General features: G+C 62.5%; 42 protein-coding genes and 2 tRNA genes (1 of these 44 only partly in view). 14 read left to right on the forward strand and 30 right to left on the reverse strand.

Annotated elements, in window-relative coordinates; translation table 11 throughout:
- Window positions 1-103, forward strand: partial view of an exopolyphosphatase gene (locus JYJ39_RS10590; RefSeq protein WP_205204209.1) — the 3' end only. Its footprint begins 830 nt before the window's first position; 103 of the gene's 933 nt are visible here — the last part of the coding sequence; its start codon lies off the left edge, out of view; the stop codon is at window positions 101-103.
- Between the two features lie 103 nt (window positions 104-206).
- On the opposite strand, the gene JYJ39_RS10595 is transcribed toward JYJ39_RS10590, so the two are convergent.
- The 4 genes from JYJ39_RS10595 to rpsU all read right to left on the reverse strand — a co-directional run bounded on the left by JYJ39_RS10595 (window position 207) and on the right by rpsU (window position 4,455).
- Window positions 207-285: transfer RNA gene (locus JYJ39_RS10595), tRNA-Ile, on the reverse strand.
- Window positions 286-293: 8 nt separating this feature from the next.
- Window positions 294-2,303: an RNA polymerase sigma factor RpoD gene (gene rpoD, locus JYJ39_RS10600; RefSeq protein WP_430622475.1), complete on the reverse strand. Its 2,010-nt coding sequence runs from the start codon at window positions 2,301-2,303 to the stop codon at window positions 294-296.
- Window positions 2,304-2,431: 128 nt separating this feature from the next.
- Window positions 2,432-4,165 (reverse strand): DNA primase, encoded by a 1,734-nt coding sequence (gene dnaG, locus JYJ39_RS10605; RefSeq protein WP_205204212.1) that lies wholly within the window; start codon window positions 4,163-4,165, stop codon window positions 2,432-2,434.
- Window positions 4,166-4,242: 77 nt separating this feature from the next.
- On the reverse strand, window positions 4,243-4,455 hold the full coding sequence (gene rpsU / locus JYJ39_RS10610) for a 30S ribosomal protein S21 (protein WP_205204215.1): 213 nt from the start codon (window positions 4,453-4,455) through the stop codon (window positions 4,243-4,245).
- Window positions 4,456-4,594: 139 nt separating this feature from the next.
- On the opposite strand from rpsU, the gene tsaD reads away from it, so the two are divergent.
- Window positions 4,595-5,641, forward strand: coding sequence for a tRNA (adenosine(37)-N6)-threonylcarbamoyltransferase complex transferase subunit TsaD (gene tsaD, locus JYJ39_RS10615; protein ID WP_205204277.1), 1,047 nt, complete (start codon window positions 4,595-4,597; stop codon window positions 5,639-5,641).
- The gene (gene corA, locus JYJ39_RS10620) at window positions 5,635-6,600 is read left to right on the forward strand and encodes a magnesium/cobalt transporter CorA (protein ID WP_205204217.1); all 966 of its coding nucleotides are present in this window, start codon (window positions 5,635-5,637) and stop codon (window positions 6,598-6,600) included. The genes tsaD and corA overlap by 7 nt, the downstream gene beginning before the upstream one ends.
- Before the next feature lie 10 nt (window positions 6,601-6,610).
- Here corA and plsY read toward each other — a convergent pair whose 3' ends face one another.
- From plsY to JYJ39_RS10640, 4 genes are all read right to left on the reverse strand, one after another.
- A complete protein-coding gene (plsY, locus tag JYJ39_RS10625; protein ID WP_205204220.1) occupies window positions 6,611-7,243 on the reverse strand; it encodes a glycerol-3-phosphate 1-O-acyltransferase PlsY in 633 nt (210 codons plus the stop codon).
- Window positions 7,244-7,337: 94 nt separating this feature from the next.
- The gene (ybaK, locus tag JYJ39_RS10630; protein WP_205204222.1) at window positions 7,338-7,829 is read right to left on the reverse strand and encodes a Cys-tRNA(Pro) deacylase; all 492 of its coding nucleotides are present in this window, start codon (window positions 7,827-7,829) and stop codon (window positions 7,338-7,340) included.
- Window positions 7,826-9,787, reverse strand: coding sequence for an ATP-binding protein (locus JYJ39_RS10635; protein ID WP_205204224.1), 1,962 nt, complete (start codon window positions 9,785-9,787; stop codon window positions 7,826-7,828). The genes ybaK and JYJ39_RS10635 overlap by 4 nt, the downstream gene beginning before the upstream one ends.
- Complete coding sequence (locus JYJ39_RS10640; RefSeq protein WP_205204226.1) at window positions 9,784-10,719, reverse strand: PhnD/SsuA/transferrin family substrate-binding protein; 936 nt, start codon at window positions 10,717-10,719, stop codon at window positions 9,784-9,786. The genes JYJ39_RS10635 and JYJ39_RS10640 overlap by 4 nt, the downstream gene beginning before the upstream one ends.
- A gap of 415 nt (window positions 10,720-11,134) precedes the next feature.
- On the opposite strand from JYJ39_RS10640, the gene JYJ39_RS10645 reads away from it, so the two are divergent.
- Entirely contained in the window at window positions 11,135-13,015 is a 1,881-nt protein-coding gene (locus tag JYJ39_RS10645) for a TolC family outer membrane protein (protein WP_205204227.1), read from the forward strand.
- Window positions 13,016-13,111: 96 nt separating this feature from the next.
- On the opposite strand, the gene JYJ39_RS10650 is transcribed toward JYJ39_RS10645, so the two are convergent.
- On the reverse strand, window positions 13,112-13,825 hold the full coding sequence (locus tag JYJ39_RS10650; RefSeq protein WP_205204228.1) for a response regulator: 714 nt from the start codon (window positions 13,823-13,825) through the stop codon (window positions 13,112-13,114).
- Window positions 13,826-14,010: 185 nt separating this feature from the next.
- Between JYJ39_RS10650 and JYJ39_RS10655 the strand changes: the two genes are divergently transcribed.
- From JYJ39_RS10655 to JYJ39_RS10680, 6 genes are all read left to right on the forward strand, one after another.
- The gene (locus tag JYJ39_RS10655; RefSeq protein WP_205204229.1) at window positions 14,011-14,397 is read left to right on the forward strand and encodes an Hpt domain-containing protein; all 387 of its coding nucleotides are present in this window, start codon (window positions 14,011-14,013) and stop codon (window positions 14,395-14,397) included.
- 5 nt (window positions 14,398-14,402) lie between these two features.
- Entirely contained in the window at window positions 14,403-16,805 is a 2,403-nt protein-coding gene (locus JYJ39_RS10660) for an ATP-binding protein (protein WP_205204230.1), read from the forward strand.
- Window positions 16,805-17,170: a response regulator gene (locus JYJ39_RS10665; RefSeq protein WP_205204231.1), complete on the forward strand. Its 366-nt coding sequence runs from the start codon at window positions 16,805-16,807 to the stop codon at window positions 17,168-17,170. Before JYJ39_RS10660 ends, JYJ39_RS10665 begins: the two co-directional genes overlap by 1 nt.
- Before the next feature lie 83 nt (window positions 17,171-17,253).
- Window positions 17,254-17,556: a c-type cytochrome gene (locus tag JYJ39_RS10670; RefSeq protein ID WP_205204233.1), complete on the forward strand. Its 303-nt coding sequence runs from the start codon at window positions 17,254-17,256 to the stop codon at window positions 17,554-17,556.
- 200 nt (window positions 17,557-17,756) lie between these two features.
- Window positions 17,757-19,037 carry an MFS transporter gene (locus tag JYJ39_RS10675; RefSeq protein ID WP_240189633.1) on the forward strand — a complete coding sequence of 427 codons (1,281 nt, stop codon included), beginning with the start codon at window positions 17,757-17,759 and terminating at the stop codon, window positions 19,035-19,037.
- Between the two features lie 203 nt (window positions 19,038-19,240).
- Entirely contained in the window at window positions 19,241-20,566 is a 1,326-nt protein-coding gene (locus JYJ39_RS10680) for a hemolysin family protein (RefSeq protein WP_205204235.1), read from the forward strand.
- Between the two features lie 53 nt (window positions 20,567-20,619).
- Here JYJ39_RS10680 and pelG read toward each other — a convergent pair whose 3' ends face one another.
- From pelG to trmA, 17 genes are all read right to left on the reverse strand, one after another.
- Window positions 20,620-21,993 carry an exopolysaccharide Pel transporter PelG gene (pelG, locus tag JYJ39_RS10685; RefSeq protein WP_205204237.1) on the reverse strand — a complete coding sequence of 458 codons (1,374 nt, stop codon included), beginning with the start codon at window positions 21,991-21,993 and terminating at the stop codon, window positions 20,620-20,622.
- Entirely contained in the window at window positions 21,993-23,549 is a 1,557-nt protein-coding gene (gene pelF, locus JYJ39_RS10690; protein ID WP_205204239.1) for a GT4 family glycosyltransferase PelF, read from the reverse strand. Before pelF ends, pelG begins: the two co-directional genes overlap by 1 nt.
- A complete protein-coding gene (locus JYJ39_RS10695) occupies window positions 23,546-24,547 on the reverse strand; it encodes a tetratricopeptide repeat protein (protein WP_205204241.1) in 1,002 nt (333 codons plus the stop codon). Before JYJ39_RS10695 ends, pelF begins: the two co-directional genes overlap by 4 nt.
- Window positions 24,540-25,904, reverse strand: coding sequence for a PelD GGDEF domain-containing protein (locus JYJ39_RS10700; RefSeq protein ID WP_205204243.1), 1,365 nt, complete (start codon window positions 25,902-25,904; stop codon window positions 24,540-24,542). Before JYJ39_RS10700 ends, JYJ39_RS10695 begins: the two co-directional genes overlap by 8 nt.
- Before the next feature lie 17 nt (window positions 25,905-25,921).
- Window positions 25,922-26,476 (reverse strand): hypothetical protein, encoded by a 555-nt coding sequence (locus JYJ39_RS10705; RefSeq protein WP_205204244.1) that lies wholly within the window; start codon window positions 26,474-26,476, stop codon window positions 25,922-25,924.
- Window positions 26,477-26,514: 38 nt separating this feature from the next.
- Window positions 26,515-30,339 carry a tetratricopeptide repeat protein gene (locus JYJ39_RS10710; RefSeq protein WP_205204245.1) on the reverse strand — a complete coding sequence of 1,275 codons (3,825 nt, stop codon included), beginning with the start codon at window positions 30,337-30,339 and terminating at the stop codon, window positions 26,515-26,517.
- Window positions 30,302-33,103, reverse strand: a complete 2,802-nt coding sequence (locus tag JYJ39_RS10715; protein WP_205204246.1) for a bifunctional glycoside hydrolase 114/ polysaccharide deacetylase family protein — start codon at window positions 33,101-33,103, stop codon at window positions 30,302-30,304. The genes JYJ39_RS10710 and JYJ39_RS10715 overlap by 38 nt, the downstream gene beginning before the upstream one ends.
- 91 nt (window positions 33,104-33,194) lie before the next feature.
- Window positions 33,195-34,469 carry a sulfate adenylyltransferase subunit CysN gene (gene cysN / locus JYJ39_RS10720; protein WP_205204247.1) on the reverse strand — a complete coding sequence of 425 codons (1,275 nt, stop codon included), beginning with the start codon at window positions 34,467-34,469 and terminating at the stop codon, window positions 33,195-33,197.
- Window positions 34,469-35,422, reverse strand: coding sequence for a sulfate adenylyltransferase subunit CysD (gene cysD, locus JYJ39_RS10725; RefSeq protein ID WP_205204248.1), 954 nt, complete (start codon window positions 35,420-35,422; stop codon window positions 34,469-34,471). The genes cysN and cysD overlap by 1 nt, the downstream gene beginning before the upstream one ends.
- Window positions 35,423-35,523: 101 nt before the next feature.
- Window positions 35,524-36,417 (reverse strand): universal stress protein, encoded by an 894-nt coding sequence (locus JYJ39_RS10730; RefSeq protein WP_205204250.1) that lies wholly within the window; start codon window positions 36,415-36,417, stop codon window positions 35,524-35,526.
- Window positions 36,414-36,785: a monovalent cation/H(+) antiporter subunit G gene (gene mnhG / locus JYJ39_RS10735; protein WP_205204252.1), complete on the reverse strand. Its 372-nt coding sequence runs from the start codon at window positions 36,783-36,785 to the stop codon at window positions 36,414-36,416. The genes JYJ39_RS10730 and mnhG overlap by 4 nt, the downstream gene beginning before the upstream one ends.
- Before the next feature lie 10 nt (window positions 36,786-36,795).
- Window positions 36,796-37,071, reverse strand: coding sequence for a K+/H+ antiporter subunit F (locus tag JYJ39_RS10740; RefSeq protein ID WP_240189634.1), 276 nt, complete (start codon window positions 37,069-37,071; stop codon window positions 36,796-36,798).
- Window positions 37,072-37,073: 2 nt separating this feature from the next.
- Entirely contained in the window at window positions 37,074-37,547 is a 474-nt protein-coding gene (locus JYJ39_RS10745) for a Na+/H+ antiporter subunit E (RefSeq protein ID WP_205204257.1), read from the reverse strand.
- Complete coding sequence (locus tag JYJ39_RS10750) at window positions 37,544-39,160, reverse strand: monovalent cation/H+ antiporter subunit D (RefSeq protein WP_205204259.1); 1,617 nt, start codon at window positions 39,158-39,160, stop codon at window positions 37,544-37,546. Before JYJ39_RS10750 ends, JYJ39_RS10745 begins: the two co-directional genes overlap by 4 nt.
- 4 nt (window positions 39,161-39,164) lie before the next feature.
- Window positions 39,165-39,503: a Na+/H+ antiporter subunit C gene (locus JYJ39_RS10755; protein WP_205204261.1), complete on the reverse strand. Its 339-nt coding sequence runs from the start codon at window positions 39,501-39,503 to the stop codon at window positions 39,165-39,167.
- Window positions 39,494-42,385: a monovalent cation/H+ antiporter subunit A gene (locus JYJ39_RS10760; protein ID WP_205204263.1), complete on the reverse strand. Its 2,892-nt coding sequence runs from the start codon at window positions 42,383-42,385 to the stop codon at window positions 39,494-39,496. Before JYJ39_RS10760 ends, JYJ39_RS10755 begins: the two co-directional genes overlap by 10 nt.
- Window positions 42,386-42,434: 49 nt before the next feature.
- Window positions 42,435-43,529, reverse strand: a complete 1,095-nt coding sequence (trmA, locus tag JYJ39_RS10765) for a tRNA (uridine(54)-C5)-methyltransferase TrmA (protein ID WP_205204265.1) — start codon at window positions 43,527-43,529, stop codon at window positions 42,435-42,437.
- Between the two features lie 120 nt (window positions 43,530-43,649).
- On the opposite strand from trmA, the gene JYJ39_RS10770 reads away from it, so the two are divergent.
- Both JYJ39_RS10770 and JYJ39_RS10775 read left to right on the forward strand, forming a co-directional pair.
- Entirely contained in the window at window positions 43,650-46,976 is a 3,327-nt protein-coding gene (locus tag JYJ39_RS10770; protein WP_205204267.1) for a PAS domain S-box protein, read from the forward strand.
- On the forward strand, window positions 46,973-48,283 hold the full coding sequence (locus tag JYJ39_RS10775; protein ID WP_205204269.1) for a replication-associated recombination protein A: 1,311 nt from the start codon (window positions 46,973-46,975) through the stop codon (window positions 48,281-48,283). Before JYJ39_RS10770 ends, JYJ39_RS10775 begins: the two co-directional genes overlap by 4 nt.
- A 12-nt stretch (window positions 48,284-48,295) precedes the next feature.
- Here JYJ39_RS10775 and JYJ39_RS10780 read toward each other — a convergent pair whose 3' ends face one another.
- Both JYJ39_RS10780 and JYJ39_RS10785 read right to left on the reverse strand, forming a co-directional pair.
- Window positions 48,296-48,745 carry a MaoC family dehydratase gene (locus tag JYJ39_RS10780; protein WP_205204271.1) on the reverse strand — a complete coding sequence of 150 codons (450 nt, stop codon included), beginning with the start codon at window positions 48,743-48,745 and terminating at the stop codon, window positions 48,296-48,298.
- Between the two features lie 68 nt (window positions 48,746-48,813).
- Window positions 48,814-49,686: a M14 family zinc carboxypeptidase gene (locus tag JYJ39_RS10785; RefSeq protein ID WP_205204272.1), complete on the reverse strand. Its 873-nt coding sequence runs from the start codon at window positions 49,684-49,686 to the stop codon at window positions 48,814-48,816.
- Window positions 49,687-49,871: 185 nt separating this feature from the next.
- Between JYJ39_RS10785 and serS the strand changes: the two genes are divergently transcribed.
- Window positions 49,872-51,152 (forward strand): serine--tRNA ligase, encoded by a 1,281-nt coding sequence (gene serS / locus JYJ39_RS10790; RefSeq protein WP_205204273.1) that lies wholly within the window; start codon window positions 49,872-49,874, stop codon window positions 51,150-51,152.
- Between the two features lie 67 nt (window positions 51,153-51,219).
- Here serS and mltF read toward each other — a convergent pair whose 3' ends face one another.
- Window positions 51,220-52,665, reverse strand: a complete 1,446-nt coding sequence (mltF, locus tag JYJ39_RS10795) for a membrane-bound lytic murein transglycosylase MltF (RefSeq protein WP_205204274.1) — start codon at window positions 52,663-52,665, stop codon at window positions 51,220-51,222.
- A 27-nt stretch (window positions 52,666-52,692) separates the two neighbouring features.
- Between mltF and JYJ39_RS10800 the strand changes: the two genes are divergently transcribed.
- Window positions 52,693-52,780 (forward strand) — tRNA-Ser (locus tag JYJ39_RS10800).
- Between the two features lie 221 nt (window positions 52,781-53,001).
- On the opposite strand, the gene JYJ39_RS10805 is transcribed toward JYJ39_RS10800, so the two are convergent.
- Window positions 53,002-54,876: a nitric oxide reductase activation protein NorD gene (locus JYJ39_RS10805; RefSeq protein ID WP_205204275.1), complete on the reverse strand. Its 1,875-nt coding sequence runs from the start codon at window positions 54,874-54,876 to the stop codon at window positions 53,002-53,004.
- Window positions 54,877-55,100 lie beyond the last annotated feature (224 nt).

Raw genomic sequence — 55,100 nt, forward strand, 5'->3', positions numbered from 1 at the left:
TGGCGGCGGTGGCCATGAAAATGCCGGCACGTGCCAGGTGGCCAACGACGAAGCAGCGCAGGTGTTGCAGGCGCTGATCGAGCGTATCAATGCGGATGGCTGAGTCGCTCCGCTGCTGGGTCGGTGGCTCAGCTGCGTAACTGCCGGTATGGCGCACGCGTCGCCATGAAAAAAATCCCCGTATCAATAGATACGGGGATTTTTGTTGGTGGGCCCCCCGAGAGTCGAACTCGGCACCAACGGATTATGAGTCCGCTGCTCTAACCAGGCATGAGCTAGAGGCCCGGCATGGGTTAGTTACCGGTCGGGTCGAGGAAGCTGCGCAGCTTGTCAGAGCGGCTCGGGTGGCGCAGCTTACGCAGGGCTTTGGCTTCGATCTGGCGGATGCGCTCGCGGGTGACGTCGAACTGCTTGCCGACTTCTTCCAGCGTGTGGTCGGTATTCATCTCGATGCCGAAGCGCATGCGCAGCACCTTGGCTTCGCGCGTCGTCAGGCTGTCCAGGATGTCCTTGGTGACGCCGCGCAGGCTGGAGAACATCGCTGCGTCGGCTGGAGCCAACGTGGTCTGGTCTTCGATGAAATCGCCCAAGTGGGAATCGTCGTCGTCGCCGATGGGGGTTTCCATGGAGATGGGCTCCTTGGAAATCTTCATGATCTTGCGGATCTTGTCTTCCGGCATGTCCATCTTCTTGGCCAGCGTTGCCGGGTCCGGCTCCAGGCCCGTTTCCTGCAGGATCTGGCGGCTGATCCGGTTCATCTTGTTGATCGTTTCGATCATGTGCACCGGGATGCGGATGGTCCGCGCCTGGTCGGCGATGGAGCGGGTAATCGCCTGGCGGATCCACCAGGTGGCGTAGGTCGAGAATTTGTAGCCGCGGCGGTATTCGAACTTGTCCACCGCCTTCATCAGGCCGATGTTGCCTTCCTGGATCAGGTCGAGGAACTGCAGGCCGCGGTTGGTGTACTTCTTGGCGATCGAGATGACCAGGCGCAGGTTGGCTTCGGTCATTTCGCGCTTGGCGCGGCGGGCCTTGGCTTCGCCGGTGGACATCTGCTTGTTGATGTCTTTCAGTTCCTTGAGCGATATGCCGATGCGTTCTTGCAGGGCAAGAATCTTGCGCTGCTCTTCCTGGATGTCGGGCGCGCTGCGGGTGAGCACGGCAACATAGCTCTTTGGGGCGGCGGCAATTTCAGCATCCGCCCAGTCGAGATTGGTTTCATTGCCGGGGAAGGACTGAATGAAGTGTGGCCGCGGCATACGTACGCGGTCGACGCAGATGTTCTGAATCTTGCGCTCACAGGCGCGTACTTCATCCACCATGGCGCGTACGTTGTCGCACAGGCGTTCGATGGTGCGCGAGGTGAACCGGATCAGCACCAGCTCGTCGAGTAGCTGGTTTTGCAGCTTGAGATAGGTTTTGTCCTGGCTACCCTTGCTGGTCAGGGTTTTCTGCATCTTGGTGTGCAGGGTGCGGATGGTGGCGAAGCGGGCCAGGCCCTCCGTCTTCAGTTGTAGCAGGGAGGCGGCAGCAGCAGCGCCGGCGTTGTTTTCTTCTTCTTCCTCTTCTTCCTCTTCCGCTTCTTCGTTTTCGCTGTCGTCATCGCTGGCGGCACTGACCGGGGCTTCCGGGGCCGGTTCTGCTTCGACGGCATTGGGGTCGATCAGGCCATCGATCAGCTCATCGATACGGATTTCCTCGTTCTCGACCTTGCTGGCCATGTCGAGGATTTCGGTGATCGTGGTGGGGCAGGCGGCAATGGCCTGGATCATGTGCTTCAGACCTTCCTCGATGCGCTTGGCGATTTCGATTTCGCCTTCGCGGGTGAGGAGCTCGACAGTGCCCATTTCGCGCATGTACATGCGGACCGGGTCGGTGGTGCGGCCAAATTCGGAGTCGACCGTGGACAGCGCCTGTTCGGCCTGTGCTTCGACTTCTTCCTCGTCGGCACTGCTGGCATTGGTGTCGGACATCAGGATGTCTTCGGCCGCAGGCGCCTCATCGAAGACCTGGATGCTCATTTCACTGAAGGTGGAAATGATGGCTTCGATGGCTTCTGCGTCGACCAGGTCGTCCGGCAGGTGGTCGTTGATTTCGGCGTAGGTGAGGTAGCCGCGTTCCTTGCCCAGCTTGATCAGCGCCTTGAGGCGCATTTTGCGCGCTTCGGCGTCAAGCGGCTGCGGGGTTTCCGCAATGGCTTCCTTGATGGCTTCCTTGATGGCTGCCTTGTCGACGGCTTTGTCCTTGGCTTTACTGCTGCGTGCCTTGGGGGTTTCCTTCGCGGTGTCTTTTGCCTTGGCCATGAACACGATCCGGGTATCTGGAAAACCGCTGATTATACCATAACTTAGCCACGCTTTTAAGGGTTGGCCGTGCTCTGTGTGCTGCAACGGCTGGCGGTGCTGCTGCGGTGGTGCGGGCTGTTTGGTGATCAGGGTGTTGCGGGGGGTTTGCGGGTGAGAAACTGGATGTACGCCTGTTTTTCTTCTGCTGACAGACCGGCAACGCCGAATTGCTGGGCTTTCATTTGCAATTCGGCGAAGCGGCGCATGTCCGCGCTACCTTTGAGCTTTTCGAGGGTGGCGTGAAATTCAGCGTCAGCTTCGTCTTCGTCAAATGGCAGGTCGAGAAGTTCCGCTGCGGCGGTTTCGATCAGGCTTTCTTCCGGCTGGCCGCGTAGTTGCTCGCGCAGCAGGGCATAGTTGCTGGCGCCGCCGCTGTTTTCCAGACAGGCCTTGAGGCGCAGCAGGGCGGGGCGTTCCGGTGTGTCCGGCAGGAGTGCGGCTGGCAATCCGGCGGCCAAGGATGGTTTGTGTAGGATCAGGCGTAGCAGGTTGCGCGCCAGGGAGGGGGGGCTGCGTTTGGCGCGGGCAGGTGCGGGCGTGGCGTAGGATTTCAGTTCGCACAGGCGTTCGACTTCACCCTGGCTGAAGCCACTGGCTTCGGCCAGGCGTTTGACCAGTTGCAGGCGCAGTAGAGGCGTCGGCAGTTTGAGCAGTAGTGGTTTGGCTTCGTAGATCAGCTGGGCGCGCCCTTCGGCGCTGGTCAGATCGCAGCGCAGGGCAAGTTCGCGCAGGAGAAAATCGGACAGGGGCGTGGCCTGGGTAACCAGGCGCTCGAATTCGGCCTTGCCATGGTCGCGGATGTAACTGTCCGGGTCGTGTTCTGGCGGCAACAGCACGAAACCGATGGACTTGTTGTCGGCCAGCATTTCCAAGGCGTTTTCCAGCGCCCGCCAGGCAGCCTTGCGTCCGGCCGTGTCGCCGTCGAAGCAGAAGACGATGCGGTCGACCTGGCGCAGCAGTTTCTGGACGTGCGTCGGGGTCGTGGCGGTGCCCAGGGTGGCGACGGCGTTGCCGACGCCGTTCTGGGCCAAGGCGATGACGTCCATGTAGCCTTCGGTGACGATGGCAATGTTCTTCTCGCGCAGCGCCTGGCGAGCTTGTGGTAGCCCGAACAGTTCGCGGCCTTTTTCGAACAGCGGTGTTTCGGGGGAGTTGAGGTATTTCGGTTCGCCCTGGTCGATGATGCGGCCGCCGAAGGCGATGATGTCACCCTTGGGGTTGATGATGGGAATCATCAGCCGGTCGCGAAAGCGGTCGTAACGTCGGCCGGCGTCGTTGTCGATGATGAGGCCGGCGTGTTTGAGCAGGGGGGTGTCGTAGTCGGGGAAAATGGCCTGCAGGTTCTGCCAGCCATCCGGGGCGTAGCCGATGCCGAAACGGGCAGCGATTTCTCCAGAAAGGCCACGTTTTTTGCAGTACTCGATGGCGCGCGGAGAGTGGCGTAACTGCTCCTTGTACCAGGCGGCTGCGCGGGCCATGACTTCAGTCAGCTGACGCGTTTCGCTGTGGGGTGCGGCCTGGGGGCTGCTGTCTTCCGGTACGCTCATGCCCAGCCGGCCGGCGAGTTCGCGGACCGCGTCGACAAAGCCAATGCCCTGGTACTCCATGACGAAACCGATGGCCGAGCCGTGTGCGCCACAGCCAAAGCAGTGATAGAACTGTTTTGCCGGGCTGACGGTGAAGGAGGGGGTTTTTTCGTTATGGAAGGGGCAGCAGGCCGCGTAGTTCCCGCCCGCTTTTTTCAGCGGCACGTAAGCATCGACCAGTTCGACGATGTCGATCCGGGCAAGTAGATCCTGAATGAAGGAATCGGGAATCATGGGGTGGGAAATCCGTGGGGCAAAAAAACAGCCGCCGGCTTGTGGCGGGCGGCTGTGTGCTGCGTCGGAGAGCCCGATCAGTACATCTTGGGCGGCAGGGTCAGGCTGCGCAGACGCTTGTTTTGGCGTTTTACAGCAGCTGCCGCCTTGCGCTTGCGTTCGGCCGTGGGTTTTTCATAGAACTCACGGGCACGCAGCTCGGTCAGGAGACCAGTCTTTTCGACCGTGCGCTTGAAGCGACGAATGGCAGCTTCGAACGGCTCGTTTTCCTTGACTCGAATATTCGGCATAGTTTCACCCCCTCCCGTAAGGCGCCTGCCAGGTCAAGTAAAAGGGCAGTGCGCGCAAAAATTTTTGTTCCGGCAAATTGCGGAAAGCGCGAGATTGTATGTCAGGGGGCTCATTGAATCAAGTGTTAAAATGCGTGCCATGTTGATCCTTGGCGTTGAATCTTCCTGCGATGAAACCGGTGTGGCGCTGTATGACAGCGATGCCGGTTTGCTGGCGCACACCCTGCACTCGCAGGTGGCGATGCATGCCGAATATGGTGGTGTGGTGCCGGAGCTGGCGTCGCGCGATCATGTGCGGCGCGTGGTGCCGCTGCTACGCGGTGCGCTGTCTGCCGCCGGCAAGTCGCTGGCGGATATTGACGCCGTAGCCTATACCCGTGGTCCCGGGTTGTCCGGTGCGCTGCTGGTTGGTTGCGCTTTTGCGGAATCCCTGGCGTTTGCATTGGGCAAGCCGACGCTGCCGGTGCACCACCTTGAGGGACATTTGCTGTCGCCTTTGTTGTCCGCCGATCCCCCCGCTTTTCCTTTCGTCGCGCTGCTGGTTTCCGGTGGGCATACCCAATTGATGCGGGTGTCTGCGGTAGGTGCCTACGAGATTCTCGGTGAAACCCTCGACGATGCTGCCGGAGAGGCCTTCGACAAGAGCGCCAAGTTGCTCGGGCTGCCCTACCCCGGGGGGGCTTTGCTGTCGCGTCTGGCAGAGTCAGGCGATCCTGCGCGTTTCAGTCTGCCGCGGCCCATGCTGCACTCTGCGGACCTGAATTTCAGTTTTTCCGGCTTGAAAACCGCGGTGCTGACCCTGGTGCGCGAGCAGGAGGGTCCGCTGGATGAGCAGCTGCGCGCAGATATTGCGCGCGCTTTCCAGGAATCCATTGTCGAAGTGCTGGTGAAGAAGTCACTCAAGGCGCTCCAGGCGACCGGCTTGCAAACGCTGGTAGTGGCGGGTGGGGTCGGGGCTAATCGCCAGTTACGTGAACAGTTGAATGCGCAGGCGCGGCGCAAGCGGTTCCGGGTGTATTACCCGGAGCTGGAGTTCTGTACCGATAACGGGGCGATGATTGCGTTGGCGGGGTGTCTGCGCCTGCAAGCAGGTACGCCGGCGAAAGTGGCCGGCAGTTTTTCCGTGCAGCCACGCTGGCCTTTGCTGCAGCAGCCCGTGGCAGAAACGGAGGATGGAGCATGCTGATCAATTGCGTGGCCTATGAGCATGGCAGCCGTCTGCGTGATCTGGCGGTCGAGGAGATCAGCGATTTCTTGCAGCGACCGGATACGTTCGTCTGGGTTGCCTTGTGCGATGCCAGCCCGGAAGAAATGGCGCAGATGCAGATCGAGTTTGGTTTGCATGATCTGGCAGTGGAAGATGCGCGTAATGGTAATCAGCGCCCCAAACTCGAAGAATACGATGATGCCCTGTTCGCCGTGCTGCACTTGATCGAGCCGGACGGGGAGGGGTTTTCAGTGGGCGATCTCAGCGTTTTTGTCGGCAGCAATTACATCCTGTCGGTGCGTAATCGCAGTCAGCAGGGTTTTTTGGGTGTGCGCGCGCGTTGCGAACGGGAGCCGCATCTGCTGCGTCAGGGGGCCGGATTCGTTCTGTATGCACTGATGGATGCGGTGGTGGATCGTTATTTCCCCATCGTCGATCGGCTCGAATCAGAGCTGGAAGGCATTGAGGCCAACATCTTTACCGAGGGTGCGGCGCGCAGCAACATTGAGCGTCTGTATGACCTGAAATACAAGGTGATGTGCGTACGGCATGCAGTCGTGCCCTTGCTGGAAGTGGCGGCGAAACTGTCGAGCGGCCGTGGGCCAGCCTGTTGCGCCGCCAGCCGGGAATATTTCCGTGATGTCTATGATCACCTGTTGCGCATCAATGCCTCGATCGACAGCATCCGTGAAACCATCGGTACGGCGATTCAGGTCAACCTGTCGATGGTGGCCATTGGCGATAGCGAAGTAAGCAAGCGTCTGGCCGCCTGGGCGGGTATTTTTGCGGTGGCGACAGCTTTTGCCGGGGTCTGGGGGATGAATTTCGAAGTCATGCCCGAGTTGCAATGGAAATACGGCTATCCGGTGGCGCTGGTGGCCATCGGCATCACCTGTTTCGTGCTGTACCGGCGTTTCAGGCGTGCCGGCTGGCTCTGACCGAGACGTCTCAGCGTTTTTTCTTTTTCCGTGGCGTTTCCTGTGCGGCAGGGGGCTTGTTGCCGCCGATCCTGCCTTCCTGGCCGGCCATCAGGCGTTGCAGATTGCCCCAGTGTTTGGCAATGAGCGCCAGCGCAATCAGCACGACCACGCCAAACAGGCTGTCGGCACCATGCAGGGTGGCGGCGTAGAGCGGTGCCAGTAGTGCAGCAAGGAGGGCGGCTAGCGAGGAATAGCGCGATACATAGGCGACCAGCAGCCAGGTGGCGAGGGTCAATAAACCCAGCCAGGGATCGAGCGCCAGTAAGACGCCGGCAGCGGTGGCGACTCCCTTGCCACCCTTGAACTTGAGAAAGAGCGGAAACAGATGGCCGAGAAAAACAGCCAGCGCGACCAGGGCAATGGTCGCGTCGCTCAGGCCGAAATGTTGTGCCAGAAATACTGCCAGCCAGCCTTTGAGCGCATCGCCGAGCAGTGTCACCAGGGCGGCTTTCTTGTTGCCGCTGCGCAACACATTGGTGGCGCCCGGGTTGCCCGAACCGTAGGTGCGCGGGTCGGCCAGCCCGAACAGGCGCGAGGACAGCACGGCAAACGGGATGGAGCCCAGCAGGTAGGCGGCGGCGACGGCAAGAATTTCGATCATGGCTGCAGGAGCGGTGAAAATGGATGTTGCGGATTGTACATGCTGGCCCTTGGGCAGGCTGCGCGCGACTCAGGAGAAGCGTGCTGCCGGGGCATCAGCCGGGCAAGGCAACGTTAACGCTACGTGCGCCGACGATACGTGGTACGACACTGGGGTCGATACCCACCAGGAAACCGCGCCGGCCACCGTTGATGTAGATCCTGGGGAGTTCGAGGATACTGGCTTCGACAAAAACCGGCAGGGTCTTTTTGGTGCCGAACGGGCTGGTGCCTCCCACCAGAAAACCGGTATGACGCTGCGCAACTTCTGGCTTGCAGGGCTCGATCTTCTTGCAGCCGATCTGACGGGCGAGCTCTTTGGTGGACACTTTGCAGTCGCCGTGCATGAGTACCAGCAGGGGTTTGGCTTTCTCGTCCTCGAAGACCAGTGTCTTGACGACCGTGTGTTCGTCTACGCCCAGTTCGCGTGCCGAGACGCGCGTGCCGCCGTGCTCTTCGTAAGTGTAGGGATGGAGCGTGAATGCCACCTGCTGTGCTTTGAGGAATTGCGTGGCAGGGGTCTCGGAAACGTGAATCGATTTACTCATGGTTTGGGGGGGCTGGCCGGGAGCCAGTGGACCAGGGTGGCATACAGCAGTTCCGGATTGATCGGTTTGCTGATGTGTTCGTTCATTCCGGCTTCCAGGCAGGCCAGGCGGTCTTCCGCAAAGGCGTTGGCGGTCATGGCCAAAATCGGTGTCGTGGCATGCTGTGGCAGTTGGCGGATGGCGCGGCTGGCATCCAGGCCGTTCATGCGTGGCATCTGGATGTCCATCAGGATTAGGGCGTAATCGTTGGTACTGGCCAGGGCTACTGCGGCTTCACCGTCTTCCGCGACATCGACCCGCAGGCCAACATCTTCGAGCAGGGTCAGGGAGACTTCACGATTGACCGGCTCGTCCTCGACCAGGAGAACGCGGGTGCCGGGAGGGCGACGTTGCAGACAGGCCTCGGCAGCCTGGCTGGCGCTATCCGGGTGCATCCTGTCGGGGCCGCTGACCGTGGGCAGAGTGATGGAGAACCAGAAGGTGCTGCCTCTGCCCAGTGTGCTGTCGACGCCAATCTGCCCGCCCATCAGCTCGACCAGTCGTTTGCTGATCGCCAGCCCCAGGCCGGTGCCGCCATGTTCGCGGGTGGTCGAGTTATCGGCCTGTTCAAAAGGGCGGAACAGGCGTGGCAGGACATCGGCCGCGATGCCGATGCCGCTGTCACGGACCGTGAAGCGCAGGTGCAGGCGGTCGTGATGTTCTTCCTGGCAACTTAGCTCCAGTTCGACGCTGCCGCTGTCGGTGAATTTGACGGCATTCGCGGCCAGGTTGAGCAGAACCTGACCGATCCGGGCCGGGTCGCCCAATACCTGCCGGCCTGCCAGTTCAGGAGTGATGCTGGTGCGCAGGGAAAGTCCCTTGCTGCTGGCCCGATGGCTGAGCAGGCTGAGGGTGTTTTCCAGGATGCTGCCGAGGAGGAAGACCCGTTGCTCCAGGCTCAGGCGCTCGGCTTCGATTTTTGCCAGATCGAGGATGTCGTTGATGATGTGCAGCAGGTGTCGTGAAGCGTGGTCGATCTTGCCCAGTTGTTCGGCGGTCACCGGGTCGCTGGTACGCCGGCGGAGGATGCTGGTCAGACCCATGATGGCGTTCATCGGGGTGCGCAACTCATGGCTCATATTGGCGAGGAAGGTGCTTTTTGCCCGGCTGGCAGCTTCCGCTGCATCACGTGCCTGCACCAGATCGCTGGTGCGCAGGGCGACTTCTTGTTCCAGGGAGGCTTGTTGCTCGGTGAGCCGAGCTTCGCTGCGGGCCAGAGCGTCGAGCATGGTGTTGATGGCACGGCCGAGACGGGCTGCTTCATCGCTGCCGGTGAGTGCGACCCGCTGTCCGTGTTCGCCGCGCTGGACGGCATCGGTGACACGCTCGATAGCGGCCAGACGGTGGGTTAGATAGCGTGCTGCGAGATGGGCAAAGAAAGCCGCAAGCAGGGTGGCGAGCGCAGCGTAAATGTAAGCTTTCCGCCGGGAATTGCGCAGTTCTTCTGCCAGCGCCTCATTGTTGATGCCGATGCGCAGCCAGCCGATGTGGGCTTGCTGCAGCCGGATGGGGGCGGCAACCTCCAGTGCCAGGTGCTGGGCATGCAGCACCGTGCTGGTGTCATTGGCCGGTGGCAGGGGGAGGAACAGGCCGCGTCGGCTGCGATCGGTGTGGGCGAGGATTTCGCCGCGGGTATCGAGCAAGATGGCATGGCGTAGCCCGGGGTAGGCGCTGAGGCTGCCAATGCTCTCCTGCATGCCGGCAAAATCGCGCGCAGCGACCCAGAGTGCGGCGGAGGCGGCGACACTTTCTGCCAAGGCCATCACCTGCTGACGTTGTTCGGCGATGGCGTGCCGTTCTTGCCGGTGCACCAGATTCATCACCAGCAGCAGCATGCTCGCCGCAATGAACAGGGTGCAGCCCAGAGTCAGTTGATGTTGCAGGCTGCTGGCGAGAAAGTTGCGGAGGGTGTTTTTCACGGTATTTCCACCGGGCGCACGTGGCGTTCGAACTGGGTGACGAATTGAGCGACGACGGCATAATCAGCGTCGCTGGCCGGGTGAAAGCGGGCCGTTGCCATGCCCTGCAGGATGGTTTCACCATTGCGGGAGGTGCTCAGTGCCAGCAATTCTTCACGCACAGCCGTAACCAGTTCGTGGGGCAGGTCGGCGCGCGCCATGACCGAGTTGTTGACCAGATGTCTGGTTTCCCAAATGACCTTGAGTTGCGCCGCTTCCTTGGGGTGGTCCTGCTGGAACAGGCGCCAGGGTGGTGGCCAGGTGGCGGCTGCGGCAGTGTGGCCGAGGTAGGCGTTCATGATGGAAGACTCTTGCGAACCGACATAACGGTTTTCAATGTCACGTTGGATGTTGATCCCGTGCTCATGCAAGAACAGTTGCGGCAGCATGGCGGCCGCCAGGGCGGTGGGTGAGGGATAGCTGACAGGCTGGCCGCGTAGGTCGCCTGGTTTTTGTACCGGGCTGTCGCGGCGGACGATGAATATGCCGCGAAAGTCCTCCGCATCGCCCGCCATGGCGATGACGTGATAGCCCACCTTGATGGCTTCCAGCGTTTGCCATGGATTGGGGAGGAGGAATTCCGGCGCGCGCGCCCGTAGTTTTTCCTCAAACGCCTGGTAATCGCGGGAAGCCTCCAGTACGAAATGTACTTGCGGCAGGCGCTGGTTCAGGTGATCGATCAGGGGTTGGTAGGCGGCGGCGAGTTTGCCCGGGTTGTGCAGTGGGTGTACGGCAAAACGGAAAGTCGCAGGTCCTTCCTCAGCACTACTGCGGTAGTCCAGAGGAGGTAATTCGTTCGTCGGCTGATTGCATGCTGTCAGCAGGATGGCGCAGAGGACAAGCAGCAGCGGGCGCAGTCTGGCCCGCACGTGCCCCGCGAGTACCTGCGACATGGGGAAAAGTTGAGGAAGCGGTGGTACAGCAGACATAAGGGCGAACGATGATTTTTCCAAAAATTAACAGAAAGCCGGGGTGTGGACAACGTTCGTGCCAAAAACAACTGGAAATGACGGATATTGGTTCGTGTTTATGGCGGCGAGTACTGATAATGCCCGTTTTGTGCTCGATTTACTAAACATTACATTTCACGGGCATGTTCTATTTACAATTCGCCTCGATTGAACATCTGGTTTAGTCAGGATGCTCGGCGCAAGTGCTGAAATCAAATTTCAAAGTAAAACGAATGGGTGGGCACAGTCGCTGGTGACGAGATTCCGGTCTGGTTGCAGAGAGCCCTTGAAGATGTTTCCCTGTGACTTCCCTGCGACGGTTTCTGGCGGGGGAATCAATGCATGAATGGATGGCTACATGAAGATGAAAACAGTTTCCCTGTTTCTGGTGGCAAGTGTGTTGCCGTTGTGGGTGCAGGCACAAAGCCCCGCAGTGCCGGCCTCGACCGTGCAGCAGGAACTGCGCGAGATCGCACAGCAGGCGGTATTGAAAAGCCCGGAAGTGACGACCAAATGGCACAACTACAGGGCGGCGGAAGAAGAGATCGGGGTGGCGCGTGGTGGTTACTTCCCGCGTGTCGATCTCAATGCCGGGGCCGGGCGTGAAAGCCTGAAAACACCGGATGCTGAACGCGACAGGTATAACCGGCGTGGCTACGGGCTGACGCTGAATCAGATGCTGTTTGACGGTTTTGCCACCCGTAGTGAAGTGCGCAAGCTCGACAAGGCCCGCCTGGTGCGTTACTTCGAACTGCTGGAAGCCTCGGAAAATGTTGCGCTGGAAGCGGGGCGTGCCTATCTGGATGTGCTGCGTTACCGCAATCTGCTGCAACTGGCGGAAGACAACTACGTCCGCCACAAGGCAACCTATGAGCAATTGAAAATCCGTACCGCCTCCGGCGTGGGGCGCCGAGCTGACCTGGAGCAGGCGGGTAGCCGTCTGGCACTGGCAGAGGTCAATCTGACCACGGAAACGGCAAACCTGCACGATGTGACCGCCCGCTATCAGCGGCTGGTAGGTGCCCTGCCACCGGCCAGCATTACTGATCCGCAACTGGTGCGCAGCAGTGTGCCGGCGTCCAGCAAGGCGGCGATGGATGTGTTGTACCAGCGCAACCCGACGCTGCATGCGGCAATAGAGAACATCGAAGCGGCGCAGTACGACATCAGCGCCCGCCGTGCGGCGTATTCGCCCAAGGTCGATTTCCGGGCGCGGACCGAGACCATCAACAATTATCAGGGGGTACGTGGCGACCGCGACAACAACGTCGCCGAGGTGGTGCTCAACTGGAACCTGTTCAACGGGGGCTCCGATCGTGCTCGCGAACGGCAGTACATGGAACGCAAGAACGTCGCCGTCGAAATGCGCGAGAAGGCCTGTCGCGATACCCGGCAGACGCTGCAGATTGCCTACAACGATGTGGCGCGCCTGGGTGAGCAGGCGAAGTACCTGAAAACCCAGGTCGAATTGCAACAGAAAACGCGTGACGCTTACCGTGATCAATTCAACGTCGGTCAGCGCACCCTGCTCGATTTGCTGGATACGGAAAACGAACTGCTGTCTGCCCGTCGCTCGCTGGTCAATGCCGAGGTCGACCTGAGTCTCGCTTATTTGCGGACTTATGCCGGGATGGGCACCTTGCTCGAGTTCATGGGGCTGCAGCGACTGGAAACGGAAACCCCTGCTGCCAGAGAGCTGGCACAGGTTGACGCGGCGGCACTGTGCCCGGTTGCAGAAGTGGATGTGAAGGCAGCGTCGTACCAGGAACTGGATGCACGGGCGCAGGAAATGCTGGTGGCGACACGCAGTCCGGTATTTGCGACGGCGCCGACGGCTGCAGTGTCGGCGGGTCCCGGTGGGGAAGTTGAAAGTGCCGTGCGTTCTTGGGCTGCCGCTTGGTCAGCCAAGGATTACGCAGCCTACACTGGATTCTATGCACCGAGTTTTACGCCTGATGGCGGGCTCAGCCGGGAAGACTGGGATAGCTTGCGCCGGCAGCGTATTTCGCCCCGCGAGACGATTTCGGTCACTCTTGAACAGATTGTGGTCAAGATGGAGGGCCCTGATCGTGCCCGGGCTGAATTTACCCAGAACTACGACTCCAACGTCTTCAGCGACCGTGTGTTCAAAGTGCTGGAGATGGTGCGCAGCAATGGCCGCTGGCTGATCAACCGGGAAAGCTCGCGGCCGTGCGAAGGCAATACCGTGGGCGGATGTCGGCGTAGTCTGTTGGAATGACATCCGGCAGAATGCGATCAAAAGAGCCGCTCACGAGCGGCTCTTTGCATTGGGTCTGAGGTCTGTTGCGGAATGCTCTGCGCGAGTGGCGGTGGCTTATTCGACGGGGGTGACTGCCGCGACGAAAATGTAGCCCTGTGCGCGCAAGGTCTTGATGTACGGCGTGTTGTCGCCTTGTTTGCCGAGCAGGCGCCGCAAATGACTGATGTGCACATCGATGATGCGGTCAAAAGGATGGTAGTCCCGGCGCAGTGCCGTGCGTGACAGGAAATCACGCGACAGCGGTTCGAACGGCCGCTCAAGCATGCAGCTGAGCAGTGCGAAGGCGGCAACGCCGAGGGTTTCGGTTTTGCCACTGTGGTGAACCAGTTCGCGTGTCGCGCCGTTGAGGGTCCAGTCACCGAACTTTAGCGAACGCAATACGGCACGTCCGGTCGGGCTGCTCCGCTGCTGGCTGCGCCGCAGCAGGCTGCGCGTGCGGGCCAGCAGTTCGCGCATGTTGCAGGGTTTGGGCAAGAAATCGTCGGCGCCGATTTCGATGCCGATGATGCGCTCGATCTCATCCGAGCGCGTGGAGTGGATGAGAACGGGAATTTCCGATTGTCGCCGCAGCTTGCGCAGCAGCTCCAAGCCGTCGGCATCGGGCAGGCTGAGGTCCAGAATGATCAGGTCCGGGCCATGTTCCAGTTGCCGCCACATGGCGGCACCGGTTTCGGCAAACAGGCTGGCAATGCCGGCGCTGGTCAGCGTTTCCTGCAGCAAGTGGCGCATGCCCGGGTCGTCTTCAACAATCAGTGCGGTATGCGACATGGTGGTGGAAGGAGCCAGCCAAGAAGAAAAAGAGCCCGAATTGTAATGCACAGTAAATTTTTGTGTTGCCTGAAGCATTTCCCGGCAGGGCAATGGGCGGTATCTTTACCCTGCGGCTGTAGTTCTTTACACGTAGGGCAAGATGCCGATGGGACAATGCTGGCTTGATGAGTGAAAAGTGGTGCATGATGCAGATTCCTCACCTATTGGAAGGTTTCGACGTAGATGATGCAATTGCCCGGATGCTGGGGCGGCCACAGCTGTGGTGGCAGACCCTGGGCTATTTCGTGCATGAGTTTGCCGATTGGCCGCAGCGCTGGCAGGCAAGTCAGGGCGATGCCGAGCACGAACGGCGCGTGGTGCATGCCCTGCGCAGCGCCGCCGCCAACGTGGGGGCGCAGCAGCTGGCTGATGCAGCGCGGCGGTTGGAGCAGATCCTTTTGGTGGGTGCTATCGGAGTGCCGGGGACGGTCACTGAGTTGCGCATCCATCTGTTGGCGGCGTTTTCTTTGTGCTGGGAATCGGCGGCTGAAGCCTGGACGCGTTCCGGGGCAACATTGCCCGAGGGGTGACACCCATGCCCACGCAGCGTGAAGTGGGCATGGTTACGACAGCTGACCAGGCTGGTTTGGCTCAGCAGGTTTCCAGGCTGCAACTGCGCGTTTTTCTGCCACTTTTTGCCGGCTTGTTCGTTGTGCTGCTGCTGGCGCTATTCTGGCAGCTGCTGGTCACCGAGCGGGCGGAAAACCGGAGTCGTCTGGCGGTTTGGCAAAGTGCACTGACGGAGTTCTCCACCCGCCAGCCGGTACCGCCCAATTTTTTGCAGGCCCTCGCGGCGCAGCCTGATCTGCTCTATCTCACGCTGGCACCGTTGTCTGCCGAGACAGGCGAAGAAACGCAGGTCTGGCTCGATTACCGGCGACCCGACGTGGCCTTGCCGCTGGGCGCCACTGTGCCGCTGGCCGCAGGTGAGCGTCTGGGCTGGCGGCATCTGGCTTTTGAGAAAATCATCCGCCACGTCGACGGTTCGCAGTATGTGCTGCGCGGGGCCTCCGATTTCGGCAGCAGGCTGCAGCATCTGCTGTTTTCGCTACTGCTGTTCAGCGCTGTGTTTGCGGCCATCCTCGGGCTTGCCCTGCGCTTGCAGTCGCGTCATCTGCAGCAGTTGTGGCTGCCTCTCGAGCGTCTCAATGAACGCATGGCGGCACTTTCCGCCGGTCGTTACGATGTCCAGGTAGAGGAAGTCGGCGTGCTGGAATTTGACCGCCTCAGTGCCGGTTTCAACCAGATGGCAAACCAGATTCGTGAGCGCGACCGCTGGTTGACCGAGCATCTTGGCAGTCTGGAGCAGGCGGTGGCACAAAGAACGCGCGAATTGAGTGCGGCCAAGGAAGAGGCGGAGGAAGCCAGTCAGGCCAAAAGTGTGTTCCTGGCCACGATGAGCCACGAAATCCGCACGCCGATGAACGGTGTGCTGGGGATGACGGAATTGCTGCTGGCAACGTCGCTGACGCCGAGTCAGCGGCAGTTTGTCGAAGCGGTCGAGCGTTCAGGTCAGCATTTGCTCGGCATCATCAATGACATTCTCGACTTCTCGAAAATCGAGGCCGGGCGTTTCAGTCTGGTGGAGGAGGCGTTCGACCTGCAGTCCCTGCTGCGGCAGACGCATGAACTCTATCTGCCGCTGGCGCAGAAAAAAGGCTTGGCGCTGGTGCTGGATTTGCCGGCGGAGAGTGAGCTGTGGGTGTCAGGTGATGGGTTGCGGCTGCGTCAGGTGGTCAGCAACCTGTTGAGCAATGCCATCAAATTCACCGACAGCGGCGAGGTTGAGCTGAAGCTGCGCATTTTTTCCGAGGCCGACAGCGATCAGCTGGCACTGGTGTTGAGCGTGAGCGATAGCGGTGTGGGCATCGCGCCATCCGCCCAGACAGAGATTTTCGAGCGTTTTGTGCAGGCTGATGGCTCGACCAGCCGTCGCCATGGGGGGACTGGCCTGGGGCTGGCGATCTGTCGCAGCCTCGTCGAATTGATGGGGGGCTGGATCGATCTGGCCAGTCGAGAGGGGGAAGGCTCATGTTTTACCGTGCATCTCAGCCTGCCGCGTGTACAGGCTTTGCCGCCGGAAATGCGCTCGGTGCCGCAGGACGAAACGGTGGCGGCCCCTTTGCTGCGTGGCCGAGTGCTGCTGGTAGAGGATAACGAAAGCAATCAGATCCTGGCGCGCGCCCATCTTGAGCGCTATGGTCTGAACGTGCTGGTGGTGGGCGATGGTCAGCAGGCGCTCAAGCTGTTGCAGGAGGATAGTTTTGATCTGGTATTGCTGGATTGCCAGATGCCGGTGCTTGATGGTTTTGCGACCTGTCGTGCCTGGCGTGAGTTCGAACAGGCGAGTGGCAGGCCACGTCTGCCGGTGCTGGCGTTGACCGCCAATGCTCGTGATGAGGATCGCCAGCGTTGCCTGGCGGCCGGAATGGATGATTATCTGGCCAAGCCTTACCGTGGAGCAGATATCCATGCTGTTCTGGCACGCTGGTTGCCTCAAGAGCGCCGGGGGCTGCAGGGGCGGGCGCCGGAGGCAGGCCCGCTGCAGGAAGAGCGAGGGTGTGCCGAGTCGATAGTGATCGACCCCGGGGCTTTTGCCCAGATACGGCAGATGGCGCCCGCCGGTGCCGGGCAGTTGATCGTGCAGTTGATCGATGCCTATCTGCGCGGCGGTGAGCAGTTATGGCAGGATTATCTGGCCGCCTGCGAGCGGGGCGATGCGGTGGCGATTGCCGCGTGTTGCCATGCCCTGAAGTCGAGCAGCCATAATGTGGGGGCCTTGCATCTGGCTGGCGTGTGCCGCGAAATCGAGGCGTTGTGCCGCACTGCTGCTGCGACAGGCGTTGCGCCGGAGATATCGCTGCAGGATGCCGCCTTGCGCCGCGAGTGGCCACGAGTGGTTGCGGCCCTGGCTGAGGTGCGTGAGGAGAATGCCTGATGTGCGATGCCCTGAAAATTCTGGCGGCCGACGATGACCCCACCATGGGGGTGTTGCTCCAGGCAGTGTTTGCGCCACCGCACCAGCTGCACTGGGTGGCGGATGGTCTGGCCGCGCTGGCGGCCTGGGAGGCCAGTCCGGATTTCGACGTGCTGTTGCTCGATGTCGAAATGCCCGGGCTCGATGGCCTGAGCCTGGCGGCCGAGTTGCGCCGGCGGCATGGCACGGCCGTGCCCATCGTGCTGCTGACCGGGCGCGAGGACGACGATTTTCTCGCCCGCTGTCATGCATTGTCGGCCATTCATTTTGCCAAACCGGTCAATTGGGGTGAATTGGTGGCACGACTGCGCGCACTGCTTGCCTGAGCGTGTGCAACTCGGGTTAGACTGCAACGCCCGGCAAGCGCGCCGGGATAAAAAATCAAACCGTTTCCGGAGAGGAGAGAAACATGCGCTTCGCTATTCTTTTGGTCGCTTGCAGCACTTTCTTGGGGACTGCCGCTCAGGCAGACGAAGCGCTGGCCAAGGCCAAGAACTGCACGACGTGCCACGGCATCGGCAACAAGATTGTTGGTCCCAGCTACAAGGACATTGCTGCCAAGCGGGCGAGTGAGAAGGGGGCAGAAGCCGCCCTGGCCGCCAAGATCAAGAATGGCAGCAAGAATGAATGGGGGCAGGTGCCGATGCCGCCCAATCAGGTCACCGATGCCGAGGCTGCGACGCTGGCCCGCTGGGTGTTGTCGTTCAAGTAAGTTCGAACGCTGTGCTGTAGATGCTCTCCGCCAGGGTGTCGCCGGAAAACACGGAGTTCAGTGAATCACGCTGTCTGCAGCTGATTTTCCCGGTCGTGTTTTTTGCCAGCCTGTGGCGGTGAGCGCCCCCGCGTGTTACTCCGGTCGCTGCGACCGAGGGTTACGCAGCGTGGGGGAGTTGCCCGTTTTCCGGAGTTTTCATGCTGTCCCTGAGTCCTGAACAAATGCGCTGGCGCTGGCTGGCGCTCGGCGTGGTTGCCACTGCCTTCATTCTGTCTTTTTTCCAGCGTTTTGCCCCGGCCGGGATTGCCCAGGATCTGGCGGCAAGTTTCGGGACGACGGCAGCCTCGCTCGGCTTGCTGGCGGCAACGTATTTCTACGTGTACACCGTCATGCAGATTCCTACCGGCATCCTCGCCGATACGCTGGGGCCGCGCCGCATCGTCGCTCTCGGTGGCATCGTGGGGGGGATCGGTAGCCTGCTGTTTGGTTTTGCGCCCAGTTTCGAGCTGGCGCTGGTGGGGCGCACCTTGATCGGTCTGGGGGTGTCCGTCACCTTCATTGCCATGCTCAAGTTGATTGCGGTGTGGTTTGAAGAAAGCCGCTTTGCCACCATGGTCGGCATCTGCATGCTGGTGGGTAACCTGGGCTCGGTACTGGCCGGCGCGCCGCTGTCCTGGGCGGCGCAGAATTACGGCTGGCGCGGGATTTTCCTGTTCGTGGGTGGCTTTTCCCTCGTGTTGTCGGTGCTCTCCTGGCTGATAGTGCGTGATTCGCCGCTGGCGGCAGATGCTCCCAAAGCGCGAGTGGATCGCACCGTCATCCTGTCGGGTCTGCTCTCGGTGCTGAAGAATCGTGCGACCTGGCCGGCCGCGCTGGTCAATCTTGGTATGTGCGGCGCGTTTTTTACTTTCGCCGGTTTGTGGGCTGTACCTTACCTGATGCAGGTGCACGGCCTGGAGCGCAACGTGGCGGCCAGTCATCTGTCGCTGTGGTTTGGTGGTTTCGCCGTGGGCTGTCTGTTCATCGGCGGCATTTCGGATCGCGTGGGGAAACGCAAGCCCGTGGTGATTGCCGTGTCGCACCTGCACGTTGCGATCTGGCTGATCCTGCTTTCCTGCATCACCATGCCGCTGGTGCTGTCGTACGCCCTGTTTGCCTTGCTGGGTCTGGCGACGGCTGGTTTCAGCCTGAGCTGGGCATGTGCGAAGGAGGTCAATCCGCCCTTGCTGTCCGGTATGTCTACCAGTGTGGCCAACATGGGCGGGTTTCTCTGTGCCGCCATCATGCAGCCGGTGGTGGGCAAGATCATGGATCTGAACTGGCAGGGAGCCATGCTCAATGGAGCGCCGATTTACGATGTGGCGGCCTGGCAGAAAGGGGTGCTGGCCGTCACCGCGTGTGCGCTGATCGGCGCCATTGCCAGCTGGCGGGTGAAGGAAACCGGTTGTCGCAACATCTGGCAGGGGGGACGACGATAGTCTCCGGACATGACAGCCCGCCCGGATTGAGGCATTATTCGCACCTTCATTATTTCGCCAAAGGTTGGGCGGGGCCATTGCCGACAGGCATGGGCCGCGCACTATGTACGACGACCCTGAACCTGCAAGTAGCGCGGCGCAGCCGCACGTCGAGACCCGTCAAGGCGGGTCCCGGTTGTTCGATATGGTAAGTGAGTGCTGACATGGAAATTTTCATCCTGATCGGCCTCATCGTGCTTAATGGCTTGTTTGCCATGTCGGAGATCGCTTTGGTGACGGCGCGCAAGGCGCGCCTGGCCAAGCGTGCCGAAGAAGGCGACCAGGCTGCTGCCGTTGCCGTCAAATTGGGCGAAGACCCGACCCGTTTCCTGTCCACCATTCAGATCGGCATTACCTCGATCGGCATCCTCAACGGGATTGTCGGGGAAGCGGCACTGGCCGGACCGTTGGCCGAATGGCTGCAAGGTCTGGGAATTGAGACCAAGGTCAGTGAATACGGCGCCACCATTCTGGTTGTGGTGGTCATCACCTATGTCTCCATCGTGGTAGGTGAGCTGGTGCCGAAGCGGATCGGTCAGATCGATCCGGAAGGCATCGCTCGCCTGGTGGCGCGCCCGATGCAGATGCTCGCCGTGCTGTCGCGCCCCTTCGTCTTGCTGCTGTCCAATTCCACGGCCTTGCTGCTGCGTCTGCTTGGCCAGCGTGAAGTGGCCGGTCCCAGCGTTACGGAAGAGGAAATCCACGCCATGCTGGTCGAAGGCTCGGAAGCCGGGGTCATCGAAAAGCACGAGCACACCATGGTGCGCAATGTGTTCCGTCTCGATGACCGGCAGATCGCCTCGCTCATGGTGCCCCGCTCGGAGATGGTCTGGCTCGATGTGGGTCTGCCGCTCGACGAGAACATGGCGATCATCACCAATTCCGAACATGCCCGTTTTCCGGTATGTCAGGGTGGCCTGGACAATATTCTCGGCGTGCTCAACGCCCGCCACCTGCTCGGCAAGACGCTGCGTGGCAAGAATCCCAGCCTGACCGAGAAATTGCAGCCCGCGGTATATGTTCCGGAATCGCTCACCGGCATGGAATTGCTCGATCAGTTCCGTACCTCCGGCACGCACGTTGCCTTCGTGGTCGATGAATACGGTGAAGTGCAGGGCATGGTGACCCTGCAGGATCTGATCGAATCGGTGACTGGCGAATTCGTGCCGCACAACACGGAAGATGCTTGGGTGGTGCAGCGCGAGGATGGCTCCTGGCTGCTTGATGGCCTGATCCCGCTACCTGAATTGAAAGATACGCTTGGTCTGAAAACCGTTCCAGAAGAGGAAAAAGGCCGTTACCACACGCTTTCCGGCATGTTCATGTTGTTGCTTGGACGACTTGCGGCAACCGGCGACAAGCTGGTCTGGGAAGGCTGGGTTCTGGAAGTGGTCGATCTCGACGGCAAACGCATCGACAAGGTGCTGGCCAGTCGCTTGCCGGAAGAAGCGGAAGAAAACGGCAACGAGCAACAGGCAAGCGGGGCCTGAGAAGCCCGTGGTTTGCGAAGCGGCCAGAGGGCTGCTTGCTCCGGGCTGGCGTCCTACTGCAACATGAAAGTCTCGTATTCCAGCCGGTTCAGGGCGCGGGTGAGGAGGTAGAGGCCGGTGCTCAGGGTGAGGAGCACGGCGACGGTGAAACCGTAGCCGTAGAGCGCCGCACCGAACCACAGGGAGAGGGCGGTGAGGGCGACGTTGAGGACGACGAATTCCAGGCACAGGAAAAGCACGATGCGGCGCTGGTCTAGGTAGAAAAAGACGTTGAGGATCGCCATCAGCCCGACTTGCAATCCGGCCCCGACGACCTGGATGTAGAGCAGCGGCAGGTACAGTTCGGAAATGTCCAGCGCGCGCAGGAGCGAGGGCCCGGCGACAAAGGTGATGAGAACGGCAGGGGCCTGGATTTTTGCGATTTCTCCCAGCCCAAGGCGGATCGAATGCACCATTTCGTCGCGCATGGTTTCGATGTAATCGAGCGAGCCGCCGTCGCGCACGGCGTTGTAGAACTTGTCGTAATACTCGACGAAATCGGTTTCGATGCGGATGAGGAATACCGCCATGCCGGGAATGATGGAGAGGTAGGCGAGGAAAACAGGCAGGTCGTAGATCAGCGAGGCGCGCAGGTGGCCGATGATGGGATCGGACGTCGGAGGGAAGTACCAGAACATGAACTTGTCGATCCACACGCCCAGGTTGTAGAGAAAACCGATGGCGATCAGGCTCGGATACAGAAAGCGGCGGTCGATGAATTCAAAGCGGACCAGCTCCTGGCGCACGTTGAATTCGCGCATGGTCAGCCCCCACATGCCGGCGAGCAGTACCAGGTTGCCGGCGACGAAGCTGCCGAGTAGGCCTTCCAGCCCGTAGTAGCGCAGCCACAGCGCGCCGACAACGATGAGTGTGTAGCCGACGGCGAACAGCAGGACGATGGCTTTGTAGCGTTTCATGCCGGAGAGCAGGACGCTCATGACCCAGACGCTGCACAGAGTGACGAAGCCCGCCAGCATCAGCAGGCGGTACAGGATACCCTCGCCGGGCAGCAGCAGAAAAATCCCCAGCGTGCCGATGAGGCCTGCACCGGCTGAGACGAGCAGCATCAGCCCGTGCAGGTTGGGCAGTACGGCATCCTTCTTTTTCTCGAACAGCCGGTCGGAGATGAAGCGGGTGAAGGCCAGCTGGGCCAACCCGGTAAAGATCAGGCTGCCTGCCACCAGATAGGTGACGGATGTTTGGAACTGCGTCACCAGATAACTGGGAACGACCACGCTGACGCTGAACAGGCCGATCAGCAAAATCCCGACGATGGAGAGCACCCAGGGGCCGGAGCCAATGATGCCGGCGTAGGCGTAAGCCTCGAGAATGCCGATCAGGGTGTTCTTGCGCAGAATGCGCCGCAGCTCGAAACCGATTCCCGCCATTACCGGATTCCTTCCGCGCGTTCGAGGGCATTCATGTAAACCTTGCGGTAGCGGCTGAACATCAGTACGTCGCTGTAATAGCGCTCGACGCGCTGGATGCCGGCCTGACTGGCCGCCTGCCAGGCTGCAGTGGAGCCGAGCAGGGCAAGCGCCGCGTCGGCCAGCGCCTGCGGATCGGCGATCTTGACGATGGCGCCGGAAGCGCCGAGGGCGCGGTCTTCGTCGTCCAGCCCTTCAACCAGTTGCCGGCAGGAACCGACGTCGGTCGATACGGTGGGAACGCCCGCCGCGTAACCTTCGAGAATGACCAGCGGCAGTGCTTCGCTAATGGAAGAAAGAATGGTGAGGCCGATCTTGGGCATCAGGTCGTCGATTTTCTGGAAGCCGAGGAAGCGGACGTGTTTTTCCAGGCCCAGGCTGCGCACCAGATCGCGGCATTCCTGGGCGTAGCCTGGGTCTTCGTCCTCCGGCCCGGCGATCCAACCCTCGGCATGCGGCATCCGGTTGACGACCCGGCGCATGGCACGGATGAAGGTCTTGATGTCCTTGATCGGCACCACGCGGCCGATCAGGCACAGCACGGGCGGCGGCGTTTCCGGGCGTTGCTCGCGCAAGGGCGACAGGCGGGCCAGATTGATGCCGTTGGGGATGTTGCAGGTGCGTTCGGCCAGCGCGCCGTCGGCGATCTGGCGCTGGCGGTTGTCTTCATAGAGGGCAATGATCGGGTCGGCGGCGTCGTAGCAGAAGCGGCCCAGCCACTCGAAAAAGCCGATCCACATCCGGCGGAAATAGGACAGTTCGGTGGGGTCGCGCTGGAACACGTTGCGGTTGTCGCGGATCCACTCGCTCTTGAACAGGTCGATCTTGCGTTCCTTGGTGTAGATGCCGTGTTCGGAGAGGATTAGCGGCAGTTGCCGCGACTGGTGCAGCAGCGCGCCGAGAAAACCGGCGTAGCCCGTCGATACGGCGTGCAACGCCCGCACCGGAATCAGGTTCTGGGCCACCTTGGCGAGCTGCCACAGGGGCTGGTGCATGATGCGCGCCGTCCAGAAGAAATCCACGAAGGAGGGATCGGCGCAGAAGCGCCGGTAGCGTTCGCAGACCATCTCCCAGGCCGCTTCGCTATGCAGGAAATCGTCGAGCGACAGGCGGCCGGTGGGCAGTATCTCGCGGGAGATTTCACGGAAACTGGCGAGCGCGGTGGCCGGCGCATTGCGGTTGCGCATGTGGTCATGCAAATCGCTGGCCAGTGCGAAAGCCGCGCCGTCACCCTGGCGCGCCGCCGGAATGCGGTCGGCGACCGGCGTGTCGTACAGGAAATGCTCCTCGAAATGCACGACATTTCCGGGGAGTTCGTATTTCATCGCGCCGTAGTCCTCGCGCCGGCTGCCGAGAAAGACGATGGCGAAACGGTACTCCGGGAAGGCGCGGATGATCTGGTTCACCCAGCTCGACACGCCGCCGCTGACGTAGGGAAAGGTGCCTTCGAGCAGGAGCGCGATGTCGGCCTGCGTGGCCTGGGTATAGGGCGGGAGGGTGTCGTTCGGCGTCATCATCGATGGCTTGTCCAGTAGTCGATGACCGGGCGCAGGCGCGGCAGCGCCGCCCAGTTCGAGAGTTGATCCATGAGCGCCTGGGTGGTCGGGAAATCGCGCTGCGCGAAGGCGAGTTCGGCCTGATAAGGCAGGATGCGGGTGGCCGGAAAGCCCTGCGCCGACACCTGCCGGTATGCAGCGGCGGCGGCTTCGTACTCGCCGGAAGCGTGTAGCAGGCGGCCCAGGCGCAGGCGCAAGGCCGGGGTGTCGGGCTGCTCGGCGAGTACGATCTCGCAGTAGCGGCGCGACTGGGCGATGGCGTAGTCGCGCAGGTCGCCTTGGGCGAGTTCCTGATATACCAGCTCCCAGTAAAGATCGGATAGGCGCTGGGCGCTTTCCAGGCGGCCGGCGGCGTTTTCTGGGGCGGAGAAGCTGGCCAGCGCCTCGTCGATGGCCCGGTTGATGCGCTTTTCTTGATTGTCAAGCAAACCGTAGGCGAGCAGCCGCACGTCCTCGCTGTCGTCGCTGAGCACCTCGCGCAGCAGCGGCGTGGCGACACGGCTGGGAACGTGCTGCAAGGCGGTCATGGCGCCGATGCGGGCGGTCGTGGGGATAGCGGCGTTGCCCAGAAAAGCGCGCAGGCCGGCCTGGCGGAAATTGCTCTGGCGGCGCTGGTGCGGGTCGAAGTCGGGTAGTTGCAGGGAAGCGAAGATGGGCGGCGCGTTGGGCGTGCGGTACAGGCGCAGCCAGAGAATGCCGATGGCGATGCCGATGAAGCCGGCCACCGGAATGCCGTAGGCGAAGCCGGTCATCATGAATAGGAACAGGCCGCGCTGGCGGCGCGAACCGACTGGCAGAAGCAGCGCGGCGCAGGCCGAAAGCAGGAAGCTGGCGAATAGGTGCACCAGCAGATACCAGGCCAGAGCCTGATCCGAGGCTTCGCTGGCCAGCCGCAGCCCGCCGCCCCAGGCGGCGAGTTCGAGGGTGAGGGCGTACAGTCCGAGTTTCAGGCTACCCATCGGCCAGTTCCTGGATGCGGCGCAGGGTGTCGATGGTCGTTTCGCCGGCCAGTATGAAGCTGTGCGCAGAAATGCCGAGGCTGGCAAGCGTGCTTTCCGAGGTTTGCTCCGCCCAGGTTTCCAGCCGGTTGAGGAAACCCTCGGCGGTCGAATTGTTGCCAAGCGGCATCAGCGTCGCTAGCACCATTTTTTTCTGTCCGGCGCACAGCCAGTGCTCGTCCAGGGTGCGCTTGAGGCGCATCAGCTGGATGGGGAGATTTTGCGCCACGGCCTGTGGCTGGAATTCGAGGGCGACGATGATGCTGCTGATGCCGGTATTCTGGCGCAGATGCCACAGGCGCTGTGCCTCGAAGGCGAACTCCGGCGGACAGGCCGGTAGGGCGGCGCAGACGGGCGCAGACAGCGCATGCATGGCCAGCCCGTCGGTGTAGTAGCTGAGCAGTAGGTTGATGGTTTGCAGGGTTTCGTCCTGCAGGGAGAAAAAGGGCAGTTCCTCCACCGTCAGGACGCCGTGAATGTCGCCGTTCAGGTTGATGAGCGGGGCGACGATCAGGTAGCGGCTGTGCAGGCGCTGTTCGTTTTCCAGTTGCGCGATGTGGCAGAGCGAGCGGCTGTCCATTGCCTGACGCAGCATCGGGTCGTCGGCGGCGAGCGGCGTGTTGCTGCCGATGCTGGCGAGAGCTTCGCCGACTGTTTCGTTGTCGTCTACCCGGTGCAGGCTGGCGATTTCCAGCTGGCAATACTGCGCCAGCAGGCGCAGCAGGGTCTGCCCGCCCGCTTTTCGGTCGCCCTGGTCGCCAAGCTGGTGCAGGGTTTCCAGAGCGTCGCGCATGGACATCGGGCGGCCAATCAGATCCTGTTCCAGACGGTCGTGGGAAAGGCGCAGCAAGTAGTACTGGCGGGTGAGATGCTCCAGACGCTGCTCGAGGTAGACCTGCACGGTTTCGGCGCGGCGGGTGCGGGTCAGCCAGAGGCTGGAAAATTCGCCGACTAGCATGGTCAGGATCAGGCCGCCGAGGAAATACAGTTTCGGGAAAGCGTCGAAGTGGCCAACGTGGGTGAACAGCCAAGCCAGCAACAGGATGGCGGCGCTGCCCAGCCCTGCCAGCGGGCCGTAGCGCAGCGCCAGAATAGCCGGTGCGAGCCAGCTCCAGGGAAAGCCCGCGTCGATCCACAAAGGGTCTTCCGGGCTGAAAATGAAACCGAGTCCGAGGGCGATGAGCGGCAGAAGCACGATTTCCAGCGCCACCGAGATGGGCGAGACGCTGGTCGTGGTTAACCGGCCCAGCGCCATTCCGGCCAGCCCGCTTTCCGCGGCGGAAGATAGCTTGCGGCTGGTAAGAGAGGAGAGTCCCATGAGTGCCCTGATGACGTTCAGCGCAAGCCAGAGAGCGCGTCGTTGAGCAGATCGCGGATCAACTGTCGGGCGACGGCGGAAAGCGCTTCCCGGCTCCAGCCGCTTTTGCCGCCCGCGCCGCTCCACAGGGTTTCACCGCTCTGCACGTCGATGATCTGCAAGGTGACGCCAGCAGCCGGTTCGCCATCGACGCCGACCTTGTAGCGCCATTCGTCCACCGCGCCGGTCAGCGCGTAGCGTGCGCCCTGCTGGCGCGCCCAGATGAGGGCGTCGTCCTGGAGCTTCTGCTCGCTGGCTTCGAACAGCGCTTCCTGGGTGCTGGCGGCCGGATAGCGCCTGACCTGGGCCTGGCTCCTGGCGCGCAGCAGGGCTTCGGCGATGGATTCGGCGCGCTGGCCGGCCAACGGCGTTTCGGTGTGGTTGGCAAACGGCAGGACGGCCCAGGTGGCTTGCCGCTCGAGCTGAGGAGCCGCGCCGTGCTCAAGTGTCGAGCAGGCACTGAGGAGAACGGCGCAGCAGCCGAGGCAGAGCGTCAGAAGGGAGCGGAGGCGTGGGATATGGGCGATGTTCATGGAAATCCTCTGTAGACGTGAAAGCTTGGGCGTGAAGTTCAGAAATGAATTCGATAGTTCAGGAAAAGGTCGCGCACGGGCGCGTTGGTCTGGGTGCCGGCCTTGCCCATGCCGAAACTGAGGGCAAGATGATCGGCCCCGAGGACGCTGCCGGCAAGACCGAGGCGCAGATCGTAACCGGCGCCGAGAATGCTGTGCCAGGTGCGGGCGATGCTGGCGAAGGGGCGGGTGGCGCGGGTGTATTCGCGTTCGTAGCGCATATCGGTGGACAAGCGGATGCCGTAGAAGCTGAAATTGTCTGGCAGAAAGTAATCCGGGCCGGGCGGCTGGTTGCCGCCGGAGGAAATGAAATCACGCGGATAGTAGCGTTCGATGCGGGCGTCGCGCGTCTTGAAGCCCTGGTAGCTGCCGACGCGGTCGAACTCGTGCTTCGACCAGAACACGGAAAATTCGAGGTCACGTGCCTCCTGCCGCAAGGTATGGGCGTAGGTGAGGCTGGTGTGGCGGCCATCGCCCAGTTTCGCGCCGGTTTGCAGGCGGTAGTCCTCGCGCCAGTGCTCGGCGATGATCTGGTCCAGCCGGGTGGGGCGGTAGCGCAGGCTGGCGCGCGCCAAATCCTTCATGCCGGCGATGCGCAGGGGTTGGCTTTCCTGGCTCGGCATGTCCTTGCCCAGGGTCAGGCGCAGCGCGAGGCGGTCGTCGATGCGCTGCTCGTGCTCGATTTGCAGTGGCGTGTAGCTGGCGAAGCTGTCGCGCCGCTCCACCAGGAAAATGGTTTCGCCGTCCGGGTGGCGCCAGGAGAGGCGGCTGCTGAAAAGCGTTTCGTCCGGCGCGGCGCGGATGATTTCCTTCTTCACCGCCTGCCGCATGATCTGGCCGAGTTCGACGTCGAGCGCCAGCCGCGGGTCAATGGCCAGATGCCAGGTGGTCGTGGCGTGGGTTTCCTCGAGCGAGTCGAAATCGTTGCGGCCCAGGGTGAAACCGGCGTGGTCGCTGAATTGCAGGAGGGTTTCGGTCAGCTGGAGATGCGTCGCGTCGTCGTCGGTCTGGTCGGTTTGCGCCTCGAACGCGGCGGTCTGCGCGAGGCGCAGGTCGTCGACGGCGCGCGCGGCATTGACCCGGTCGTAGCGTGGCAGGCGCTCGTCGAAGGTTTCCAGTAACTGCCCGGTCGCCGCCGTATCCCGTTCGGCTAGGGCGACGGTGATTTCCGCCCAGAGCGGGCGGTTGGCCCGGTTGCCGTGCGCCCTGGCGTACTGGTGCCAGAGAAAGGCGCGCTCGGCGGAATATTCGGCATTGTCTTGCAGCCAGCCGATGGCGGTTTCCGCCGCGGCGTTGGAGAAGCTGTCGCTTTCAGTGCGATCCAGGCGCAGCAATTCGCGCAGAACGTCGATACCGGCATCGCCCGGACGCTGCGTCAGCATCAGCCGGGTACGGGCGATTTGCCGCGTTTTTTCCAGCCCTTCCTCGGACAGCCACTGCCGGCGGGCGGATTCGCGCTGCTTGCCGGTCCGCTGCCATTCCTCGCTCAGAAGCTGGCGGCGCAGACGCCAGGCGAGATCGCTCTGCTGGTTCTGATCGAGCGCGTCGGCATAGTTCATCATCCACAACAGATCGTCGCGGTGCGCCGCGGCCTGCGGTTTCAGATAGCGTTGCAGCGCCACCTGCGGCAAGGAAAGCGCTTGATAGCTGGCGGCCAGCGAGTCGTGCATGGACGGGTCCTGCGCCCAGCGCGCTTCGTGGGTGGCGAGCAGCTTGCGCAGACAGACGGCGTCGTTGGTGTCGATGTGCAGCCAGAGTAGCGCCTGCTGCAGGGGGGCGGAGTCCGGGGCCAGTTGCAGGGCGGCTTCGAAGTTGCGGCGGGCCAGCGCAAATTGCCCGACGTTTTGCTGGTAAGTGCCGAGCAGCCGCAGGAATTCCGGGTTGGCGCGCAGCGGAGCCAAGGCGTGCCGCGTGGCGCCCGGCTGACTGTCGAGCCGGCGCATGAGCTGGCCGATTTCCGTCCAGTGGTTGCGGTTGCTGTACAGGCTCAGCGCCTGGATGAGATGTGCCGGCGAATCGAATTTGTCCCAGGCGTGAGCGGCGACGCGGGCGGCATCGAGCGGCGCGTCGTCGGCCAGCAGGCGGATCAAGGCGTCGAAATCGGCCGGCTGGGCCTTGTCGGCGTCGATCAGGCGGCGGAAGGCGTCGATGGCCTGCTCGTCCCGGTAGAGCATTGCCGACAACTGTCCGTTGAGCCGCCAGTATTCGACGTCATCCTCCGTTTCCAGGCCGGCCTGCGCGCGGGCGCGTTCCAGCCAGGTCAGACTTTCCGCGTGGCGACCGCGTATCAGCAGGATGACAGCGACGCGCAGGGCGCGCGCCGAGGTGAGTTGCCCGGGTTGCGCGAACAGGCGCTCCCAGTTTGCCAGGGCAAGATCGAGGTCGCCGTCGCGCTCGGCCAGTTCGGCCAGGAGCAGCAGGGCGTCGGGCAGGGCCGGATGGCGCGCGTTCTGCGTCAGGCGCTGCATGTATTGGATGGCTGCCTGCGGGTTGCCCTGCCGCTCATAGGCGGCGACGAGTTCGCGCACCAGTCGGAAATCGCCCGGCCGTCGCGTGATCTGGTGGTGCAGGGCGGGAATCAGGGCGCTGTCGTCGAACAGGCCGGGGGCCAGCCGCAGGACGCTGTCCCAGGCGGCTTCGCCGTAGCCGGACTGGGCCAGCGCAAGCCAGTTTTTCAGAGCTTGCTGCGGACGGCCCGTCCACTCGGCGACCTGCGCCAGCCGTTCGCGCCAGGCCTGGTTTCCGGGCGCCTGCCGCACGGCGGAATCGGCCACCCGCCAAGCGTCTTCAAGTTTGCGGTTTTCCAGGAAAACCTCGTAGCCTAGGGTATAGATATTGTCGTCGAAGGCGATGCCGGGGCCGCTGGCTTTGGCCTGTTGCGACGCCTTCTGCAAGCTGCCGTCGCCCCAGGCGCGGGCCATTTCCAGAGCGCGCCACTGTTGCAGCAGGGCAAGTTTGAGTAGATGGCGCACGTAGCGTTCCGCCACGTCCGGGCGGCCGGCGGCGCGCGCCAGTCGGGTTATGAGAAGCAGGGTTTCCGGGTCGTCGGCGAGCGGACCGATTTCCCGCTCGCCCATGCTCAGGGCTTCTTCGAGCAGATTGCCGGATTGCAGGATACGTAGGGCCTGGTGGAAATGCCGGCGCGCTTCGGCCGGATCACTCGCGTTCTTCCTTGCCAGCAGATGCAGCGCGGCGCTGCCCCGGTAATCGCCGTTGGCGAGAGCCTTGCTGGCGGCTTCCTGATAGAGCTGGCCGGCCTTTTTGGGGTCGTCGAGCGTCTGCGCGATGTCCTGGAACAACTGGTTGCCGAGGGCGGGCTGTTGCAGTAAATAGGCGGTGCTTGCCAGCTGGATTTTCTGATCGGCGGGCAGCGGCAGTTCACTGAGCGTGGTGAGCTGGCGCAGCAGATCTGTACGCAGGGCGTTGCGGGCGACGGCGTTCGTCGTCGCGGTGCTGCGGAAATCGTGCAGGGTAAGTTCCCACTGCACCCAGAGCGCCTGCTGGTGGACGCCCTGATCCTTCGTGCTGAGCGCCGGTTGCAGGGTGGTACGCGCTTGCGAGAACTGGCCGAGCGCTGCCTGACGGCGGGCGAGAATAAGGCGCAGCGTCGGGTTGTTCGGGTCGCTGCGCAGCAGGTTGGCGACGTAGGCGGCCGACAGGTCGCTTTCCGGCATCCGTGCCAGCCGGCGCTCTAGATCGGTACGCGGGTAGAGCAGGAAAAGCGCCGCGCCGACGATGCTGGCCAATAACGCGATCAGCCAGAGCGGGGCGAGCAGCGGGCGCGTTTCAGCGCGCGCAATCGACTTCGACGCGGGCGCTGGCATGGGGGGATCCAAAGCTGTGAACGCTCAGCGCGTCCTGTGTTTTCCTGCGGCCGGGCGCGGCCTGCTTGCCGTCGATGCGGACGGTGCAGCCGGCAAGGTTGGCCAGACTGAATTCGATCGGCACATGGCCGTTCAGCCTGAAAGCCAGACGGGTCGGCGTGGCTTGCCAATCGCTCAGGCGGGCGTTGGCGTCGCGCAGAAAAGGCCTGGATGGCGCGGCGTCCGATTTTTTCTCGTCGGCCGCGAACCATGCTGCGCCGTCGCCCAGATGGATGTACCAGCCTTCGCTGCCGTCTCTGTAGCCTGCAACCGAGACGGCGTCGATGAGGCGGGGCGCCCCGCCGTTCCAGCGTAGGGTGCGCAACTGGCCGTTGCCGCGGATGCGCCAGCCGCCGTTGTCGCGGGCGATGGCGATGGCGTGGAAATCCTGCACCTTGCGGATGAACTCGGAAGCGAATACCGGGTGCAGTTCCTGCGTTTTCGTCCAGGCGAAAGCCTTGTGCAGGGCATTGAGCCCGGCGCGCTTGCTTGCCGAATAGGTGTGGTAGTAGATGTCGACCGGCTTCAGGCGGCGTGGCGCGTTGGTCATTTCGAGCGATTCGATGACCTTCTCATAGCCGTAGTAGGGGCCGGTCCACAGGTTGGTGTAGATGTTCTCGTTGGTGATCGGCGCGTAAACCTGGAGTAAGCCGGATTTCTCGATGCCCAGCGCGCCTACCGCGGTCAGGCTCGGATTGGCGCGGGTGATCGAGGTGTCACCGCCGTTCATGTTGAGCAGCCCGGCTTGTTCAGTGAGCCGCAGGGTATCGGCGCCGGGGGCGGTGTCGCCCGACCAGAGCAGGATTTTCACGGGTTTTCCCGGTGGGGCCAGACGGTCGCGGATGTAGGCCGCCGAACCGACGGTTTCCCGCACGGCGTCGAAGGTGTAGCCGGGAATGTCGAGATGGTAGAGGCCTTCTTCGCGGTTCTTGTTGCCGGTCACGCCGGTGACGCTGGTATCCCAGACGAAGGGGTGCGACCAAGTGTGGCTGGCGATTTCGACGTGCGGCAGGCGGAAGATGCGGCGGGCGATGTCCTCCAGCTGCGGGCTGAGCTTGGGGTACAGGCCATGCGGGGCCACTTCGCTCTCGACGACGGAGACGGTGGTGGGAATCCGGTATGCGCTGAGGATTTCGTCGAGCAGCGCCTGGGCGGCGAACGGGCTGCCAGGCAGTTCGGCGCGCGACGGAAAACCGTCGCCGTCGATGTGGGAGAAGAACAGGCGGCGGCCATTTTCGGTGGTGGTGTCCGGGATGGGTATCGCCGGCAGGCGCAGCGCGCTTTGCAGGAAGGCAAAGGGGTCGATGGCCCAGCGCGCCTGATCGCTGCCAGGGACTTCGATCAGGGCGAAAGGGTCGAGAATGAAGCCGCCCCAGGGCAAGATGGCACCGGCCAGATAACGCTGACCACCGGCGTCGCGCAGTTCGAGCAGGGTCTGTTCGGGCGGCGTCCCAGCCGCTTGCAGGGTGGGGGCGTCATGGCGCGATACCATCGGCGGGGCTTCGAATCCGATCATGGCGTGCTGCTGGCTGATGTTGAGCGGCTGCTTGGCTTGGGCGTCCGTCGTTTTCAGGCCGAGCCGCGCTGCAAAGCCGCGATCCACCTGAAAACCGGGGTCGCCGATGATGGCGAGCGGCATGCGCTGTTCGATCTGCTTGCCGAGCCACTGGATGAGCGGACGCTGTCTGCCTGCCGCAATACTGCCGGAGAACCAGGTGGCGACGCCGGCGTAGCGGTCGCCGAAAATCTCGTCGGGCAGTGGTTTCTGGACATCGGCGTAATCGACGACGTAGCCCATGTGGTTGAGTGGCAGTTGCAGGTAGCGGTGGGCGTTGGAGTAATTCAGCGAGGGCGATTCTTTGCTGTCGTACACGATCAGTACGCGGCGCGGCACGGCCTCGATGCGCCCGACGCCGATGCTTTCTAGTTTGGCGTCGGTTACCCAGGGGGTGAAGCCGAGCGCGCGGATCTTGTCGGCGGTTTCGCGCGCCAGCTGGCGCTCGTGCGGTGGCACGTAGTCGATGACCAGGATTTCCACACCGTCGCGCTGCCGAATGGTGTTCAGTTGGGCGAGCAGCCATTCGCGGTCCGCCTCGGGTACTTTGTCGTAGCGTGCGCCGCCCGCCGACCAGCGACGGAACAGGGATTCGGCGGCCACCATGCGAATTTTGTCCTTGACGGCCGGGACGATCTCGAAGCCCCGGTTGAGGATCAGGGCGATCCCCGGAAAGCGCTTGTGCAGCGTTTCGATGACGCGGATCAGCCCCTGCTGCTGCGCCTGCTCATTGAAATCCGGGAGCAGCCGGTAGGAATCCAGCGTGTCGAGAAAGAAGCCGCGGTAGCCCTTGTTCCAGAGCGGAGCGATAACCTCGTTGGCAAAGAACTCCGGCCACTCGGGCGGCGTCTGGTCGATGACTTCAGAGTTCCAGTCGGCGTTTTTCGCTAATTTCCAGTGAGCCGGAATGCTCGTGTAGTAAGGGCGGCTGGCGTGTACCTCGGCCACCGAGACATAGGCGTAAAGCTCGGTGTCCGCTGCGCGCCAGACGAGAGGGTCGTGCCCGTGGTCGGGTTCGACGACGATGGTGTCGAAAACACGGAATTCCTTGAGCGGGATGTGCTGCCCGTAGTAGAGGGCGATATCGGTGGCGGCGAGTGCGTTGGCAGAGCAGAACGGAAGGAGAGGGAGAGACGCGCAGAACGCAACAAGTAGTCGCAGAATTTTCATGGCCGCAACAATATACGTAGTTAAGCGTCTCCAGGCTAATTTTTGTGCTGTCAGTGTAAAGTTCTGTGGTGAAGCGCCGCCTGCGGAATCACTACGCAATCATTCCCGCCCCCACTGTGTTGTTGTTGCTTTCATCAATGACGATGAAAGCACCGGTGGCGCGGTTGTCCCGATAGGGGTCGATGAACAGTGGCTGGGCGAGCTTGAAGCTGACTTCGGCGATGTCATTCATGGCCAGCTTTTCAGCCGGCAGGTTTTCCAGTGAATTCACGTCCAGCCGATGTGCGATGCTGGTCAGTTTGGCCTTGGTTTCCCGTGTGGTGTGGCGGATCAGGTAGGTGCGATTGCGGTCGAGCGGTGTTTCGGCGAGCCAGCACAAGGTAGCGCGGATTTCCTTGACCGTGGCCGGCGCTTCGGCGCTCTTGACGATCATGTCGCCGCGCGAGCAGTCGATCTCGTCGGCCAGTAGCAGGGTCACCGACTGCTCGGTGGTGGCTTTGCCGATGTCGACACCACCGATCTGCACCGCCTTGACGGTCGATTGCAGGCCACTGGGGAGCACGGTGACGGCATCGCCAACCTGGATATGGCCGGATTCGACCTGCCCCATGAAGCCGCGGTAATCGTGTAGCTCTGGGTTGGCCGAGTCCTGCGGGCGGCAGACGTATTGCACCGGGAAGCGGAAGGGTTCGGCGTGCTCGCTGTGTGCCGCCGGCACGGCTTCGAGGGTTTCCAGCAGGGTGGGGCCCTGATACCAGGACAGTGCCTCGCCACGTTCGACGATCATGTCGCCGTTCAGCGCCGACAGCGGGATGAAGCGCACGTCGGTAATGCCCAGTTTTTCGGCGAAGGCGAGGTAGTCGGCACGGATTTCCTCAAAGCGGGCCTGGGAATAATCGACCAGGTCCATCTTGTTGACCGCCACCACCAGGTGCGGGATGCCGACCAGCTCAGCCAGCTTGGAGTGGCGGCGGGTCTGTGTCAGCACACCCTTGCGCGCATCGACCAGAATGATGGCCAGGTTGGCGGTGGACGCGGCGGTGACCATGTTGCGGGTGTATTGCTCGTGGCCCGGCGCGTCGGCGATGATGTACTTGCGCGTGCCGGTGCTGAAGTAGCGGTAGGCGACGTCGATGGTGATGCCTTGCTCACGCTCGGCTTGCAGGCCGTCGGTCAGGAGCGACAGGTCGACCGCGCCGAGGCCGCGTTTCTGCGAGGTTTTTTCAATGGCTTGCAGGGTGTCGGCCAGTACCGCCTTGGTGTCGTAGAGCAGGCGGCCGATCAGGGTGCTTTTGCCGTCGTCGACGCTGCCGCAGGTGAGGAAGCGCAGCAGGCCGTGGTCTTGGATTTTTTCGCGGGTGGTCATCAGAAGTAACCCTCTTTCTTGCGTTGTTCCATGGAGGCTTCGCTGGTCTGGTCGTCCAGACGCGTGGCGCCGCGCTCGGTGATGGTGGTGGTGGCGGTTTCCAGCACGATTTTCCCGACGGTGTCGGCATCCGACTCGACCGGCGCCGTGCAGGAGATGTCGCCGACGGTACGGAAGCGCACCAGCTTTTCGACGATTTCTTCACCTGCCTTCGGCAGGTTGGTCAGCTCGCCGGAAACCAGCGGCACATTGACCGGCACGATGGCGCGAGTTTCGCCAGACCCGCGGATGACCACCGGACGTTTGTGGGCGAAATAGATCGACGGCAGTTCGAGCTTTTCGCGCTCGATGTATTGCCAGACGTCCATTTCGGTCCAGTTGGAGATCGGGAAGGCGCGGATGTTCTCGCCCTTGTGAGTACGGGCGTTGAAGAGGTTCCACAGTTCCGGGCGCTGGTTCTTCGGATCCCATTGGCCGAATTCGTCGCGGAAGCTCATGATGCGTTCCTTGGCGCGGGCCTTTTCCTCGTCGCGGCGGGCGCCGCCGATGCAGCAGTCGAAGCCGAATTCCTCGATGGCTTCGAGCAGGGTCACCGACTGGTGCTTGTTGCGCGATTCGCCTTCGTGCTTCAAGACGACCGTGCCGCGCTTCATCGAATCTTCGACCGAACGCACGATCAGGCGTTCACCCAGTTCAGCAGCGCGTTTGTCGCGGAAGGCGACCACTTCCTGATAGTTGTGGCCGGTGTCGATGTGCAGCAGCGGGAAGGGGAACTTGCCGGGGCGGAAGGCCTTCTCGGCGATGCGCAGCATGCAGATCGAGTCCTTGCCGCCGGAAAACAGCAGCACCGGATTGGCGCACTGGCCGGCCACTTCGCGCATGATGTGGATGGCTTCGGCTTCCAGCCAGTCGAGGTGGGAGAGAGGGGGGGGGATAAGATCGAAGGCGCTCATTGCAAGGTGTCCACAAACGAATGGGGCGCATTGTAGCGCGCCCTTAATTACTAATTAAGAACTATGGTGCATCTTGTTATTTTTTTATGGAATATGCTGGGTTACACCGAGACCAGTACATCACCCCGTGATTCGTCGACCACGTAACGTGTCGTGCTGCCGATCAGCAATTCCTCAACCAGCTGGTTGCCCCGCCGGCCGAGGACGATCAGATCGCAGTCCTGGTTGCTTTCGATTTCATGGATCAGGCCGGCAGCGTTGCCGTGCAGGGCAAGCAGGGTGCTGTTTTCCGGCAGAATCTGCTCGCGCTCGGCAAGTTCGCGCAGCTGTTGCATCCCCTTGTTTTGTGCCTGGATGCGGTATTGCTGGATGATGTCGCTGTCAACGCCGGCGTAACGCATTTTTCCCTCGAAAGGCAGTTCCAGCACGTGCAGCAGGGTCAGCCAGGCCTGGGGGGCGAGTTGGCGCACCAGGCGCAGCGCGGCGAGCGAGCTCGGCGAAAAATCAATACCGACCAGGGCATGCTGGTAGGGCGTTGTCGCCGCCCCTTTGACGACTAGCAGCGGCTGTCTGCTTTTGCGCAGCAGGCGGGCGGCGGTGGAGCCCACGGTCAGATGGCGCAGGCTGGTTTCGCCGCGAGAACCGACGACGAGCAGAGGGCTGCACAGATCGCTGGCGTGCTGTAGCAAGGCGTCGACAGGTTTGCCCAGGAGGACATGGCAGTCGGTGTCCAGTCCGTGCGTGTGGCGCGGATCGTTGGCCAGAGTCTGCAGTTCGGCCATGGCTTTTCCGACCAGGGAACTGGAAATTGCCGGTACCTGTGGCGTCAGCAGGCGCTGCAGTTCATCGAGGAAGCCCGGGGCGATGGCATGCGCCAGATGCAGCGGCCAGTCGTGCTGGGCTGCCAGCAGGGCAGCACGATCCACTGCCAGGTTGGCGCTGGGGGAAAAATCAGTGGCAACGAGCAGAGGGGGCCTGGGGGCGGCGGCCATCATGGTGTGTCCTCCTCTGCAGACCGTTTCGTTTCCTGCCGTTCCGGGGGGCGAACCAGGTGTGCCCGCTCACGGAAACGCGCTGCGCGCATCAGCAGCAAGGTGGTGACCGGGGCCGTCATGACCAGGAACAGGCCGATCACTACTTCATGGATGACCCAGCGCCCGCTCAGGCCCGAGGACACCAGCATCGAGGCGAGCAGCACCCCGCCGGCACCGAGCGTGGTGCCCAGGGTGGGTGCATGGATGCGGGCGTAAAAATCCTGCAGCCGGAGCAGGCCCAGGCAGCCGATCAGGGTCAGCAGGCCGCTCAGGATCAGTAGCAGGGCGGCGGGGAGGGCAAACCAGAGGGGGAGTTCGGATAAGGGCATGAGCAGTCCTCTACGGTTCGATGAGTTCACCGCGCAGCAAGAACTTTGCCAGCGCGGCCGAGCCGACAAAACCAAACAGGGCAATCAGCAGGGCAATGTCGAAGTACAGCAGCGAACCCAGTTCCATCCCCAGGGTGAGGATGATCAGCAGTCCGTTGATGTACAGGGTGTCGAGCGCCAGGATGCGATCCTGCGCCGAAGGGCCCAGCCACAGTCGGACGGTGGCGAAAATGACGGCGATGCCGAAGCAGCAGAGGGCGAAATAGAGTGCGGCAGGAAGTAGCATGTTCACTCGAAAATCTCCCTTAAGGGGCGTTCGTAACGTTCCTTGATGGTGTGGATCCAGACGCTCTCGTTCTGCAGGTCGAGAATGTGCAGGGTGAGGATGTTGTTTGCCTGGTCGTGCCCCGCCCAGACCGTGCCCGGGGTGGCGGTGACGATCATGGCCAGCGTGGCCAGTGCGTGGGGATCACGCAGGTCGAGCGGAATGTCGAGAAAGCCGATGCGGGGCTGCCGGTGCGGGGCACCCAGGATGATGCTGCTGACCGCGATGTTGGAACGGACGATATCGCAGAAGACGTGCCAGAGCAGTTGCACTGCCAGCAGCGGCCGCTTTGGGCGGGCACCAAGGGGGCGTAAGCGTTTTGCCAAGGCGGCGACGACCACGGCGAAGAGCAGGCCGAGCAGCCAGTGTCCCGGTGCCAGCGATTGATTCAGCAACAGCCAGAAGGCGAGCAGCAGGGGGACCAGGCCAAGTCTCATGGCTGGCCTCCTCGCACTGGGGAAAGTACGGCGCCGATGTAGTCGGCGGGGTCGTAGAGACTGCGTGAAGCGGCCTCGGCCAGCGCGAGCAGCTCTTCCGGCAGCAGGGCCAGACCGAGGCAGAGGGTGAGCAGGAAGGCGACCGGGCCGGCCTCCAGCCATTGCAGGTGCGGGGTGGGGCGGGCCATGTCCCAGAATACGCGGATGCCCAGGCGCGACAGGGCAATCAACCCGGCTAGGCCGGAAATGAGCAGGGCCGCGATGAACAGGCCGGTGTGGATGAGGGGGGCCGCCGGTAGCGAAGCCAGTGCCGCTCCCAGCAGTGCCAGCTTGCCGACGAAGCCGGACAACGGTGGCAAACCGGTGAGCAGCAACACGCAGGCGACAAAGGAGAGGCCGAGAAAGGCCGTGGCGGCGGGAATGGCGACACCGACCTGCTCGTCGGGCGTGTCTTCGTCGTGCAATTCGACCCCGAAAGCCTCCTGGCTGATGGCGAGCAGATCGGCGCCGACACGGCGGTTGCGTTCTGCCATTTCGATCAGCATGAAGAAGGCGCCGCCGCCCAGAACCGAGCTGACCAGATAGTAGATGGCCGGCCCGGTGAGCAGGGTGCCGGTGAAACCGAAGGCGGTGAGCAGGGTGCCGGAGGAGACAACGACCAAAAACGCCGCCAGCCGGTCCAGCGACTGGCTGCTGAGGACACCGAGGGTGCCGCTGAACATGGTGGCCAGGCCGCAGTAGAACAGCCAGTCGCCACCGAACGGTGCCGGCGCCGGGCTACCGCTCTCCTGAAAGAGTACGCCCAGACGCAGCAGCACATAGACCCCCACCTTGGTCAGGATGGCAAAAATCGCACCCACCGGTGGGACGGCGTGACCGTACGCCGCCGGCAACCAGAAATTGAGCGGCCAGGCGGCGGCCTTGGTCAGGAACACCACGCCGAGCAGGGCGGCGGCGCTGTTGAAGAGGGCGCGGTCGGTGGCCGGTAGTGCGGCGATCCGCAGCGGGAGTTCGGCCAGGTTCAGGGTCCCGGTCAGGCCGTACACCAGGGCGATGCCGATCAGGAAGACCAGTGAGGCGACCAGATTGACCACGATGTAATGCAGGCCGGCACGCACGCGCGGGCCGCCGGAAGCATGCAGCAGCAGCCCGTAGGAGGCGGCAAGCATGATCTCGAAAAAGACGAAGAGGTTGAACAGGTCGCCGGTGAGGAAGCTGCCATTGAGGCCCATGAGCAGGAACTGGAACAGTGGCAGGTAATGGACGCCGGCCTTTTCCCAGCGTGCCACCGAATAGACCAGCGCGGCTAGGCCGAGGGTGGCGGTCAGCAGCACCATGATGGCGGACAGGCGGTCCACGACCAGGACAATGCCGAAGGGGGCGACCCAGCCGCCGAGGGCGTAGACCCCGATTGATTCCGTCCACGGCAGGGTGAGACGGCCATCGCTGCCGGCGAGGAGCAGCAGGGCGATGGCGAATTGCGCCAGCAGGGCGAGAATGGACAGGGCCAGGCGCGGGCCATGCCGGCTGTCGCTGGAGAAGAGCAGCAGCGTGCCGGCCAGCATGGGCAACAGGATGGGCAGGATGGGAAGGTGTGTCAGCAGGAAAGCCATGGCGTCAGTTTTCGTCTGTTTCCTTGCCGTCAACGTGGTCGGTGCCGCTCAGGCCCCGGGCGGCAAGCAGCACGACGAGAAAGAGCGAGAGTGTGGCGAAGCCGATGACGATGGCGGTTAGCACCAGGGCTTGTGGCACCGGGTCGGCGTACTGCGCGGCACTGCCTGGGGTAATGATCGGCGGTACGCCCGTTTGCAGACGGCCCATGCCGAAAATGAACAGATTCACCGCGTAGCCCAGCAGCGAAAGGCCGATGATGACCTGGAAAGTACGTGGGCGCAGGAGCAGGTAGATGCCGGCACCGGCCATGATGCCGATGGCCAGGGAAAAGATCAGTGCCATTGGCGTGCCTCCTGACCGGCTGCAGTGCGGGCGGCGGTGGTTCGCAGTGTCTGGTGGGCGATGGCAATCAGGATCAGTACCGTGGCACCCACGACCAGCATGTACACCCCCAGGTCGAACAAGAGTACGGAAGATAGGTGTACTTCGCCCAACCAGGGCAATGCACCATGCCAGCCCTGGGATTTGAGGAACGGCGCTCCATTGAAGGTCGCCAGCAAGCCCGCGCTGGCGGCTGCCAGCAGACCGCAGGCAATCCAGTACACCGGCCGGATGCGCAGGCGCGCCTCCAGCCAGCCGATGCCGCTGATCAGGTATTGCAGGATGATGGTGGTGGCAAAAATCAGCCCGCCGACGAAGCCACCGCCCGGTTCGTGGTGACCACGCAGCAGGAAATACAGCGACACCAGGACCGCCATCGGCAACAGCAGGCGCACCAGAACTGCCGGTAGCATCAGGTAGCCGGCTGGCAACTTGTCGCCCAGTTGCTGGCTGAAAGGCGTCGGTGCCTCGGCCGCCTGTAGTTGTTGTTGTGCCGGCAGGAGCGTGCTTTCCGGTGCCGGTCGGAAACGCCGCAGCAGGGCGTAAACGGTGAGGGCGACGATGCCCAGGACGGTGATTTCGCCGAAAGTATCGAAGCCGCGGAAGTCGACCAGAATGACGTTCACCACGTTCTGGCCGCCGCCCAGCGGTAGCGCGTTTTGGGTGAAGAAATCGGCCAGCTGGGTTGGCGCCGGGCGGCTGAGAATGGCGTAGGAAAGGGCGGCCAGGCCACCACCGCCAAGCAGGGCGAGCAGGAAATCGCGACTGCGGCGCAACTGGGCGCGCAGGGAGCCGCGGCCGGAAGGCGGGGGGTTGCCGCGCGGTAGCCAGCGCAGACCGAGCAGGATCAGCACCACCGTCACCACTTCCACCGCCAGTTGTGTCAGCGCCAGATCGGGCGCCGAGAACCAGACGAAGGTCAGACTGGTGGCCAGCCCGGCGCCACCCGACAGGATCAGGGCAGCCAGGCGCTGGTATTTGGCGAACCAGGCCGCCCCCAAGGCGCATGCTCCGCCCATCAGCCACAGCAGCACGAAGGCCGGATGCGGCCAGGGCATGGCCTGTGTGCCGGGAAGCAGCGGCTCGGCGAGGAAGGGAAGTCCCGCCGCAAGGCAGGCCAGAATGAGGACGAGAATCTGGGTCTGCAGGCGGGTCGAGCTGATGAGTTGCAGCAAGCGATCGGCGGTGACGTTGAGCGTGCGCAGCAACCAGGTGAAGGCCGTCTTGCCATCCAGCTGGCGCAGACTGGGTAGTTTCTGGCCATAGGGCTGCAACACGAATTGGTACAAGGTGATGCCGCCGAACAGGGCGACCAGGCTCATCAGCAGTGGCAGATTGACGCCATGCCACATCGCCAGGTCGTAAATCGGTGCCTGGGCGCCCAGCAGGGCGTCGGTCGCCAGGTGCAGGTAGGGGCCGACGGTGGCGCCGGGCAGGACGCCGACCAGCAGGCAGGCGGCGACCAGCAAGGCGCTGGGTAGCAGCATCCAGCGGGTCGGGTCGTGCGGCGTCTGCGGCAGATCGGTGGTGGGCGGGCCGAAGAAAGCGCCGTGAATGAACCGCAAGGAATACGCGACGCTGAACATGCCGGCCAGTGTCGCCACGACCGGCAGGAGAATGCGTTGCCATTCGGGGCGGGCGAGCATCACCGTCTCGGAAAAGAACATTTCCTTGGATAGAAAGCCGTTCAGCAGCGGCACCCCGGCCATCGCTGCCGCAGCGACTCCGGCGAGGGCGGCGGTCAGCGGCATGGCCAGGCGCAGTCCGGACAGACGGCGGATGTCGCGGGTGCCGGTTTCATGGTCGACAATGCCGGCCGCCATGAACAGCGAGGCTTTGAAGGTGGCGTGGTTGACGATGTGAAAGACAGCCGCCACCAGCGCCAGTTCGCTGTTCATGCCGAGCAGCAGGGTGATCAGGCCGAGGTGGCTGATGGTGGAATAGGCCAGCAGGCCCTTCATGTCGTTCTGCAGCAGGGCAAGATAGCCGCCGAGGAGCAGGGTGACGAGACCCGAGCCGCCGATCAGCCAGAACCATAGATCGCTGCCAGCCAGCACTGGCCACAGGCGGGCAAGGAGAAACACCCCGGCTTTGACCATGGTGGCTGAATGCAGGTAGGCCGAGACCGGTGTCGGGGCGGCCATGGCGTGCGGCAGCCAGAAATGGAAGGGGAACTGCGCGCTTTTGGTCAGCGCGCCGAGGGCAATCAGGCAGACGATGGCGGGATACCAGGCGTGTGCCTTGATCTGTTCTGCGGCCGCCAGTACGGCATCGATTTCGTAACTGCCGACGATATGGCCGATCAGTAGCATGCCGCCGAGCATGGCCAGACCGCCCATGCCGGTGACGGTGAGCGCCATGCGCGCGCCGGTGCGGGCATCCTGGCGGTGATGCCAGTAGGCGATCAGCATGAAAGAGGCGAGGCTAGTCAATTCCCAGAACATCGCCAGTTGCAGCAGATTGCCGGACAGCACGATACCCAGCATGGCTCCCATGAAGGCGAGCAGAAAGGCGAAAAAGCGCGGCACCGGGTCTTCCGGCGACATGTAGTAGCGCGCATAAAACACCACCAGCAGGCCGATCAGCGCCACCAGCAGGGCAAACAACCAGGCGAAGCCATCCATGCGCAACTGAAAGGCAATTTTCAGCGTTGGCGACCAGATTTGTTCGTAATACAGCGCTCCGTTTGTTTCAATCGCCGGCAGTTGCCACAGGATCAGGGCGCTGACGGAAGCTGCGACGATACCCGCCAGCCAGGCTTCGGCATTGCGGGCATTGGTGGGCAACAGTGCGGCGCACAAGCTGCCGAGAAAAGGTAGAACAAGGATCAGAAACAAGGACATGCGCCCGAGTTTAACTGAGGAAATGCTGGAATCCAGCCTTGGTGTTGGCTTACGGGGAGTTTTTTTTCAGCAGCAGACCGCACTCGAGATGGGGGGTGTAGGGAAACTGGTCGAACAGGGCGCTGGCCGCGATGTGGTGGCTGGCTGCGAGAGCCTCGACGTTGTCGCGCAGGGTATGCGGATTGCACGAAATGTAGAGAATGTTGGGGAATCCGGCGGCCAGCGCCAGAGTGGCCGGGTCGAGCCCGCTGCGCGGCGGGTCGACGAATAGTGTCGAGAAACGGTAGCGCGTCAGATCGATATCGCGTAAACGGCGAAACGTGCGCACACCCTGCAGGGCAGCGCTGATCTCTTCGCTGGCCAGGCGGGCGATGGCGACATTGTGTCGCTGATTCTCCGTCAGGTTGTGTTCGGCGGCGGCAACGGAGATCTTGCTCATTTCGGTGGCCAGAACCTGCCCGAACAAGGGGGCCAGGGCGACGGTGAAATTGCCGTTGCCGCAGTAGAGTTCGAGCAGATCACCGCCCAGGTTCTGCGCTTGCGTCCTGGCCCAGGTCAGCATGTGCTGATTCACCCCGCCATTGGGCTGGCTGAAGGCCCCTTCGTATTGCCGGTAGTGCAGGGTTTCGCCGGCAACGTGCAGACTTTCCTCCACCCAGTCCCGCTGCAGGACGATTTTTTGCCCACGACTGCGCCCGATCAGGGCAATGCCGAGCGTCTCGGCGAGTTGGCGGGCGGCGTCTTCCCATTCGGTGTCGAGTGGCCGACGGTAAATCAGAGTGACCAGCATGTCGCCGCGCAGGGTGGCGAGAAACTCCACCCCGTACAGACGCTGGCAGAGTCGTGGCGACTGCAGGGTGGCGGCGCGCAGGCGCGGCATCAGCGCACAGATGGCTGCGTCGGCAACGGGAAACTCCGTGAGCAAGACCGGCTGGCGCGGGTTCTCTGGGTCGAACATGGCGTAATCCCAGACGCCGTCGTGCTGCCAGGCGCGAAACTCGGCGCGCAGGCGGTAATGCGTGCTGGCAGAGGCAAAGACGGCAGGCTCTGGCAGCGTCAGAGCGGCAAACAAAGCCTGAAAAGCTGATTTTTTTTCCGCCAATTGTGTGGTGTAGCGGTTGGGGTCGAGCGTGGAGAACGGCATGGTCTTTAAGGTCGGGGATCAGCACTGGGCGGCGACTATAGCGCGTAAATTCGCTGGCACAGGGATATAATCGAGGTTTACCTGCGATTTCAACAGCGAGAGACGATTTTGCCCGATTCCGTGATTCCACTTCGTCTGCATGATCTGGCAGCACGCGATGTGCTGACGGTGGATGCGGAACTGCCGCTGGGCGAGGCACTGGCACAGCTTACCGCTGCCGGCGTGTCGACACTGGTGGTGCAGGTTGCCGGGCAGGCGGCAGGAATCCTGACGGAACATGACTGGCTGCGTTTGCTGCGCGAACAGTCGCCGCTGAACTGCCCTGTCGGCGAATTGATGAGTACGCCGCTGGTGGCCGTGTCGCCGGAGATGGAGGTTGATGCGGCCGAAAGCCTGATGCAGACGCGTGGCATCCGGCATCTGGCATTGATTGATGAAGACGGGCGGCTACAGGGGGTGGTCAGTGCTGCCACGACCTGGCTGGCGCAGCGGCAGAGCTTGCGGCAGAGTGAGGATCGGCTGCGGCAGCTATTCGAACATGCCCCCATTCCCCTGGTGCGGATCAACGCCGGTCGACCGGTGCTGTTGAATCGTGCGTTCAGTCAATTGTTTGGCTATGTGCAGAGCGATTTTCCCGATCTGCGCAGTTGGGCGCATTCCGCCTTCCCTGACCCGGGGGTGCGCGCCGCAGTCAATGCCGAATGGCGGGCGGCGGTCGATAAGGCGCGCGCCAGCGGTCAGAACACGATTGCGCCACTCGAATGCTTCGTCTGCTGTGCCAATGGACTGGTGCGTACGGTGGAAGTTGCTGGGGTGTTGCTGGGCGACGAGATTCTCGTGACCTTCATCGATATCACCAAGGAGCGGGAACAGCAGCGGCGTCTGGAATTCAACAACGAAGGCCTGTCCGACATTTCTGCCGATGTGCCGCTGCCTTCCGTGCTGGCGCATTTGTGCCAGGGTATCGAGGCACGGATTCCCGCAGTGCGCTGTTGCTTCATGTCCTACGACAGTGCCACGCATACGCTGCAGCACGCAGCAGCCAGCAGCCTGCCGGAAAGCTATTGCCAGGCAGTCAATGGCCTGCCGGTCGGGCCACAATCCGGTACTTGTGGCGCCGCTGCCTATCGCGGACAGTCGGTGTTCGTAGGCGATCTGATGACGGACCCCCTCTGGGAAAACTTCCGTAGCCTGGCGGTGGAACATCAACTCGGGGCATGCTGGAGCACGTTGATCCTGTCGCGAAAAGGGGGCTTGCTCGGCACCTTGGCGATCTACTGGAGCCAGCCCCAGCCCCAGCCCAGGATCAGTGCCACCTTGCGTGAATATGTCTTTGCTGCCGGCTATCTGGCCTCGATTGCCATGGAAAAGGCTCGGCGCGAGGCCGATCTGCACGAAGTGCTGGAAGCACGGACGCAAAGCGAAATGCAGTTGCGCAAATTGTCGCTGGCCGTTGAGCAAAGCCCGGTCACCGTGGTCATTACCGATCTCGAAGCGCGTATCGAATACGCCAATCAGGCGTTTGCCAAAATCAGCGGCTACGCGGTGGAAGAAGTACTGGGCAAGAATCCGCGCGTCCTGCAGAGTGGGCTGACACCGAAGGAGCAGTATGCGTCCATGTGGGAAGCCCTGTTGCGGGGCGAAACCTGGTCCGGGCAGCTGATCAATCGCAACAAGGCCGGCGGGGTGTATTACGAATACGCCATCATCGCGCCGATCCGGCAGACCAATGGTGAAATCACCCACTACCTGGCGGTCAAGCAGGATGTGACGCAGAACAAGAAAATCAGCGAAGAACTGGAACGTTACCGCAATCATCTGGAAGATCTGGTCCGCCAGCGTACGGCGGCACTGGAGCGGGCAAGCATGGAGGCCGAACTGGCCAACCGGGCGAAATCGGTCTTCCTCGCGAACATGAGCCACGAAATCCGCACGCCGATGAATGCCATCGTCGGCCTCACGCATCGGCTGCTCAAACAGGATGTTGCGCGCGAGCAGCGCAGCCATCTGGAAATGATCCAGGCCTCGGCCGACCATTTGCTGGCCGTGATCAACGATGTGCTTGATCTTTCGCGCATCGAAGCTGGCAAGCTGGAACTGGCCCAGGGGAATTTCAATTTGCCGGCCCTGCTGAGCCAGGTGCTCAATCTGGTGCACGAGCGGGCGCAGGCGAAAAACCTGCAACTGCTGGTCGATACGGCCGGTTTGCCGATCTGGGTGTATGGCGATGCCACCCGCTTGTCGCAGGCCTTGCTCAATTACCTGAGCAATGCCATCAAATTCACCGCGCTGGGCAGCATCACCCTGCGCGGGCAGTTGCTGGAGCAGACCGGGGACAGCTACAGGCTGCGCTTTTCAGTGATTGACAACGGTATCGGCATCGCGCCGCAGGTGCTGGAACGGATTTTCAATCCCTTCGAACAGGCCGATAGCTCGACCACCCGCGAATATGGCGGTAGTGGGCTGGGGTTGGCAATTACCCGCCAGCTGGCTGAACTCATGGGCGGTTGTGCCGGGTGCAGCAGCGTGCCGGGCCAGGGCAGCACCTTCTGGCTCGATGTCGTGCTGACTGCCGGTCAGGCGCCGGCGGAGGAAGCTTTGCCCCTGACGCCTGCCGTGCCCGATGAAATCTGGTTGCGTCAGTATGCCCAGGGGGCGCCCGTGCTGATTTGCGAAGACAATCCGATCAATCAGGAAGTCGCCCGCTCGTTGCTGGAAGATGTCGGCTTGCAGGCCGTATCGGTCGATAACGGCGAAGCCGGGGTGCGGGAAGTGCAGCGCGGCGACTTCGCGCTGGTCCTGATGGACGTGCAGATGCCCATTCTTGACGGTCTGGCCGCGACACGCCGGATTCGCCAGTTGCCGGGCAAGGCGGAACTTCCCATTCTGGCGATGACCGCCAACGCCTTCGCCGAAGACCGCAAGGCCTGCCTTGAGGCCGGGATGAGCGATTTCATCGCCAAACCGGTCAGCCCCGAAGCCCTGTATGCCACCCTGCGGCGCTGGTTGCCCGCGGGCACCGCACAGTCGGAGACGCCCAAGGCGCCGCCAGTGATGTCCAGGGTTGCCCCGGAGATGGAGGCGGCGCTGGCGGCGGTGCCCGGGCTTGACTTGCCCAAGCTGCTGGCCTGCGTGCGCGGCAAGCATGAACGTGCCGTGCAGTTGTTGCGCCTGTTTGTCGATAGCCATCGTGACGATGGCGGGTTGTGCCGGGCGCATTTGCAGGCGGCAGATCGCGCCGCAGCCGAGCGCGTGGTGCACGCGCTCAAAGGCGCTGCCGGTGCCGTGGCGCTGGATCCGCTGTTTGCCCAGGCGAACGGATTGCTGCTTGGCGTACGCGGCGATGTCGCGACGGAGTCGCTGCTGGCCCAGGTCGAGCCCCTGGAGCAGATGCTGGCAGCGTGTTGCCGTGCCATAGCGGACTTGCCCGCGGGCCAGGACCAGTGAGCGATCTGTTCTCTGCTGCAACACCGGGCGACAGCGTGCCGCTGGCTGAGCGGCTGCGCCCGCGGACCCCGGATGAAGTGATCGGGCAGCAGCACCTGCTCGGCCCGGGCAAGCCCTTGCGGCTGGCCTTTGCCGCCGGCCAGCCACACTCGATGATTCTGTGGGGCCCGCCCGGTGTCGGTAAAACCACCCTGGCGCGCATGATGGCGACGCAATTCGATTGCGAATTCATTGCACTGTCGGCGGTGTTCTCCGGCATCAAGGAAGTGCGCGAAGCTGTGGCGCAGGCCGAGCGCTGGCGGGCACAGGGAAAACGCACGCTGCTGTTCGTCGATGAAATTCACCGCTTCAACAAGGCGCAGCAGGATGGGTTCCTGCCGTATGTGGAAAGCGGTTTATTTACCTTCATCGGGGCCACCACGGAGAACCCTTCGTTCGAGGTGAACTCGGCGCTGTTGTCGCGGGCGGCCGTCTATGTGCTGAAATCCCTGGATGCGGACGAGCTGGCGCAACTCCTTGCGCGGGCAGCCAGCGAGCTGCCAGGCGAGTTGCAGTTCGCGCCATCGGCGCGGGAGCGCCTGGTCGCCCTGGCCGATGGCGACGCTCGCCGTATGCTGAACCTGCTCGAACAGGCGCAGCGGGCAGCGCAGGCGGCGGGCGTGACGGTGCTGGATGGTGAATTCGTGGCACAGGCGTTGATGAGCAGCGGGCGGCGCTTCGATAAAGGCGGCGATGCCTTCTACGATCAGATTTCAGCCCTGCATAAGTCGGTGCGAGGCTCCAACCCTGATGCGGCCCTTTACTGGCTGACGCGCATGCTCGACGGTGGTGCCGATCCGCGTTACCTGGCCCGGCGCATCGTGCGCATGGCCTGGGAAGATATCGGCCTGGCCGACCCGCGTGCCATGCAGATTGCCAATGACGCCGCCACGACGTTCGAGCGGCTGGGATCGCCGGAGGGCGAGCTGGCTCTCGCCCAGGCGGTGATTTATCTGGCCGTTGCGGCGAAAAGCAACGCCGGTTACATGGCTTACAACCAGGCGCGGGCCTTCGTGCAGAAGGACAAAAGCCGTGAGGTTCCGGTGCATCTGCGCAATGCGCCGACCAAATTGATGAAGGAACTGGGTCATGGGCATGCCTACCGCTATGCCCATGACGAACCGGAGGCCTATGCTGCCGGCGAAACCTATCTGCCCGACGGCATGCCCGAGCCCGGCTGGTATCAGCCGGTAGGGCGCGGGCTGGAAACGAAAATTGCCGAGAAGCTGGCTTATTTGCGGCAGCTGGACGCCGCCGCCAGGAAATGAGCGGCGAACCGATCAGGCAGGGCGGCAGCGCAGCAGGTGATTGACGATGAAGGACAGCACCGTTTCGCCGTGCTGATTGACAGCCTGGTATTTGAAGCGGGCGATGCCGCGATCCGGCTTCGAGCGCGACGGCCGAACTTCCAGTACTTCCACCCGTCCGTGCAGCGTGTCGCCGGGGCGCACGGGCAGCAGCCAGCGCAGTTCATCGATGCCCGGCGAGCCCATGCTCGATTCGGCCAGCAGGCCACTCTGGATGAACAGGCGAAAGCACAGGGCCAGACTCTGGAAACCGCTGGCAATCAGGCCGCCATAAGGTGAATTGGCGGCGGCCGTGACATCGAGATGGAAAGGCTGTGGGTCGTAGCGCCAGGCGAAATCGATGATGTCGGCTTCGGTCAGGGTGACGCCCGGGGTGGTGAAGTGCTGGCCAGGGGTGAAATCGTCGAGAAAGCGTGAGGTCATGGACGTGCGAGGAAGTGTGGGTACCGGCGCAGTGTAATCGTGCGTTTCCGGAAAAACCATGCGCCGGGTTAGTTGCCGCGTATGCCGTGCAGATTTTTTTCCATCCAGCGCAGCATGTCGTCCCACATCGCCCGCTGCTCGCGCAGGGTCGGCATGCTGGTGGCGTGTGGCAGTTCGATGGTCACCACCGGCAGGTTCTTGTGCAGTCCGGCGTAATTGCCCAGCGAACCGGGATATACCCCGAGGCGGTTGAGTGCCAGGCGGCCAAAACGCAGCGGATGCGGCGAGGGGCCATCGTAGTCGAGCAGGTTGTACGGGGCATGCACACTGATGATCATGTCCGGGGAGAAGGTCTCGATCTGCTTCTGCAACCACTGGGTCTCGATTTCCGAGCCGGCGCTCTGGCCGGGATAGCGGCGTGGGTCGCTGCGGGTGCGGTTTTGCCAGTAAGTGTGAGCATCCTTTTCCCAGTCGGGTGTGGAAAAGTTCCGGTTGAGGTCGACGCCCTGCAGATTGCCGCGTGTCGGTGGCCGCTGGTAGAGGCCATCCGGATTGGCCAGGGGAATGATGCGCCAGTGGTAGCGCCGAGGCGCTGCTTCGTCAATCCAGTTGAGCCAGCGGAAGACGATCGAGACAGAGGTCAACTCGTCGCCGTGAATGCCGCCGATCACCAGAACACGCGGGGTTTTGCCGTGGGTTGCGCCCTTTTGCGGTGCGGCTGCAATATCCTGCCAGACGAGGGCACGCTGGCCGCTGGTGCGCTCGGGAGCGATCTGGAAATTGCGCTTGCGGCAGTCGCTGGCGTTAACACTGCGCAAGCGTTTGCCGAGATCGTTGCACCAGGTGTCGAGCGTGTCCGCTGCGGTGGACGGGGCTGCCCAGGCGGTCTGCGCAGCGAATAACAAGGCAGTGAGAAAGGTGCGCCGGAAGAGGTGTGTCATGCGGTCTGAATGCTGATGGCTTATTTTGTGGGGCTGACATGATACTCCCGGGACGCCATGCCGTGCCGCCGCATGCCTTCTTTTTTGCTGTGCTTGCCTCCCGACCGGGGGCCAGCGCTCACGTATAATCGCCGCTTTATTCATTGGCGGCGGCGCCTCCGGCGTTGCCGCATCAGGAAAAAAATATGCTCGATATCCAACAACTGCGCGCCGATCTTGACGGCGTGGCCGCCGCGCTCGCCAAACGCGGCAAGCCCATCGACTTCACGGCCTTTTCCGTGCTGGAAGCTGAACGCAAAACCTTGCAGACCCGTACCCAGGAATTGCAGGCGCAGCGTAATACGCTCTCGAAACAGATTGGCCAGTTGAAGAGTCAGGGGCAGGATGCCTCCGCCGTGCTGGCCGAGGTGGGGGCGCTGGGCGATGAGTTGAAGGCATCGGAAAGCCGGCTGAGTGAACTATTGAACGAATTCAATGCACTGCTTGCCGGCTTGCCCAACATTCCCGATCCGTCCGTGCCGGTGGGGGCAGATGAAAGCGCTAATGTCGAAGTGAAACGCTGGGGTACCCCCCGTGTTTTTGACTTCCCGGTCAAGGATCACACCGATGTCGGCGAGGCACTGGGACAGCTCGACTTCGCCACTGCTGCCAAGATTTCCGGTGCCCGTTTTTCCCTGCTCAAGGGCGGTATCGCCCGTCTGCACCGGGCGCTGGCGCAGTTCATGCTGGACACGCACACCGCCGAGCACGGCTACACCGAGCTTTACGCGCCTTATCTGGTCAATGCCGCCAGTCTTTACGGTACCGGTCAGCTGCCCAAGTTCGAGGAAGATCTGTTCAAGGTTTTGCGCGGCGAGCAGGACCCGCTCTACCTGATTCCGACCGCCGAAGTCCCGGTGACCAACATTGTCCGCGACGAGATTCTTGCCGCCGAGGCGCTGCCCCTGAAATTTGTCTGCCACACCCCCTGCTTCCGCTCGGAAGCCGGTTCGGGGGGGCGCGACGTGCGGGGCATGATTCGTCAGCACCAGTTTGACAAGGTTGAACTGGTGCAGATCGTGCATCCGGAGCAGTCGGCAGCCGCTCACGAAGAATTGACCGCGCACGCCGAGGTGATTCTGGAGAAGCTGGGTCTGCCCTACCGCCGGGTGGTACTGTGTACTGGCGACATGGGTTTTTCGGCAGCCAAGACCTACGATCTGGAAGTGTGGCTGCCGGCACAGAATACCTACCGCGAAATTTCCTCCTGCTCCAATTTCGGCGCCTTCCAGGGCCGCCGCATGCAGGCGCGATTCCGCAACGAGAAGAACAAGCCGGAAATCTGCCACACCCTGAATGGTTCCGGCCTGGCGGTCGGGCGTACCCTGGTGGCGATCCTGGAAAATTACCAGAACGCCGATGGCAGCGTGACCCTGCCAGAAGTGCTGCGTCCCTACATGGGCGGCATGACAGTCCTGACGCCGTAAGCGGGCGGTGACCACGCCGGGGCCCGTCCCCGGCGTTTCGTTTGCACCGTGCCCGGTAGGCGTGTGGCTAGGGTTTGATGCCTTGCCCTGAGCGGGGTGCGGGGGAAATGCTCAGGCTCTTCTGGGTGTCGTTGAGTGCTGCCAGTGGGTCGCTGGGCAACGGCGCTTCCCGGCGCATCAGGATGTCGTAGAAGCTGCGGATGTTCTCGGTCATGATCACGGCTTCGCCACCGCGGGCGCGGCCGGATTTCAGCCGGCTGTAGTACTCCGGTTTGGCCATCAGGGGCAGGATGCGCCGCATGTCGACCCAGGCATTGGGATCGGCTTGCATCTGCCTGGCGATCGAACGGCCGGCGTTGAGATGACCGGGGCCCAGGTTGTAGCCGGCAATGGCGAGCCAGGTCCGGTCCGGCTCCGGGACGTCGGGCGGCAGACCCTCGCGCAGGATGTTCAGATAACGCGCACCGCCCAGGATGCTTTCGCGTGCATCGAGGCGGTTGCTGACTTTCAGACGGTCGGCAGTGTCCTCGGTCAGCATCATCATGCCGCGCACATTGGTGTAGCTGGTGGCGAAAGGGTCCCAGTGCGATTCCTGCCAGGCGAGGGCGGCGATCAGCCGCCAGTCGATCCCGGTTTGCCGCTCGGCGTCCTGGAAGAAGCGGCGCAGGCGGGGCAGGGTGCGCTCGATGGCTGTCTGGAATTTTTCGATATCCAGCGGCGTCAGGCGGTGCACGTGACCGAAGTAGCGTTCTTCCAGGCGGCTCAAGGTGCCGTCGGCACGTACGCGGTGGATGAATTCGTCCAGCCGGGCCTGTAGCTCCGGATTGGGATGCGCGCCCAGTTGCCAGACGATGGGGGCTGCCTCACTCAAGGTCAACGTGCTGCGCAGGCTGGGGATGTACTGGCTGGCCAGGTCCTCAAGGCGGGAATCCATGGCGGCATAGCTGATTTTGTGGTCGCCTACTTCATCGAGCAGATCCAGGATGTCGCTGCGGTCGACCGCAACGACCGTGAGCCCGGGGATTTTTTCCGCCAGTTGTCGCAAAGTCTGTGCCTGGCGCGATCCTGCCAGCACATGTACCGTCTTGTCCGCCAACTGCGCCAAGTCGGTGAGCGGCAGCGAGGCATCGTCCTGAACTAGGAGGTCGTGGGTGGAAAACAAGGGGGCGCTGCTGACGCTACTGGAATCGCTATTGGGCGACAGCCAGCCGGCGGCGATGTGGTAGTCGCCCTGCCTGATCTGCTGGGCGAAGGTGCTGCGCGGGCTGGTGATGAAACGCACCGGCACGCCCAGTTCTTCGCCAAACAATTGGAGCAGGTCATGTTCAAGGCCGTTGTTGGGGTTGCCGCTATCGTCCAGATGGGTGAGCGGGCCTTTTTCCAGCAGCACGACAAGATCCTGCTTGCCCGGCGTGGGAAAGGGGAGCGACGATTGCCAGTTGCCGCAACCGGCCACCAGGAGGGCGGTGAAAAGAATTGCGCAAAAAGCAGATAGGCGATGAATCCTGAGCATAAGCTGTGCTATGATGCGGCCCGCTGCGGAGAGGTGGCAGAGTGGTCGAATGTACCTGACTCGAAATCAGGCGTACCGCAAGGTACCGTGGGTTCGAATCCCACCCTCTCCGCCAGCCTGACATTCATCTTGTCAGTCATCAACAGCGTGTGCTCACCGGCTTGCTCCAAGCCGGTTTTTTTATGCCTGGAACAGCGAGTGTGTGCCGTTTTCCGGCGCTTGATGGCTAGTGACCTCGGCATGCGGGGTAGTGGATTTTGTCGACAGGCCCGCATCTTAGCGGATGTCAGCGCCGCCGTTTGTAGAAAAATGTCAGCGTGTTGTTTTGCTGCCGCATCAGTGCGTCAGTTGGGCGTAGAACATCGGCAGCCGCTGCGGTAGTTCTTCCGGGCTGCGGACGATGGCGTAGCCGGTGGGGCCGAACAGGTGGGGCAGATAGCCGCCGCCTTCGCGGTCGATGGTCAGGCAGAACGGGATCAGGCCCAGACGGCGGGCCTCGTGCACTGCCGCGCGCGTGTCTTCGATGCCGTAACGGCTGTCGTAAAGGTCGAGATCATTCGGTTTGCCGTCGGAGAGAATGAGCAGGATGCGCCGACTGGCGGCTTCCTCGGTGAGCAATTGGCTGGCGCGGCGGATGGCGGCGCCCATGCGCGTGTAGTAGCCGGGGCGGATGGCCTGGACGCGGCCACGCACCGCGTCGTTGAAGGGTTCGGCAAATTCCTTCAGACGGTGGAAGCGTACCTGATTGCGGCGCACCGATGAGAAGCCGCAGATGGCGAAACGGTCGCCGGTCGAACGCAGGGTTTCGCCAAACAGGAGCAGGGCATCGCGGATCACATCGATGACGCGGGCGTCGCTCGAGACCCAGGTGTCGGTGGAGAGGGACAGGTCGGCCAGCACCAGGCAGGCCAGATCGCGTTCACGTTTTTCCAGCGACAGATGCAGCTGGCCACTGCTGTGCAGGCCGCTTTTGCGATCGGTGGTGGCGCGTACCACGGCATCAAGATCGAGCTCGCTGCCATCCGGTTGCGCTTTCAGCCAGCGGCGGCCAGGCTGGATGGCAGAAAACTGCTGGTGCAGCCGGCGCGCCGTGCGGCGCAGGCGTTCCGGCAAGGGCGTCGGTTCGGCGTGGCGGGAGGCCATTTCCTGCAGGCGGACATGGTCGGGCTGCATGCTTTGCTTGCGGTAATCCCACTCCGGCAACGGAATGCCTTCGCCCAGCGGAATATCGTCTTCGGCAGCGGAGGGGAGGTCGAGATCGAAGCGGATGCGCGAGGCGATCCGTTCGTTGTCATCGTTTTCGGCGAGTGCGAGCTGCTCCATGGCGCGAGCCGCATCTTCGGCGTTGGGATCGGGATCGTCGTCAACGCTGCGATTGACGCGCAAGAATTCAGCAACTGACAGCAGGCTTTCTGCCCGGAAGAAAATCAGCATGCCGTGTTTTTCTTTCGGCGCCTCCACCTGTTCCGCGCGGTGTGCATCCTGCGAGGCATCCCTGGCGCCGCCTTCGCTTTGTTCGCTGCCCTCGCTGCCGCCATCCTCGCGCTGGCGTCGGTTGTCGGCTGTGTCGGTGGTGTCCTGCCATTGCAGCCAAAGCAGGACAGGTTGCGGTGGCGGCGCTTTGGCGCTGACCTCCGGCAGTACGTCGACCGAACCCGGGTCTTCCAGCGCGCGCCGGATGGCGCGTTCGCGTTCGGCTTCGTCGGGAGGCATCTTGCCTGGCGGTAGACGCTCGGGCAGATAGGCAGCGACCAGGCGGCGGTAGCGGCTGGCCAGTCCTGGCCAGGTGGCCAGGGCAAGCAGGGTCGCCGCCTGATTGCGGCGCAGGTAGCCGATTTCCGGGCGCGTCATCTCGGCCGGCAGACGATCCAGACAGGCGGCCTGTGCCGCCAGCCAGTAATAGAGGTCGCGGTTCAGTGCGGGATCGGGAAAAGCGTCGAGCTGTGGGGGCAGACGCAGGGTGTTTTCGTCGCGGCGGGCAAAACTCAGGCGCTCGCCGCTGCCCGCCACCCGTGCCAGCCAGGTGCGCCGGTCGCCATAGGCATCAGCGGTCGCGGCGGCGACACGCAGGCCGGCATCGCCCCCCAGGGCGCGGAAAAAAATGGCAAGAGGGCGCTCCATGGTTTTCAGGGCCACGGCAGCGTCCGGATAGTGGCCGCCTGCTGCTTTGGTAATCCAGCGGTGCCAGAGCTTGCCGACCCATTCTTCCATGCTGCGCCTCGCTTCAGTAATGCGGTGAGTCTAGAAAGGCTGTACCGCTCCGGCCTTGATGCAGACTAAGAAGGCGTCGAGAAAAAATGTGGGGCGTTCGTGAAGGCAAAAAAAGGGGCGGCCAATGCCGCCCGAAGACTCAATGAGGAAGGGTTGTATCACTGAGTGGTTACTTTTCCTCTCCTTTGACGAAGAAGGAGATGAGGTAGACGATGAGACCGACG

The sequence above is a fragment of the Azonexus hydrophilus genome, from assembly GCF_905120355.1.
Taxonomy (GTDB): Bacteria; Pseudomonadota; Gammaproteobacteria; order Burkholderiales; family Rhodocyclaceae; genus Azonexus.

Excerpts from the sequence above, each read along its gene's own strand:
- rpoD (WP_430622475.1), bottom strand. The coding sequence starts at position 2,303 with ATGGCCAAGGCAAAAGACACCGCGAAGGAAACCCCCAAGGCACGCAGC.
- dnaG (WP_205204212.1), bottom strand. The coding sequence starts at position 4,165 with ATGATTCCCGATTCCTTCATTCAGGATCTACTTGCCCGGATCGACATC.
- rpsU (WP_205204215.1), bottom strand. The coding sequence starts at position 4,455 with ATGCCGAATATTCGAGTCAAGGAAAACGAGCCGTTCGAAGCTGCCATT.
- tsaD (WP_205204277.1), top strand. The coding sequence starts at position 4,595 with ATGTTGATCCTTGGCGTTGAATCTTCCTGCGATGAAACCGGTGTGGCG.
- corA (WP_205204217.1), top strand. The coding sequence starts at position 5,635 with ATGCTGATCAATTGCGTGGCCTATGAGCATGGCAGCCGTCTGCGTGAT.
- plsY (WP_205204220.1), bottom strand. The coding sequence starts at position 7,243 with ATGATCGAAATTCTTGCCGTCGCCGCCGCCTACCTGCTGGGCTCCATC.
- ybaK (WP_205204222.1), bottom strand. The coding sequence starts at position 7,829 with ATGAGTAAATCGATTCACGTTTCCGAGACCCCTGCCACGCAATTCCTC.
- JYJ39_RS10640 (WP_205204226.1), bottom strand. The coding sequence starts at position 10,719 with ATGTCGCAGGTACTCGCGGGGCACGTGCGGGCCAGACTGCGCCCGCTG.
- JYJ39_RS10645 (WP_205204227.1), top strand. The coding sequence starts at position 11,135 with ATGAAGATGAAAACAGTTTCCCTGTTTCTGGTGGCAAGTGTGTTGCCG.
- JYJ39_RS10650 (WP_205204228.1), bottom strand. The coding sequence starts at position 13,825 with ATGTCGCATACCGCACTGATTGTTGAAGACGACCCGGGCATGCGCCAC.
- JYJ39_RS10655 (WP_205204229.1), top strand. The coding sequence starts at position 14,011 with ATGATGCAGATTCCTCACCTATTGGAAGGTTTCGACGTAGATGATGCA.
- JYJ39_RS10660 (WP_205204230.1), top strand. The coding sequence starts at position 14,403 with ATGCCCACGCAGCGTGAAGTGGGCATGGTTACGACAGCTGACCAGGCT.
- JYJ39_RS10665 (WP_205204231.1), top strand. The coding sequence starts at position 16,805 with ATGTGCGATGCCCTGAAAATTCTGGCGGCCGACGATGACCCCACCATG.
- JYJ39_RS10670 (WP_205204233.1), top strand. The coding sequence starts at position 17,254 with ATGCGCTTCGCTATTCTTTTGGTCGCTTGCAGCACTTTCTTGGGGACT.
- JYJ39_RS10675 (WP_240189633.1), top strand. The coding sequence starts at position 17,757 with ATGCTGTCCCTGAGTCCTGAACAAATGCGCTGGCGCTGGCTGGCGCTC.
- JYJ39_RS10680 (WP_205204235.1), top strand. The coding sequence starts at position 19,241 with ATGGAAATTTTCATCCTGATCGGCCTCATCGTGCTTAATGGCTTGTTT.
- pelG (WP_205204237.1), bottom strand. The coding sequence starts at position 21,993 with ATGGCGGGAATCGGTTTCGAGCTGCGGCGCATTCTGCGCAAGAACACC.
- pelF (WP_205204239.1), bottom strand. The coding sequence starts at position 23,549 with ATGATGACGCCGAACGACACCCTCCCGCCCTATACCCAGGCCACGCAG.
- JYJ39_RS10695 (WP_205204241.1), bottom strand. The coding sequence starts at position 24,547 with ATGGGTAGCCTGAAACTCGGACTGTACGCCCTCACCCTCGAACTCGCC.
- JYJ39_RS10700 (WP_205204243.1), bottom strand. The coding sequence starts at position 25,904 with ATGGGACTCTCCTCTCTTACCAGCCGCAAGCTATCTTCCGCCGCGGAA.
- JYJ39_RS10705 (WP_205204244.1), bottom strand. The coding sequence starts at position 26,476 with ATGAACATCGCCCATATCCCACGCCTCCGCTCCCTTCTGACGCTCTGC.
- JYJ39_RS10710 (WP_205204245.1), bottom strand. The coding sequence starts at position 30,339 with ATGCCAGCGCCCGCGTCGAAGTCGATTGCGCGCGCTGAAACGCGCCCG.
- JYJ39_RS10715 (WP_205204246.1), bottom strand. The coding sequence starts at position 33,103 with ATGAAAATTCTGCGACTACTTGTTGCGTTCTGCGCGTCTCTCCCTCTC.
- cysN (WP_205204247.1), bottom strand. The coding sequence starts at position 34,469 with ATGACCACCCGCGAAAAAATCCAAGACCACGGCCTGCTGCGCTTCCTC.
- cysD (WP_205204248.1), bottom strand. The coding sequence starts at position 35,422 with ATGAGCGCCTTCGATCTTATCCCCCCCCCTCTCTCCCACCTCGACTGG.
- JYJ39_RS10730 (WP_205204250.1), bottom strand. The coding sequence starts at position 36,417 with ATGATGGCCGCCGCCCCCAGGCCCCCTCTGCTCGTTGCCACTGATTTT.
- mnhG (WP_205204252.1), bottom strand. The coding sequence starts at position 36,785 with ATGCCCTTATCCGAACTCCCCCTCTGGTTTGCCCTCCCCGCCGCCCTG.
- JYJ39_RS10740 (WP_240189634.1), bottom strand. The coding sequence starts at position 37,071 with ATGCTACTTCCTGCCGCACTCTATTTCGCCCTCTGCTGCTTCGGCATC.
- JYJ39_RS10745 (WP_205204257.1), bottom strand. The coding sequence starts at position 37,547 with ATGAGACTTGGCCTGGTCCCCCTGCTGCTCGCCTTCTGGCTGTTGCTG.
- JYJ39_RS10750 (WP_205204259.1), bottom strand. The coding sequence starts at position 39,160 with ATGGCTTTCCTGCTGACACACCTTCCCATCCTGCCCATCCTGTTGCCC.
- JYJ39_RS10755 (WP_205204261.1), bottom strand. The coding sequence starts at position 39,503 with ATGGCACTGATCTTTTCCCTGGCCATCGGCATCATGGCCGGTGCCGGC.
- JYJ39_RS10760 (WP_205204263.1), bottom strand. The coding sequence starts at position 42,385 with ATGTCCTTGTTTCTGATCCTTGTTCTACCTTTTCTCGGCAGCTTGTGC.
- trmA (WP_205204265.1), bottom strand. The coding sequence starts at position 43,529 with ATGCCGTTCTCCACGCTCGACCCCAACCGCTACACCACACAATTGGCG.
- JYJ39_RS10780 (WP_205204271.1), bottom strand. The coding sequence starts at position 48,745 with ATGACCTCACGCTTTCTCGACGATTTCACCCCTGGCCAGCACTTCACC.
- JYJ39_RS10785 (WP_205204272.1), bottom strand. The coding sequence starts at position 49,686 with ATGACACACCTCTTCCGGCGCACCTTTCTCACTGCCTTGTTATTCGCT.
- serS (WP_205204273.1), top strand. The coding sequence starts at position 49,872 with ATGCTCGATATCCAACAACTGCGCGCCGATCTTGACGGCGTGGCCGCC.
- mltF (WP_205204274.1), bottom strand. The coding sequence starts at position 52,665 with ATGCTCAGGATTCATCGCCTATCTGCTTTTTGCGCAATTCTTTTCACC.
- JYJ39_RS10805 (WP_205204275.1), bottom strand. The coding sequence starts at position 54,876 with ATGGAAGAATGGGTCGGCAAGCTCTGGCACCGCTGGATTACCAAAGCA.